At 62.8% G+C, this 53265-nt stretch carries 50 protein-coding genes, 1 tRNA gene and 1 pseudogene; 30 read left to right on the forward strand and 22 right to left on the reverse strand.

Translation table 11 applies throughout. The features are described 5' to 3' along the window. Positions 1 to 105: 105 nt before the first annotated feature. The 4 genes and pseudogenes from JQ609_RS32130 to JQ609_RS32145 all read right to left on the reverse strand — a co-directional run bounded on the left by JQ609_RS32130 (position 106) and on the right by JQ609_RS32145 (position 3840). On the reverse strand, positions 106 to 555 hold the full coding sequence (locus JQ609_RS32130; protein WP_212276683.1) for a DUF2948 family protein: 450 nt from the start codon (positions 553 to 555) through the stop codon (positions 106 to 108). 115 nt (positions 556 to 670) lie between these two features. Then, positions 671 to 1948: pseudogene (gene murA / locus JQ609_RS32135) on the reverse strand (UDP-N-acetylglucosamine 1-carboxyvinyltransferase); the annotation flags it as partial. A gap of 261 nt (positions 1949 to 2209) precedes the next feature. After that, on the reverse strand, positions 2210 to 2869 hold the full coding sequence (locus JQ609_RS32140) for an NAD-dependent epimerase/dehydratase family protein (RefSeq protein ID WP_212276663.1): 660 nt from the start codon (positions 2867 to 2869) through the stop codon (positions 2210 to 2212). A 32-nt stretch (positions 2870 to 2901) separates the two neighbouring features. After that, the gene (locus JQ609_RS32145; RefSeq protein ID WP_212276664.1) at positions 2902 to 3840 is read right to left on the reverse strand and encodes an SDR family oxidoreductase; all 939 of its coding nucleotides are present in this window, start codon (positions 3838 to 3840) and stop codon (positions 2902 to 2904) included. A 98-nt stretch (positions 3841 to 3938) separates the two neighbouring features. On the opposite strand from JQ609_RS32145, the gene JQ609_RS32150 reads away from it, so the two are divergent. Further along, positions 3939 to 4571: a TetR/AcrR family transcriptional regulator gene (locus JQ609_RS32150; protein ID WP_409410494.1), complete on the forward strand. Its 633-nt coding sequence runs from the start codon at positions 3939 to 3941 to the stop codon at positions 4569 to 4571. Positions 4572 to 4598: 27 nt separating this feature from the next. Here the strand turns inward: JQ609_RS32150 and JQ609_RS32155 are convergent, their stop codons facing one another. The 4 genes from JQ609_RS32155 to JQ609_RS32170 all read right to left on the reverse strand — a co-directional run bounded on the left by JQ609_RS32155 (position 4599) and on the right by JQ609_RS32170 (position 8789). Continuing rightward, positions 4599 to 5423, reverse strand: a complete 825-nt coding sequence (locus tag JQ609_RS32155) for an alpha/beta fold hydrolase (RefSeq protein ID WP_212209889.1) — start codon at positions 5421 to 5423, stop codon at positions 4599 to 4601. 145 nt (positions 5424 to 5568) lie between these two features. Further along, positions 5569 to 6078: a hypothetical protein gene (locus JQ609_RS32160; RefSeq protein ID WP_212276665.1), complete on the reverse strand. Its 510-nt coding sequence runs from the start codon at positions 6076 to 6078 to the stop codon at positions 5569 to 5571. 650 nt (positions 6079 to 6728) lie between these two features. Continuing rightward, entirely contained in the window at positions 6729 to 8462 is a 1734-nt protein-coding gene (locus tag JQ609_RS32165; RefSeq protein ID WP_212276666.1) for an FAD-dependent oxidoreductase, read from the reverse strand. Positions 8463 to 8537: 75 nt separating this feature from the next. Then, complete coding sequence (locus tag JQ609_RS32170; protein ID WP_249128689.1) at positions 8538 to 8789, reverse strand: hypothetical protein; 252 nt, start codon at positions 8787 to 8789, stop codon at positions 8538 to 8540. A gap of 268 nt (positions 8790 to 9057) precedes the next feature. On the opposite strand from JQ609_RS32170, the gene JQ609_RS32175 reads away from it, so the two are divergent. Then, a tRNA-Thr gene (locus tag JQ609_RS32175) sits at positions 9058 to 9132 on the forward strand. Positions 9133 to 9234: 102 nt separating this feature from the next. Here the strand turns inward: JQ609_RS32175 and JQ609_RS32180 are convergent. The 4 genes from JQ609_RS32180 to JQ609_RS32195 form a co-directional block, all read right to left on the reverse strand. Continuing rightward, positions 9235 to 11547 (reverse strand): xanthine dehydrogenase family protein molybdopterin-binding subunit, encoded by a 2313-nt coding sequence (locus tag JQ609_RS32180; protein WP_212276667.1) that lies wholly within the window; start codon positions 11545 to 11547, stop codon positions 9235 to 9237. After that, complete coding sequence (locus JQ609_RS32185; protein WP_212276686.1) at positions 11544 to 12533, reverse strand: xanthine dehydrogenase family protein subunit M; 990 nt, start codon at positions 12531 to 12533, stop codon at positions 11544 to 11546. Before JQ609_RS32185 ends, JQ609_RS32180 begins: the two co-directional genes overlap by 4 nt. Further along, entirely contained in the window at positions 12530 to 13036 is a 507-nt protein-coding gene (locus JQ609_RS32190) for a 2Fe-2S iron-sulfur cluster-binding protein (protein WP_212209906.1), read from the reverse strand. Before JQ609_RS32190 ends, JQ609_RS32185 begins: the two co-directional genes overlap by 4 nt. Before the next feature lie 437 nt (positions 13037 to 13473). Further along, positions 13474 to 14238, reverse strand: a complete 765-nt coding sequence (locus JQ609_RS32195) for a Crp/Fnr family transcriptional regulator (RefSeq protein ID WP_212276687.1) — start codon at positions 14236 to 14238, stop codon at positions 13474 to 13476. A 662-nt stretch (positions 14239 to 14900) separates the two neighbouring features. On the opposite strand from JQ609_RS32195, the gene JQ609_RS32200 reads away from it, so the two are divergent. The 9 genes from JQ609_RS32200 (at position 14901) to JQ609_RS32240 (ending at position 24848) form a co-directional block, all read left to right on the forward strand. Further along, a complete protein-coding gene (locus JQ609_RS32200) occupies positions 14901 to 16316 on the forward strand; it encodes a calcium-binding protein (RefSeq protein WP_212276668.1) in 1416 nt (471 codons plus the stop codon). Positions 16317 to 16382: 66 nt separating this feature from the next. Next, positions 16383 to 18119 (forward strand): type I secretion system permease/ATPase, encoded by a 1737-nt coding sequence (locus tag JQ609_RS32205; protein WP_249128692.1) that lies wholly within the window; start codon positions 16383 to 16385, stop codon positions 18117 to 18119. Positions 18120 to 18143: 24 nt separating this feature from the next. Beyond that, positions 18144 to 19478 carry an HlyD family type I secretion periplasmic adaptor subunit gene (locus tag JQ609_RS32210; protein WP_212276670.1) on the forward strand — a complete coding sequence of 445 codons (1335 nt, stop codon included), beginning with the start codon at positions 18144 to 18146 and terminating at the stop codon, positions 19476 to 19478. A 51-nt stretch (positions 19479 to 19529) separates the two neighbouring features. Beyond that, complete coding sequence (locus JQ609_RS32215) at positions 19530 to 20012, forward strand: hypothetical protein (RefSeq protein WP_212276671.1); 483 nt, start codon at positions 19530 to 19532, stop codon at positions 20010 to 20012. After that, positions 20009 to 20719, forward strand: coding sequence for a helix-turn-helix transcriptional regulator (locus JQ609_RS32220; protein ID WP_212276672.1), 711 nt, complete (start codon positions 20009 to 20011; stop codon positions 20717 to 20719). The genes JQ609_RS32215 and JQ609_RS32220 overlap by 4 nt, the downstream gene beginning before the upstream one ends. Positions 20720 to 20727: 8 nt before the next feature. Continuing rightward, positions 20728 to 21723: a M23 family metallopeptidase gene (locus JQ609_RS32225; protein ID WP_212276673.1), complete on the forward strand. Its 996-nt coding sequence runs from the start codon at positions 20728 to 20730 to the stop codon at positions 21721 to 21723. 195 nt (positions 21724 to 21918) lie between these two features. Next, positions 21919 to 22245 (forward strand): hypothetical protein, encoded by a 327-nt coding sequence (locus JQ609_RS32230; protein WP_312014603.1) that lies wholly within the window; start codon positions 21919 to 21921, stop codon positions 22243 to 22245. A 104-nt stretch (positions 22246 to 22349) separates the two neighbouring features. After that, positions 22350 to 23321 (forward strand): family 16 glycosylhydrolase, encoded by a 972-nt coding sequence (locus JQ609_RS32235; RefSeq protein ID WP_409410493.1) that lies wholly within the window; start codon positions 22350 to 22352, stop codon positions 23319 to 23321. Positions 23322 to 23378: 57 nt separating this feature from the next. Further along, positions 23379 to 24848, forward strand: a complete 1470-nt coding sequence (locus tag JQ609_RS32240; protein WP_212276674.1) for a GH1 family beta-glucosidase — start codon at positions 23379 to 23381, stop codon at positions 24846 to 24848. 6 nt (positions 24849 to 24854) lie between these two features. Here the strand turns inward: JQ609_RS32240 and JQ609_RS32245 are convergent, their stop codons facing one another. Continuing rightward, on the reverse strand, positions 24855 to 25091 hold the full coding sequence (locus tag JQ609_RS32245) for a hypothetical protein (RefSeq protein WP_212214603.1): 237 nt from the start codon (positions 25089 to 25091) through the stop codon (positions 24855 to 24857). A 102-nt stretch (positions 25092 to 25193) separates the two neighbouring features. On the opposite strand from JQ609_RS32245, the gene JQ609_RS32250 reads away from it, so the two are divergent. The 8 genes from JQ609_RS32250 to JQ609_RS32285 all read left to right on the forward strand — a co-directional run bounded on the left by JQ609_RS32250 (position 25194) and on the right by JQ609_RS32285 (position 35927). Beyond that, positions 25194 to 25514 (forward strand): hypothetical protein, encoded by a 321-nt coding sequence (locus JQ609_RS32250; protein WP_212214606.1) that lies wholly within the window; start codon positions 25194 to 25196, stop codon positions 25512 to 25514. 250 nt (positions 25515 to 25764) lie between these two features. Next, on the forward strand, positions 25765 to 26481 hold the full coding sequence (locus JQ609_RS32255) for an outer membrane protein (protein ID WP_212276675.1): 717 nt from the start codon (positions 25765 to 25767) through the stop codon (positions 26479 to 26481). Positions 26482 to 26736: 255 nt separating this feature from the next. Further along, a complete protein-coding gene (locus JQ609_RS32260) occupies positions 26737 to 28881 on the forward strand; it encodes a methyl-accepting chemotaxis protein (RefSeq protein ID WP_212276676.1) in 2145 nt (714 codons plus the stop codon). A gap of 212 nt (positions 28882 to 29093) precedes the next feature. After that, the gene (locus JQ609_RS32265) at positions 29094 to 30155 is read left to right on the forward strand and encodes an MBL fold metallo-hydrolase (protein WP_212276677.1); all 1062 of its coding nucleotides are present in this window, start codon (positions 29094 to 29096) and stop codon (positions 30153 to 30155) included. A gap of 171 nt (positions 30156 to 30326) precedes the next feature. After that, the gene (locus JQ609_RS32270; protein ID WP_212214618.1) at positions 30327 to 30599 is read left to right on the forward strand and encodes a hypothetical protein; all 273 of its coding nucleotides are present in this window, start codon (positions 30327 to 30329) and stop codon (positions 30597 to 30599) included. 26 nt (positions 30600 to 30625) lie between these two features. After that, positions 30626 to 30826 carry a hypothetical protein gene (locus JQ609_RS32275; RefSeq protein WP_212276678.1) on the forward strand — a complete coding sequence of 67 codons (201 nt, stop codon included), beginning with the start codon at positions 30626 to 30628 and terminating at the stop codon, positions 30824 to 30826. Positions 30827 to 31048: 222 nt separating this feature from the next. Further along, complete coding sequence (hemA, locus tag JQ609_RS32280) at positions 31049 to 32278, forward strand: 5-aminolevulinate synthase (RefSeq protein ID WP_212214620.1); 1230 nt, start codon at positions 31049 to 31051, stop codon at positions 32276 to 32278. A 139-nt stretch (positions 32279 to 32417) separates the two neighbouring features. Beyond that, positions 32418 to 35927 (forward strand): PAS domain-containing hybrid sensor histidine kinase/response regulator, encoded by a 3510-nt coding sequence (locus tag JQ609_RS32285; RefSeq protein WP_212214623.1) that lies wholly within the window; start codon positions 32418 to 32420, stop codon positions 35925 to 35927. A gap of 59 nt (positions 35928 to 35986) precedes the next feature. On the opposite strand, the gene JQ609_RS32290 is transcribed toward JQ609_RS32285, so the two are convergent. Then, complete coding sequence (locus JQ609_RS32290; protein WP_212214625.1) at positions 35987 to 36661, reverse strand: response regulator transcription factor; 675 nt, start codon at positions 36659 to 36661, stop codon at positions 35987 to 35989. Positions 36662 to 36899: 238 nt separating this feature from the next. Beyond that, entirely contained in the window at positions 36900 to 37520 is a 621-nt protein-coding gene (locus JQ609_RS32295; protein WP_212276679.1) for a hypothetical protein, read from the reverse strand. Between the two features lie 295 nt (positions 37521 to 37815). Between JQ609_RS32295 and JQ609_RS32300 the strand changes: the two genes are divergently transcribed. The 6 genes from JQ609_RS32300 to JQ609_RS32325 all read left to right on the forward strand — a co-directional run bounded on the left by JQ609_RS32300 (position 37816) and on the right by JQ609_RS32325 (position 43400). Then, positions 37816 to 38094, forward strand: coding sequence for a DUF4212 domain-containing protein (locus tag JQ609_RS32300; protein WP_212214634.1), 279 nt, complete (start codon positions 37816 to 37818; stop codon positions 38092 to 38094). Positions 38095 to 38107: 13 nt separating this feature from the next. Continuing rightward, on the forward strand, positions 38108 to 40087 hold the full coding sequence (locus JQ609_RS32305) for a sodium:solute symporter family protein (protein ID WP_212214636.1): 1980 nt from the start codon (positions 38108 to 38110) through the stop codon (positions 40085 to 40087). Between the two features lie 171 nt (positions 40088 to 40258). Continuing rightward, complete coding sequence (locus JQ609_RS32310) at positions 40259 to 40579, forward strand: hypothetical protein (RefSeq protein ID WP_212276680.1); 321 nt, start codon at positions 40259 to 40261, stop codon at positions 40577 to 40579. Then, the gene (locus JQ609_RS32315) at positions 40576 to 40899 is read left to right on the forward strand and encodes a hypothetical protein (RefSeq protein WP_211997865.1); all 324 of its coding nucleotides are present in this window, start codon (positions 40576 to 40578) and stop codon (positions 40897 to 40899) included. Before JQ609_RS32310 ends, JQ609_RS32315 begins: the two co-directional genes overlap by 4 nt. An 84-nt stretch (positions 40900 to 40983) precedes the next feature. Further along, a complete protein-coding gene (locus tag JQ609_RS32320) occupies positions 40984 to 41352 on the forward strand; it encodes a hypothetical protein (RefSeq protein WP_211997866.1) in 369 nt (122 codons plus the stop codon). A 404-nt stretch (positions 41353 to 41756) separates the two neighbouring features. Beyond that, positions 41757 to 43400, forward strand: a complete 1644-nt coding sequence (locus JQ609_RS32325; protein WP_212214640.1) for an MFS transporter — start codon at positions 41757 to 41759, stop codon at positions 43398 to 43400. 93 nt (positions 43401 to 43493) lie between these two features. On the opposite strand, the gene JQ609_RS32330 is transcribed toward JQ609_RS32325, so the two are convergent. The 3 genes from JQ609_RS32330 to JQ609_RS32340 all read right to left on the reverse strand — a co-directional run bounded on the left by JQ609_RS32330 (position 43494) and on the right by JQ609_RS32340 (position 45381). Continuing rightward, on the reverse strand, positions 43494 to 43967 hold the full coding sequence (locus JQ609_RS32330) for a secondary thiamine-phosphate synthase enzyme YjbQ (protein ID WP_212276681.1): 474 nt from the start codon (positions 43965 to 43967) through the stop codon (positions 43494 to 43496). Positions 43968 to 44131: 164 nt separating this feature from the next. Beyond that, entirely contained in the window at positions 44132 to 44668 is a 537-nt protein-coding gene (locus tag JQ609_RS32335; RefSeq protein WP_249128694.1) for a hypothetical protein, read from the reverse strand. Positions 44669 to 44745: 77 nt separating this feature from the next. After that, entirely contained in the window at positions 44746 to 45381 is a 636-nt protein-coding gene (locus tag JQ609_RS32340) for a 2-hydroxychromene-2-carboxylate isomerase (protein ID WP_212276682.1), read from the reverse strand. Between the two features lie 340 nt (positions 45382 to 45721). Between JQ609_RS32340 and JQ609_RS32345 the strand changes: the two genes are divergently transcribed. The 5 genes from JQ609_RS32345 (at position 45722) to JQ609_RS32365 (ending at position 48323) form a co-directional block, all read left to right on the forward strand. Next, positions 45722 to 46093, forward strand: a complete 372-nt coding sequence (locus tag JQ609_RS32345) for an AtpZ/AtpI family protein (protein ID WP_212214658.1) — start codon at positions 45722 to 45724, stop codon at positions 46091 to 46093. Between the two features lie 73 nt (positions 46094 to 46166). Next, complete coding sequence (locus JQ609_RS32350) at positions 46167 to 46916, forward strand: F0F1 ATP synthase subunit A (RefSeq protein WP_212038434.1); 750 nt, start codon at positions 46167 to 46169, stop codon at positions 46914 to 46916. A gap of 57 nt (positions 46917 to 46973) precedes the next feature. Next, positions 46974 to 47204 carry a F0F1 ATP synthase subunit C gene (locus tag JQ609_RS32355; protein ID WP_192735362.1) on the forward strand — a complete coding sequence of 77 codons (231 nt, stop codon included), beginning with the start codon at positions 46974 to 46976 and terminating at the stop codon, positions 47202 to 47204. Between the two features lie 57 nt (positions 47205 to 47261). Continuing rightward, positions 47262 to 47834 carry a F0F1 ATP synthase subunit B' gene (locus JQ609_RS32360; protein ID WP_212214660.1) on the forward strand — a complete coding sequence of 191 codons (573 nt, stop codon included), beginning with the start codon at positions 47262 to 47264 and terminating at the stop codon, positions 47832 to 47834. 3 nt (positions 47835 to 47837) lie between these two features. Beyond that, the gene (locus JQ609_RS32365) at positions 47838 to 48323 is read left to right on the forward strand and encodes an ATP F0F1 synthase subunit B (RefSeq protein ID WP_212276690.1); all 486 of its coding nucleotides are present in this window, start codon (positions 47838 to 47840) and stop codon (positions 48321 to 48323) included. A gap of 52 nt (positions 48324 to 48375) precedes the next feature. On the opposite strand, the gene JQ609_RS32370 is transcribed toward JQ609_RS32365, so the two are convergent. The 4 genes from JQ609_RS32370 to thrC form a co-directional block, all read right to left on the reverse strand. After that, positions 48376 to 49026, reverse strand: a complete 651-nt coding sequence (locus JQ609_RS32370) for a hypothetical protein (RefSeq protein ID WP_212214662.1) — start codon at positions 49024 to 49026, stop codon at positions 48376 to 48378. Positions 49027 to 49153: 127 nt separating this feature from the next. After that, positions 49154 to 49741 (reverse strand): GNAT family N-acetyltransferase, encoded by a 588-nt coding sequence (locus JQ609_RS32375; RefSeq protein ID WP_192735366.1) that lies wholly within the window; start codon positions 49739 to 49741, stop codon positions 49154 to 49156. 42 nt (positions 49742 to 49783) lie between these two features. Then, positions 49784 to 51073 carry a pitrilysin family protein gene (locus JQ609_RS32380; protein WP_212214664.1) on the reverse strand — a complete coding sequence of 430 codons (1290 nt, stop codon included), beginning with the start codon at positions 51071 to 51073 and terminating at the stop codon, positions 49784 to 49786. Further along, positions 51070 to 52488, reverse strand: coding sequence for a threonine synthase (gene thrC, locus JQ609_RS32385; RefSeq protein WP_212214666.1), 1419 nt, complete (start codon positions 52486 to 52488; stop codon positions 51070 to 51072). Before thrC ends, JQ609_RS32380 begins: the two co-directional genes overlap by 4 nt. Positions 52489 to 53265 lie beyond the last annotated feature (777 nt).

A 53265-nucleotide genomic window follows, 5' to 3' on the forward strand; every position in this document is an offset into this window, starting at 1 on the left:
CCGAAGTGTCACAATATGAATCACACAAAATGCCGATTCGGGAATCCCCGACATCAGATGTGTGCATGCCCTAGGGCGAAGGCCGGGACGACGATGAGGGGCTTTTCAGGCCTCCTGCCCGGACGGCGCGATGCCGATATCGCTGGTGCCGAGGTCGTCGGCGCCGAGGTCGGTCAGCTCGCATTCCAGGCATTCGACGTCCAGCCGCAGCGCTCCGCCATGGCTGAACAGCAGCAAGGCGCTGCCGCCGGGGGCCTCGCCGGGGTGGAATTCGATCCCGACCAGTTCCAGCACGGCGTCCGGCGCATCCAGATCGATATTGCGCGACTTGCAGGCCAGCACCCGGTCGAAGCGCAATGCTGCGATCGTCCGCCGCGGGGTGGTGCCGCCGGACAGCGTCTGCTCCCAGTCGAGCCTGTTCATGCCGACCACCAGGCGTTTTTCATCCTGCCGCCAGACGATGTCGGAGGCCTGCACCCGGGCATCCTGGACATGCGCCGAGATCACCGAAAGATCATCGGAATCGAGCGCGATCAGTTTGAGCTGTTCAGGCAAACCCATGCGCCAACTTTACCTTTAATTTGGGCGTAGCCTAGCCGCAAAAACCGGTTCCCATCCCCGGATCAAGTCCAAGGACATGCTTTTGCGGGATACACGTCAGTCGCTGATGACGCTGGATCGAGGCGCCGCAGGCCGACAGTTTTTCCTCCAGCCGCTCAAACCCACGGTCGAGATGATAGATCCGGTTGACCATGGTTTCGCCTTCGGCGGCAAGGCCCGCGATCACCAGCGACACCGACGCGCGCAGGTCGGTCGCCATGACCGGCGCGCCGCGTAAGCTCGCGGTGCCGTCGATGGTGGCGGTTTCGCCGTCGAGCGAAATCTTCGCGCCGAACCGCGCCAGCTCCTGCACATGCATAAAGCGGTTTTCGAAAATCGTCTCGGTGATCTGCGAGGAGCCGCCGGCGCAGGCCATCAGCGCCATCAGCTGCGCCTGCAGATCGGTCGGGAAGCCCGGGAACGGCGCGGTCGACACGTTGACCGGCTTGATCCCCGCACCGTTGCGGGAAACTTTTATGCCATCCTTGTTGACGGTGATGATGGCGCCCGCCTCGGTCAGCACGTCGAGCGCCGATTGCAGCAGCTCCGGCCGTGCGCCCGCCAGTTGCACCTCGCCGCCGGTCATCGCCACCGCCATCGCATAGGTGCCGGCCTCGATGCGGTCGGGCAGCACGGTGTGCCGCGCGCCGTGCAGTTTTTCGACGCCCTCGACCGTGATGCGCGGCGTGCCGGCGCCGGTGATCCGCGCGCCCATCTTGTTCAGGCAATCGGCGACGTCTAATACCTCGGGCTCGCAGGCCGCGTTATCGACGATGGTCGTGCCCCTAGCCAGCGTCGCCGCCATCAGCGCGACGTGGGTGCCGCTGACCGTCACCTTGGGGAAATCGATCGACGCGCCGCGCAGGCCGCCGGGGGCTTTGGCGACCACATAGCCGGCGTCGATGGTGATCTCCGCGCCGAGTTGCTCCAGCGCCATGATCAGGAGATCAACCGGCCGCGTGCCGATCGCGCAGCCGCCCGGCAGCGAGACCTTCGCCTCGTGCATCCGCGCCAGCAGCGGCGCGATCACCCAGAAACTGGCGCGCATCCGCGACACCAGCTCGTATGGCGCGGTCGTGTCGATGATATCAGCCGCCGAAATATGCAGCGTCTGTCCCTGATATTCGCGGTCGCCGGGCCGCTTGCCCGCGGACATGATATCGACGCCGTGACTGCCGAGGATACGCTGCAGCTGCGCGACGTCGGCAAGCCGCGGCACGTTGTCGAGAACAAGGGTTTCCTCGGTGAGCAGCCCCGCGATCATCAGCGGCAGCGCGGCATTCTTCGCGCCCGAAATCGCGATGGTGCCGTTGAGCGGGCTTCCGCCGACAATCCGAATGCGGTCCATGCCACCCCCCTTTTTGTTATGCAGAACGTATGGGGGCCGCGAAACCCCGATGGCAAAAGCCTTGAAGTTTGCGGCTATTTGATGGGATTGGGCCTTGTCCATTCGCCATCATGCTGGGGTAACACGATCCGTCGTCCCTGCGAACGCATGCGAACGCAGGGACCCTAAACCCCGGTCATCTATTGTTGAAGCGAAGCCGTCGATCAGCGTGCAAAAAACATTGGCGCCGCGGCGTATGGCCGGCCTTCGCCGGGACGACAGTTACACCGCGTTGATATCCTCGCTCTCCAGCACCCGCTTCGGATAGCCATCGCGCGCGACCTTGATCATGGCGCGGCCGAGTTTTTCGCTGGTGGTCATGAATTTAGGCGAGGTGCGGGCCAGATAGGACCACAGCGGCGCGGCGACGACATACATCGCTTGTATCCATGCTGTCTTCGAGCGCACGCCGTGCAACGGCTGGATGCCGGCGGGCCGGAACATGTAAGCAGCCTTGAACGGTAGCTTGAGCAGATCGTTTTCGGTCTTGCCCTTGACCCGCGCCCAACGCAGCGGGCCCTGTTCGGTCGAGTCGGTGCTGCGGCCGGTCACGTAAGTGAAGACCATGTTCGGGTTGAGCCGAACCAGCGTCTTCGCCGCGGCCATCGTGACGTCATAGGTCAGATGCCGGTAGCGCTCGGCGTCCATGCCGACGGAGGAAACGCCGAGGCAGAAGAAACAGGCGTCATATCCGGCAAGATCGGATTCGATTGCGGCGTAGTCCGTGAAGTCCTTATGCAAGACTTCGCGAAGCTTGCCGTGCTGCTGCCCGGTCGGCGTGCGCCCGACCACCAGCACGCGCTCGACGCCGGCATCGAGCAGGCATTCGCGGAGCACGCCCTGCCCGACCAATCCGGTGGCGCCGAACAAAATCACTTTCATCGGGTTTCTCCCCGCGCCGCGGCGCTATGCGTTCAGGCCGCGGCCGCGACCTGATCGAACGATACACCGGTCAGCGCGGCCGAGACATCCCAGAGCCGGGCCGCCGCGGCTTTGTCTTTCGCGTGCGGCATGATCTTCGCCGCCGCCGGGGGCCCCTTCATTTCATAGAACCCGTTCGGGCCGTAATAGCCAGCCGCCCTCGCCGCCGCCGAGGTCGCGGCAAACAAGGTCGGCAACGCGCCTTCGGCGGCCGAGTGACTCATAAGGGGCTGAAGAGATTTGCTGAGCCGCCACAGCAAGCCCTTGGCGCCCGGTCCATTGTCTATCAAGTCGGTACGGGCATAGCCGGGATGCGCGGCATTGCTCGTCAGCCCCCAACCGGCGGCATCGCTTCTGCGCTGAAGTTCCAGCGCAAACACCAGCATCGCCAGCTTCGACTGGCAGTATGCTTTCCAGGGCGTATAGGACTGCGCGCTCTGCAGATCGTCAAAATTGATCGCGCCCGAGCGATGCGCGAGGCTGGAAAGATTGACCACGCGGGGCTGACTGGCGCGGCGAAGCAGCGGAAGCAAACGCGCGGTAAGCGCATAATGGCCCAGATAGTTGGTGCCGAGCTGCGCCTCAAAACCATCGACGGTGGCTTGCCGCGCCGGCAGCGCCATCACGCCGGCGTTGTTGATGAGCAGATCAAGCGAATTGTGAGCGCCGGCAAAGCGTGCGGCAAAATCGGCGACGGAACTGAGACTGGCCAGATCGAGCGTTTCATAGCTGGTGCTGGCCTTGGGAAATTGCGCGGCGATACGCTCGAGCGCCGCGCGTCCCTTGGCGTCGCTGCGGCCGGTGAGCACCACCGTGGCGCCGGCGCCGGCGAGCGCCAGTGCCGTTTCGTAACCGAGGCCGCCGGTGGCGCCGGTGATGACGGCAGTCCTGCCGTGCTGGGGCGGAATGTCGCCAATGGTCCAGCCGCTCATGCTTATATCTCTCCTGTCTCGGGGGTTGATTCGTCGGCGACGCTCCAAATGTGCACCAAGTGCAAATTTGCAAGATGTGAAAAATTTGAGGATTTCCGGTGAAGGCCCACAAGCAGACTAAGTCGAGGATATCAAAGACAAAATCCGCTACCCCCGCCCCCGGTCTGCGGGCCCGGAAGCGCCAGCAAACGCGCGAGCGGCTGACCCGCGCCGCGATGATGCTGTTCCTGGAACGCGGGTTCGACGCAACCACGCTCGACGACATCGCAGCCGCGGCCGACGTCTCGCGTCGCAGCTTCTTCCACTATTTCGCTTCGAAGGAAGACGTCGTTTTCGCGTGGCAGGAAGAGATCATGACGGCGTTGATTGCCGCGGTGGCCGCGCGGCCTGCCGGCGAAAACATGCTCACGGCCGCGGAGAACGCGATTGCGGCGATGGTCAGGCAGCTCGACCCCAGCGAAGCAATCGCAATGGCGCGGCTCAAGCGCGACAACCCGGCTTTGCAAGCACGCAATCAGGTCAAATACGAAATGCTTGAGCGCACCCTGGCCGATGCGCTCGGCAAGCGCGCCGGCCATAAGACGGAACGGCTTCAGGCTCGGCTGGTCGCCATGATCACGACGGGCGCGATGCGGATCGGCGATGAACTCTGGACCGCCGAGGGTGCGCGCGAAAAGCCGGAAGCGATGGTGAAGCGAATGTTTGCGGCGATGCGGGCGATCTTCGATTGACCGCCCGTATCGGGAGCAAACCTCCCCTCATCCCTTGATGAAGGCGAGCAGGTCCGCGTTGATCGTCGCGGCTTCGGTGGTCGGCATGCCGTGCGGAAAACCCTTGTAGGTCTTCAGTATGCCGTTCTTCAGGAGTTTTGCCGAGAGCGGTGCGGAGTCGGCGTAGGGCACGATCTGGTCGTCGTCGCCATGCATCACCAGCACGGGCACATTGATCTTCTTCAGGTCCTCGGTGAAATCGGTCTGCGAAAATGCGACGATGCCGTCGTAATGCGCCTTGGCGCCGCCCATCATGCCCTGGCGCCACCAATTCTCGATCACGGCCTCGGAGGGTTTGGCGCCGGGCCGGTTGTAGCCGTAGAACGGGCCGGCGGCGACGTCGCGATAGAATTGCGAGCGGCCGGCGGCGAGCGAAGCCTGGAATCCGTCGAAGACATCCTTCGGCAGGCCGCCCGGATTGGCCGGCGTCTTCACCATCAGCGGCGGCACCGCGCTGAGGATCGCGGCCTTCGCCACCCGGCTCTCGCCGTGGCGGGCGATGTAGTGCACCACCTCGCCGCCGCCGGTGGAATGACCGACGTGCACCGCGTTCTTCAGATCGAGATGCGCCGTCACCGCCGCGAGATCGTCGGCATAGTGGTCCATGTCGTGGCCGTCGCCGACTTGGGCAGAGCGGCCATGGCCGCGGCGGTCATGGGCGATGACGCGAAAGCCGTTGTGGAGGAAGAACAGCATCTGCGCGTCCCAGTCGTCTGCCGACAGCGGCCAGCCGTGGCTGAACACGATCGGCTGGCCGGAGCCCCAGTCCTTGTAGAAGATGTCGACGCCGTCTTTGGTTGTGATCATGGGCATGGGGAAACTCCTTTTTGTCTGCACCCGTCATTCCGGGACACGCGCAAGCGTGGACCCGGAATCCAGAAGTTATTCGGCAAGAGATTCTCCGATGTGCGATTGCACATCGTAGTTCGACGCTACGCGTCGCTCCGGAATGACGAAATCAAACAGCCATCGCCGGCCGGTAGCGCCGGATGACACCGATGATCACGATCACGAAGAACACCAGCACGATGCCCTGCGCGACCGCAAAGGGCGGCTCGGCCGGCGGCACGCTCGGCGCCAGCGCATGCAGCGCCGGCACCTTCAGGAACGACTGGACCACCAGCACGAACACATTGAGATAGAGCGCCACCAGTGCGGTCAGCGCGTAGATCCAGCGCCAGGCCCCACGCAGGTTCATGATGTAGAGCGCGAAGCAGGCGATCGCCAGCAGCACCAGCGAGAGCAGGCCGAACAAATGCGACGGCAACATCTTCTCGAACAGCAGTGGCGGAATCACAAAGCCGGTGGCGCTGGTCAGGATCGTGGTCAGCAGGAAGATCGCGGTCAGCCCCGGCTGCCGCTTCGAGCCGAGCATTCCGAACATCACGATGAGGCCTGTCACGATTGCGATCAAACTGATGGCGACATGGACGAGAACAAATGTCGCGATGCTCATACCCAGTATCATGAAGTGCCCCCTTCGTTGGAAACCCGCCGAACGTTACGACGGAGCGCAAGAAATTGCCACACGCGTTCGTTGCAGCTTCGGCAGGGCAGGCATGTGCGGCAACGCGCGGGCCCAGCGTCGACGATGCTTTCCGAACCACATTTTTCTCCCTTCGGTTGGATGTCGGCACCATGAACGATCGGAGCCGCGGCTGCGCCAGAGTGATTGCCGAACCTGTCGAGCGATTGCTGCGAACGCCGGCTGGGCCGGCGCTTTGCCTGACTGCCCAACCCGGAGCGGCCGTTTGAGACGCAGACGTTGGCAGCAATCACTCGACAGGTTCGGCAATCACTCTGGCGCAGATGCAGCTTCGAACCGTTAGTTAATTACGGTGCCCACATCCAACCGATGGAGAATAGAGATGGCATGGAACAGCACCGTCATATCTCGTGCGTGCGCACCGGCCTCTGCGCGCTGGTCCGCAATCTCAGGCTTAGCTCGCAAGGCGGCTCAGACAGCCTCCGACTTCGCCAGCATCGTTCAAAACCTGGCGCTGGACGTACGCGATAGCTACCGGCCCGAGTTGCACTACATGCGTGGCCCCGGCCCGAAATGGCGCGCGAAGCATCAACATTGGTCGGCAAAAGCCACGCAGTAATGGGGTACTGAACCTAGAGCGCCGGCTTCGAACCATCGGCGAGAAAGCCGTGCAATGCCGCCACCACCTGCGCGCCCTCGCCGATCGCGCCGCCGACGCGTTTGACCGAGCCGGAGCGCACGTCGCCGACCGCGAACACGCCGGGCACGGTGGTTTCCAAAAACGGCACCGGACGTTCGGCATTTTGGCCGCCTTGGACGCTGCCTTGGACGATTCCTTGGACGCCGGTGAGAACAAAACCGGCGCGGTCGACCTTGACGCCGCAGCCTTCGAGCCAGCCGGTCGCGGGGTCGGCGCCGACGAACAGAAAGAGATTGCGGATGTCGAGGCTCTGCACCTCGTCCGGCGCCAGACGGCTGCGCCAGCGCACGCGCCGCAGCGCGGCGTCCTCGCCCTCGAGGCCGACCACCTCGGCATTGAAGATCAGTTCGATGTTGTCAGTCGCTTCGATGCGCTCGATGAGATAGTGCGACATGCTGGCGCCGAGGCCGCCGCCGCGGATGATCATGTAGACTTTCCGCGCATGGCTGGACAGAAACACCGCGGCCTGGCCGGCGGAGTTGCCGCCGCCGACCAGAACGACGTCCTGATCGACGCAGAGCTTGGCCTCGATCGGCGAGGCCCAGTACCAGACGCCGCGGCCCTCATAGGCGTCGAGGTTTTCGATATCGGGCCGGCGGTAGCGCGCGCCGCTCGCGACCACGACCGATTTGGCTTTCAGCGACTGCCCGCATTCGGTCGCCAGCGCGAACAGGCCATCGGGCTTCGTGCAGTCCAGCGAGCGGATGGAGACCGGGATCAGCATCTCGGCGCCGAATTTCTGCGCCTGGTTGTAGGCCCGTCCGGCCAGCGCCTGGCCGGAAATGCCGGTCGGGAATCCCAGATAGTTCTCAATCCGCGCACTGGCGCCGGCCTGTCCGCCAAAGGCGCGCGAATCGAACACCGCGACCGACAGCCCTTCCGACGCCGCATAGACGGCGGTGGCAAGCCCGGCCGGACCGCTGCCGACCACGGCCACATCGTAGAGCTTGTCATGTGCATGGTTGGTGATCATGCCCATCGCCAGCGCCAGCGAGGTTTCTGACGGATTGCGCAGCACGGTGCCGTCAGGACAGACCACCAGCGGCAGGTCGCTGCGCGCGGCCGAATAACGCTCGACGAGATCGGCGGCATCCTTGTCGGTCTCGGGGTCGAGCAGATGATGCGGCTGGCCGTTGCGCGTCAAAAAATTCTGCAAGCGGGCCATGTCGCCGAGCGAGGCCGGCCCGATCAGCACCGGGCCGCCGACGCCGCCCTGGATCAGGCTGACCCGGCGCAGCACCAGCGCGCGCATGATGCGCTCGCCGAGGTCGGCCTCGGCCATCAGCAGCGCCCGCAACCGGTCCGGCGGAATCAGCAGCGTCTCGACATCGCCTTCGGCATGGCCGTCGACCAGCGCGACGCGGCCGGAGAGCTGGCCGATCTCGGCCACGAATTGTCCAACGCACTGATCGATGACGGGCGTGATATGGCCGAGGCCGTCGCGCAGCGTGATCGCGACATGGCCCGACAGCACCACGAACATGCCGGGTCCGGGCTTGCCGGTCTCGAACAGCGTTTCGCCGTGCTTGTAGCTGCGCAATTCGCCGAACCGGCGCATGCGCTCGATTTCGTGCGACGTCAGCGTCGGGAAGGTCTGTTCGTGGCGCGGAAAGGCGAAGGAAGCCTGGCCGGCCGCCGGACCGGCTGTCGTGGTGTCTGCACTCATCTCGCCACCCAAAAAGAGCTCAGCTTTTTGCGGAGAGCTGGCCACCCGGCGAGCGGCGGGAAATTTTCCTGTCCGCTACTGGCCCGGCTTTACTCCGCCTGCGTCATCTAGGGAGGCATCGGTGCTTTCGGAAGGTGCGCCAGCTTCATCGCTGCGCCCGCGCGCCTGCGACTTCCGCCGCTTGAGATTTTCGCGCAGCGCCAGCTTCAAGCGCTGCTGTCGCGAATCCTTCACGACCGGCTTTGCCGTTCCCACTTGTTTATCCTGATCGTCCTGCATCCTGGGCCTGTTACCTACGCCGTCGCGGCTCTTTTCTCCTTCGATCATATTGGATTTCGCCCGGCCACCGCGCAATCGCCTCCCCGGACAGGCCACGATGATTCGTCCGCGCGGGCGCCGGAGGCCGTCCACCGACGAAATGGAACCGGATTGGCCCGGAGTCGGCCCGATTGCCCGCCAAGCGGCGTCCTGCAAAGAATTTTGCCCGTTTTGGGCGCTTTCGAGCCCCGCCGCGTGCTTGCACCGGAGGGGTCGTTGTGGCAAGAACCGCCCGCCTGCAGGGGCCTTTTGGGCCGATTCCTTGAATACCGGGCATGCTGCCGTAGCTCAGTGGTAGAGCACTCCATTGGTAATGGAGAGGTCGACAGTTCAATCCTGTCTGGCAGCACCATTCGTCTCAGTAGAAAAACTTGAAAAATCAGCGGATTTCAGCGCGTTGGGTTTTCGGCCAGCTCAGTTGTTTGGCCGGGATTTCCCCCTCATGCCTCCCGTCCTAAAGCCGATCTGCGAGCAACAATTTATCCAGCGTAATCGGTAGTTCACGGATGCGCTTGCCGGTGGCGTTGTACACCGCGTTTGCGACGGCGGCGCCAACACCTGTAATACCGATCTCGCCTATTCCGCGCGCGCCCAATGGGCTGTGCGGGTCCGGGATATCGTTCCAGATGACGTCGATGACCGGTACGTCCATGTGAACCGGAACATGATATTCGGCGAGCGACGGGTTCATGATCCTGCCCGAGCGCTCATCAAACAGGGTCTCTTCCGTCAGAGCGAGACCCAGACCCATGATGATGCCGCCCTTGAACTGGCTTGCCGCCAGCTTGGCATTGAGGATGCGGCCGGCATCGAATGATCCAAGGAAGCGGGACACCCGCGTCTCGCCGGTGACGTCACTCACACGGACCTCACAGAATTGCGCACCGTACGAATGCATCGAATACTTCTGCACCTCGAGCGGCATCGGCGCCTCCACCTCGCAGACCACCTCGTCGCGTTTGGCGCGTTGCAGTATCGAGACGTAGCTCTCCCACCGATCCGGCTCGTCGCATTTGCACAAGCCACCGTCGCGCGCCTCGACCTCTTCCGGCTTGAGGCCGGCCAGCGGTGAATCGTTGCCGGCGAGCTTGAGCAATTCTTTCGTGAGCGCGTCTGTCGCCGCGATGACGGCCGCCCCGATCGAGGCGGTCTGCGACGAGCCGCCGGCGAGCGTGCCGGACGGCAGGGACGTGTCGCCATAATCGAACGTTACATCCTCGAACTTGAGGCCGAGCCGCTCGGCCGCGTGCTGCGCCTGCACGGTAGCCGTGCCCATGCCCATTTCATGGCTGGCCATCTGGACAAGCGCGCGGCCATCGGCGGTGAGCCGAATGCGCGCCGCGCCACCCGGCATCCGGTAATATGGATAGGTGGCGGTCGCGCAGCCCATTCCGATCAGCCATTCGCCTTCTCGCCGGGAACGCGGCGTGGCGATCCGTTGGTCCCAGCCGAACTTTTCGGCGCCGCGCCGGTATGCCTCCACGAGATTGCGCGAAGAAAAGGCTGCGCCCGACGTCGGATCCTTCTCAGGTTCGATGCGCCGGCGCAGTTCAATGGGGTCGAGCTTCATCGCTTCGGCAAGTTCGTCGAGCGCGCATTCGAGCGCATAGGTTCCGACGGACTCGCCCGGAGCGCGCATAAAAGTGTTGGCAAGCATGTCCATGTCGGCGACTTGTTGCGCCACCTTGATGGTATCGGCGGCGTAGAGGTGGCGCGCCGGAAAGGTAAATTGCTCCGGGCAGGCATTGTGCGTGGTCATCGCCGCAACGCCGGTGTGAATGAGCGCGGCAAGCGTCCCATCCGCCTTGGCGCCGAGTGCGACGCGCTGCTCGGTCGTGGTCCGGCCGCCGACGATCCGGAATACGCCTTCGCGCGACAACATGATGCGCACCGGCCGCCCGCGGAGCCTAGACGCGGCAGCGGCGAGGACTTGATGATCCCAGAGCCCTTTGCCGCCAAACCCGCCCCCGACATAGGGCGAGATAACCCGGACTTGCGCCTCCTTGAGCCCGAACACCTGGGCCAACGTCCAGGCGGTCGCGTTCACCATCTGCGTTGCATCGTGGACGACGAGCTTGTCGCCCTCCCAAGCCACTGTCGCAGCGTGCAGTTCGATGGCGTTGTGATTATAGCGCGGCGTGCGGTAGCTCAGATCGACCTTGAACGCAGCTTGCTTGAGCGCCGCCTCGGCATCACCGATCTCGATCGATGGCTCCTCGCCCAGGATGCTGTCAGGAGTCCGCGCATGCGTCTTTGCCTCATCGAAGGAGATCACGGCCGGCGCCGTGTCGTAGGTAACGCGCACCAGCGATTTGGCATGATCCGCCTGTTCTTGCGTCTTGGCGAGCACCAGCGCGACCGGCTGACCGTTCCAGTGGATCTCCGCATCCTGCATGATGGGCAGATCGCTCGGACCGGCCGCCTTCGGCGTGGACATGATCACCGGCGGCGGCTTCATGCGCGGCGCATTGAGGTGCGTCATCACGAGGGTGACGCCCGGCGAGGCCTCCGCTTCGGTGGTGTCGAGCGTGGCTATCCGCCCGCGCGCGATGCTGCTGTAGAGCAGTGCGGCATACTCCATGCCCTCGAGCGGCACCTCGGCGGCGAAGCGCGCCTTGCCTTCGACCTTCAGCCTTCCGTCGATCCGTGTCACCGGACTGCCGATGAGACCGTGCTTGTACATCAGCGGGTCGGGCGTGCCGCCGGGAAGCCAGCTCTCCGGCGTCAAACGGATCGCGGTCTGCATTGCCTTCTCGATGATGCTCATGCGAATTCTCCTGCCAACTCGCTCAGCACCGCCTCCATTACCCGCCGGGCAAGTTCAATCTTGAACATGTTGTCCCGCAGACCGGAAGCCTCGGCCAATCCTGCTTCGGCGGCGGCGCGGAAATTCCCGGGCGTGGCCTGCTGCCCTCGCAAAGCGCTTTCCGCTTTCCAGGCTCGCCAAGGCTTGTGCGCGACACCGCCCATGGCCAGCCGCACGTCGCGAACCTTGCCATCGGCGTCGAGGTCGAGGGCCGCGGCGACGGAAACGAGCGCAAACGCATAGCTCGCCCGGTCGCGTACCTTGCGGTAGGTCGAGCGCGCGGCGAACCGCAGCGCCGGCAGCTCAATTGCGGTGATCAGCTCGTGGGTTTCGAGTTCGGTCTCGACGTCGGGGCGGCCACCGGGGAGCCGATGAAAGTCGACCAGCTTCATCGTTCGCTGGCCGTTGAGGCCTTCGAGATGAACAATCGCGTCGAGCGCCGCCAGCGCAACACACATGTCTGAAGGATGCGTCGCGACGCAAGCCGGCGATGCGCCGAGGATCGCGTGATACCGATTGAAGCCGTCGATCGCGTCGCATCCCGCACCCGGCGCGCGCTTGTTGCAGCGGCTGGCATCGTCATAGAAATAGCTGCATCGGGTGCGCTGCAGGATGTTGCCGCCGACCGTGGCCATGTTGCGGATTTGTCCGCTCGCGCCCGCCAGGAGCGCGCGCGACAGCATCGGAAAGCGCGTCCGCACTGCTCGGTCTGCCGCGACGGCGGTATTCTTCGCAGCGGCACCGATCAGCAGGCTGCCGTCGTCGCGCGCTTCGATAGCGGACGAAAGCCCGGTGACGTCGACCAGCGCATCCGGTTGCTCGACGGTCTCACGCATCAAGTCGACGAGGTTGGTGCCGCCGCCGAGATACTTGGGATGGGCGGCGGCGCTGGATAGCCGGATCGCCGCGGGCGTATCTTCGGCGCGCGCATAGCTGAATTCAATCATGCTGATTCCTTCTCGAAGGTCTCGGCGATCGCCTCGACGATGCCGTTGTATGCGCCGCATCGGCAAAGGTTGCCGCTCATTCGCTCGCGGAGTTCATCATGGTCGAGTTCGATCGTCTCGGCCGACAGGTCGGTGGTGACCGCGCTCGGCACGCCGCGCCCTATCTCGTCGGCCATCCCGACTGCGGAGCAGAGCTGGCCGGGCGTGCAATAGCCGCATTGAAAGCCATCGTGCTCCATGAAGGCATGCTGCAGCGGATGCAGACGGCCGGCCTCCGCGAGGCCTTCAACCGTGGTGATCGCACGACCCTGATACTGTACCGCCAGCGCGAGGCAGGAGTTGATCCGCTCACCGTCGACCAGCACCGTGCAAGCCCCGCAGGCGCCCTGGTTGCAACCCTTCTTGGTGCCGGTGAGTCCTACGTGTTCGCGAAAAAGATCGAGCAGCGAAAGACGAACATCCAGTTCGAAATCGAAGGACTTGCCGTTTATCAGAAAATGCATGGGCGGCTCCACGGCAACGACGCATCACGCCCCACGCCGCATCGGGCGGGAACGAAACGATGAACGTTTCTTGGGGGCACGGGTTCCATTTTGTGCCGCTCAACAATGGACGCTGCGCACTGAGGTCTTGTCGATGGCGGTACAAGCCGCGATGTCCATCCAGGCGCCTGGCGCGCAAGCCCTTCCAGGCTTTCCAGACCGATGCGCGACTGTTCGGCAGCATCGGCTTGATAGCAGTCCATTCATCAGCAGGTTGCTGAACGGCTTGAGTATTTCGCGCCGCGCCTGTTACACACAGGTTTCGCTAAGCGTCTTGGCTCCGAACCGGTACTTCGAAAGCGTATCCCGGCCGATGTTCAAGCGGTCTTGGCCAAGCTGCCAAGGATCAGCGGCCACCGCACTGGTACAAAGACCACGTTACGTACGGTTAAAAACGATCATACACCGTGGAGCGTGTCGGCCGACGCAAAATGCGGGTGCGACCCCACGACTTCATTCGGGACGATCCGATCGGTTGCACCGCGTATGATGTCGTAGCATTCACAGGTTGCTTCCTCGAGCCGCGCCCTGTCAATTTCGACCAAGCCTCGCCGAACGGATCTGATGGCACCCAAGGCGCGGAGTTTGGCAATCACCTGCGTCACGGTCGTTCGTCGCACCCCGAGCAACTGCGAAAGCGTCTCCTGCGTTAATGGCAGGGTGTTGTTGTCCTCGGTTCGATCGTGCAGGTGAAGCAGCCACCGGGCCATGCGGGCCTCGACCGGGTGCAGTCCGTTGCAGGCCGAGACGTGCTGGAACTGCATGAGTATCGATCTCGTGTGCGCCTCGACCACATGTCTGATGGCGCCGCTCTTCATGTAGGCTGCATGAAACCGCGACACGGAGATTTGCGATGCGGTGCCGCCCACCCGCACGACCGCGGTCACGGACGACATGAAAGAGGGTCCGAGCACCGATAATGCGCCGATCGCTCCCTCGCGCCCGATTACCGCAGTTGCGATCGTTTCTCCGGCCGGAAGGCCGAGCATGAAGGAGATGGCACCGCTATGGGGAAAGTAAACATGGTCGCGTCGATCTCCCGCTCGTATCACCACGGCGTCCTGTTCAAGCGACACCTTCTGGAGATGAGGGGCGAGCAACGCGAGGTCTGCCAACGGCAACGCGGCGAGAAGACGATTACCGGTGCTCGCCGGACGTCCCATCACGAGAGACATCCTCGCTCAGAAGAACACGCAGCTCTCCTGGAATGCCTTTGGCAGGGATGTCTTCTGCGTTGCGCCGACACTAACTCCACTCTCATCGTGCCGGCTTTGAGCGGCCTTCATGGGATACGATACTTGCTGAGTACCTTAAAGCGCCATGCCAGTAAAGGTAAGGCGGACCCTTGACGCGGCGTCGCAGGTGATCGGGCGGGACCGCTTCGACGCCGGCGCCCCGCTGGTCAAAGTTCCGCCAGGGGGCCTGCCACCGGTTCGTCGTCGCTGGCGGCCCGCCGATACGGGGCTTCATCGCAAACCGGGGCACAACTGCTTCCGGCGCTGATACACAGCCGTCCTCTGCGACGCCGAATGACTCAATGGCGAAGGGCAACTGGCCAACTTCCGACAGTTCAATCCTGTCGGCGGTTCTGATCGCCTGTCGGCTAGCGCCGAGAGACATCCTCATCACGAACAGAGACATCTTCGTCACGAATGGTGAAGCCGTTTTGTCCCCAGATGGGGATTGCGAGATATCCGACACCTCGACACGCTCAGCGTCGGGTGCCTCCAGAATTCAACTTATGGAGACAACCAGAACCGAACATCCCTCGTTCTAACGCCGCAACGCATTCTGATCGGCGCGGAAGCATTTGGAGGAGTACATCATGGCAGTTATCCCTGGCACACCTGGCGACGACGTCCTGCTGGGCACGGCGCTTGCCGATACCATCAACGGATTCGCTGGCAACGATGACCTGAGCGGTCTGGCTGGCGACGATACGATCAGCGGCGGAGCCGGTAACGATGCGGTCGACGGCGGCGACGGCAATGACACTCTGGAGGGCAATCAGGGCAACGACTCCATCCTCGCCGGCGCCGGCAACGATATTGTCAGCGGCGGTGCAGGTAATGACACCGTCGACGCCGGTGACGGCGACGACGAGGTGGACGGTGATGCCGGTGACGACACGATCAATGGCGGCGCAGGCAACGACGAACTCGACGGCGGCGCCGGCATCGACACGATCGACGGCGGCGAGGGAGATGACGATATCGACGGCGGCCAGGGTGCCGATGTGCTTTCGGGCGGCGCCGGCGATGATGACCTGGTAGGCGCAGCCGGTGACGACACCATGAATGGTGGTGAGGGAGCTGACACGCTCTTGGGCGGTGTCGGCAACGACACCATGAACGGTGACGCTGGTGATGATACCCTGACCGGTGGTCTCGGCGACGACACGATGGATGGCGGCGACGGCAACGACACCCTCAACGGCGGTCTCGGTGACGACACCATGCAAGGCGGCGCAGGTGACGATACGCTGAATGGTGGCGCGGGAAACGACACCATGAGCGGCGGCGAGGGCATCGACACCCTGAACGGTGGCGCCGGCAACGATACCATCAGTGGCGATGCCGGCGACGACACGCTGAACGGTGGTGATGGTGACGACGACATGGACGGCGGCGATGGCGTGGATACGATGGCAGGCGGCGCCGGTGACGATACGATGGAAGGCGGAGCCGGCAACGACGTCATGAACGGCAACGACGGCGCTGACGAAATGTCCGGAGGTGCCGGCGACGATGCGTTGACCGGCGCAGCCGGCGACGACACGCTCGACGGCGGCAATGGCGCAGATACGCTGAGCGGCGGCGATGGTAGCGACGAACTGTCCGGCGGCGCTGGCAGTGACACCCTCGACGGCGGCGCGGGCGACGATGCCCTCGACGGCGGCAATGGTGCCGATGTTCTCGACGGCGGAACCGGCGATGACGTCCTTACCGGCGGCGCGGGCACGGATACGATGAACTTCGGTGACGGGACCGGTGCCGATTTCGGCAACGACGAAGTGACCGATCTGGACTTCCTCAGCGGCGACGAGGACGTCATCAGCGTCAACGCGGTGGACGGCTTCGATCCCGCCTCGGTGATCGTCGATGACGACGGAACCAATACCACGCTCGACTTCGGCTTCGGAACCATCACGCTCGATGGGGTATCCGGAGGAGGTACTCCCTTTGCGTCGATTGACGATATCAACGACGCTGCCGGCTATACGGCCATCGAAGTTGTCTGATTCTGACCCTGTAGGGCGGCACCGTGCCGCCCTACGCTTCTTCCGCAGTAATCAGGCCGTGTGGTAATGCGTCGGACGTCCCAACAAGCCCGAGAGAGCGTAGTTTTCGAAACTGTTCCAGGACGATCCACACTGGTGTGGGTCGTGGTATTCAGCGTGTCCGTCAACGTGCTGCTGCTGGTTTTGCCGTTCTATGCCATCGAGGTCTTCGATCGCGTCATCAGCAGCGGCAGTATAGAGACCCTTATCGGTTTGACCGTACTCGGGGTGGCAGCGCTGATCTTCAGCGCCTTCTTCGACATACTCCGGTTCCGCCTGCTGAGCCGGTTTGCGGTAAGGTTTGAGCAGCACATCGCCCCGCTGGTCCTGGAAGCGGCCATCGCCGATCCGGGCCGGCGCCGGGAAGGCACCACCCACGAGATCGTCAAGGTTCGCGAGCTGCGGAACTTCATTTCGAGCGGCGCCCTCATCACCCTGGTCGACGCGCCGTTTCTGCCGTTCTTCGTGCTGATCCTCTTCTTCATTCATCCGTACTACGGCGCGATTGTGCTGGTTGGCGCTGTCTTGCTGTCGGTAATGGGTTACGCGAGCAGCAGGATCGCCCGTGCCGAAGTGACCCAAGCCAGCGGCGCGGCCGCGCGCTGTCAGGCGCTGATGGATGGAGTCGTCCGCCACGCCAATTTCATCAGGGCCATGGGTTGGACCGGAGGCGCCATCCGCGCGGTCATGCGCGTCAACGATGAGCTGGCACCCGTCGTGCGCGCGAGCGAACGGGTCGCCGCGATCGCATCCGCGGCACGGATGGTGAGGTCCATCCTGCAGATTCTCGCGATCGGTACGGGCGCCTGGCTTGTCTTGCAGAACCAGGTCCTGCTGGGCACCCTGATCGCGAGTTCGATCATGGTCAGCCGCACGCTGCAGCCGATGGAGACCCTGATATCGGCCTGGCGCGGGATGACGGCAGCACAGCAGGCATGGAAGAGCGTCAGCGAAGCGGCCGACTGGGTGTTCCGGCAGCCACGCCGGACACAGCTGCCACCGCCAAACGGATTGTTGGAAATAAGCCGGCTGGTTTATGCCGCCCCCCAAACGCGACGGCCAATTCTGGCAGGAATTGGCTTCCGCTGCCGTCCGGGCGAAATCGTCGTGGTGGTCGGTCCGACCGGTGCCGGCAAGTCCACGCTGCTGCGGATGGCCGCAGCGCTCGAACGTCCAAGCGCTGGAGAGATCAGGCTTGACCGTGCCCTGCTGGAAAATTGGCATCCCGACCAGCTTGGCCGATATATCGGCTATCTGCCCCAGGACGTGGAACTGCTCGCCGGCACCGTGGCCGAAGCCATTTCAGGATTTGAAGAGAATGTCCGCGACGAGGATATCGTTGCGGCTGCGACCCTTGCCGGCGCGCATGAAATGATCCTGGCAATGCCAGGCGGATATCAAACGCAAGTCGGGCGTGACGGTCATCGCCTGTCCGGTGGTCAGCGGCAGCGCATCGGTCTGGCGCGCGCATTTTTCGGCAATCGCCGGCTGATTTTGCTCGACGAGCCCAATGCCAATCTCGATCCCGAGGGCGAGGCCGCGCTATGCGCGGCGATACTCAGTGCACGGGCGCGCGGTGCCAGTTTCCTCATCGTGACGCATCGCCCGCGGCTGTTGACGGTCGCGGATCACGTCCTGCTGCTGCGCGACGGTGTCCAGGTTGCATTCGGAGCCGTTTCCGACGTCCTGCCGACCCACGTTGCCGAGGTCACTCCGATACGCCGCCCGACGCGTCAGCCGGAGCGCCCGAGACTGTCCGGTTAGGGAGTATACGATGTGACATTCCATATGCATGACATCCCCCTCGCCCGGTCCATCGTCAATGAGCCAGCGGAGCGACCAAGGTCCGATCCGCGGCGGTTGATCAAATGGGGATGTATCCTTCTGGCGATTGAGTTCGGAGGCTTCGGACTCTGGGCGACACTGGTTCCACTGCGTAGCGCGGTGATCGCGCCAGGCATCGTCAAGGTTCAGTCGAAGCGCAAGGCGGTGCAGCATTTCGACGGCGGCATACTGAAAGCCATTCTGGTCCGCGAGAACCAGCAGGTCGACGCCGGTCAGATCGTCGCAAAGCTCGATACCTCGCAGATTCAGGGCAGCCTTGGCGTATTAGAGACAAAATTGTTTGCTGATCTCGCGCTGGATGCACGACTCCGTGCAGAACAAAATCAGGATTCCGCGGTTTCCTATCCGGACGAATTGCGGAACTCATCACGTCCGGAAGCCAAGGCTGCCATACATAGCCAGGAAGCCGAGTTTGCGGCGCGATCAACGGCACTTTCAGGCGAGCGTCAACTTGTCGACCAACAGATACTGCAATTTACGGACTCGGTCCGAGGACTTGAAAGCAATACTGGAAGTTTGACCCAACAGCTGTCACTGCTTCAGGAAGAAATACGCGACACCAGCTATCTCCTGCAGAAAGGACTTGCACGTAAGCCAAGGCTGCTTGCCCTTAAGCGGGCCGAGGCTGATATGCAGGCCCAGATCGCGCGCAATGCCTCCCAACTGGCCGAGACTCAGGGGAAAATCTCCGAACTGAAAGATCGGCGAAAACAACTAGGCCTCAATCAGAATCAGGATATTGCAAAGCAACTTCATGCCAACAGTGAAGAGATCGGCGATTTAAGACACCGGATCGGTGTGTTGCGTGAGCAGCTTGCCAGGACCGACTTGCGGGCTCCCGAATCCGGCAGAGTGGTGCGTCTCAACAGCAGGGAGTTGAATGCCGTGCTGGCTCCGAGAGAAACGCTGATGGAAATCGTGCCCATGGAGGATCGCCTCGTGATCGAGGCCTCGCTGCGGCCGCAGGATCGTGAGGAAGTCGTCGCGGGGCAGCCCGCGCGCGTCCGCATACTGGCCCTCAATATTCGCCGCCGACCGATACTGGAAGGTCAAGTGACAGCGGTCGCAGCAGATGCGCTGACCGACGCGAAAAGCGGCGTCACCTCCTACATGGCAGAAATTGACCTGCAGCGGACGCCCGAGGCGGACCCCCACCTTTCCACACTGAAGCCAGGTCTTCCCGTCGAAGTGTTCGTCGAAACGGGTATACGGACTTTTGCCGAATACCTCATGCAGCCGATGTTCCTGCGGGTTCATCGTGCCTTTAGGGAGAGTTGAAGCAATTCAAGCCGGTCCGGCGGGGCCGCGACTATTTCAAGGGAGGCGACCATGCTGGATGTCGGCAAAACCCCGCCGGTGGACCGACGCAACCATTTGAATGGATCCCCGATCGCGATCCACCTCGACAACGCGATCGAGCGCCCGGACCTAGCGACGCCGACGGCAGATTTGCCGTTGTATCGTTGGTTCGCGGATGGCTTGACGAGACTGATTGCATGCGAGCGTTGTTATGTGGCGATCCTGTCGCCACGCGGCGAGCGAATCGACGAGGTGAGGACGGGCTGCCCCGTCGCCGACCCGGTTCCGGAGGCGGCGGTTTTGGCAATTGCGTCGCGGCTTGGCGCGCAAGACGGCTGCATCTTCCAATCGATCGCTTCAGCGCATGGCTTTGCCAGAAGGCTGATTGGAAGGGAAAGTACGCTGTGCCCACACTGCGTAATAGGCCGGGTACAGTCCCCGTCGGGCTCCGCGGCACTTTTCGTCGGGGGTGGCGACGGACGTCGCTTTCAGGAGAGGAGTTCGCCAGCGTGACACGCGCGATCGACTTGATGTGGGATGCCGCCGCCGACCTCGCGCAATTGAGGATGCAGCGACAATGGTCATGGCTGGAAGATATCGCTTCGCCCGCTTTCGTCGTCGATGAAAATCTCGTCGTCCGGAGTATGAATGCTGGGTTCCGGCATCTACTCGGCACTAGCGGATCATTGGTCGTCGAACGCGGTGTGATATCAGGGTCGAACCCGTCAATCACCGCGCTTCTCAAGGATGCAGTGTGCCGTACCATCAGGTCGGATTCGACGCAGCGGGCGCGCGGATCGGCGGTGGTCCTCTCCAACGACAAGCAGAAATTCCTGTTCGCGGTGACAGGGCCGGTGCCCGGCGATCGCGACCCTGGGCTTGTCTTGATTGTCGTTCCGCAGTTCGATGCAGTGGCCGGCGCGAGAAGGATAGCTGCAGCGTTTACCCTTAACTGGGTCGAAGAACGGATTGTCTCCCGTATACTTCGCGGACGTTGTCCCCGTGTGATCGGGACAGAATTGGGTCTTACCGAAGAAACGGTAAGGACCTACATCAAGCGCGTTATGATGAAGATCGGGATTAATCGCCAGTCGGAGTTCTTCGTCCTGCATAACCTGACATCATCGCCTTTCAAAGCGCGGCAACCGGACCGACGCGTCCCGGCCATGCCGAACGTCACTCGAATTCATGTCAGACGTCAGCGGAACGGCGCGAGCTGAGCTGAGCGATGTACCGGTTTCGAAATGCATCCGTCTCGTCGTTTGCAATTCTGCTTGGCCTGCTGGCGGACGGCCGTGCTGGAGAACTGAAGCTGCCCGTGGCCTGCGATGTTGGCCGCACATGTTTCATCCAAAACTACGTGGACGTCGATCCAGGTTCTGCAGCCACGGATTACATGTGCGGAACTTTGACTTACGACGGTCACAACGGCATCGATTTTCGGTTGCCGTCCCGCGTGGCACAACAGGCACACGTCCATGTTCTGGCGGCGGCCGATGGCGAGGTCATCCGAACGCGCGACGGCATCGACGATGTCGCCATCAAACCCGAAGGACGCGACAAGGTGAGCGGCCATGAGTGCGGCAATGGCGTTGTGATCAAGCACCCACAGGACCTGGAAACGCAGTATTGCCACATGGCGAAGGGCAGCATTGCGGTCAAGTCCCGCGATAAAGTCACGGCCGGCCAGGTTTTGGGTGATGTCGGCATGTCTGGCTTGACCGAGTATCCGCACTTGCACTTCGTCGTGCGTCGAGGTGGCAAGGTCATCGATCCCTTTGCAGACGGCCGAACGCCCGGCGCCTGCAATGGCAACGCCGAAAGCCAATGGCACGAATCGGTACGGGCGCAACTGGCCTATTCGCCCCGCACGATTCTGAACTTCGGCTTCACCACCGGTTCGGTCACGACCGAGTCGGTCGAGACCGGCGTGGCGTTGCAGCACCAACCGACGATGAACTCTGAAGCGATCGTGGCGTTCGTCCGGACGATCGGCCTGAAGGCCGGTGATGTCCAGACATTGACGTTGCGCGATCCGGCTGGAAAGGTGCTGGCGGAAAATCGGCCGGTCGCCCTCGACAGAAACAAGGCACAGTTCGTCCTGTTCTCGGGAAAAAAACGCGCCAAGCGCGACTGGGACAGGGGATTTTACACCGCGACGTATGTCGTCAAGCAGGAAGACCAATCACTACTCGAAAAACAATTTCAGCTCGAATTGCGCTAGCAGAGGTCCGGGACGACGAGATGGATTGGATGTCGTCCCAATTCAGCAACTCCTCCATACGCCCACCCGCTTGCCCAATTCCGGGGTATGATACATCCTCTCCTGAGACCTTGATCCGTTTTTGCGAAGACGAGGAAGTTTACTATGCGGTTTTCTAAAGGCGCAGCTATTGCGCTTGTCGTTGGGTCCACAAGCGTGGCGCCGGCATCTTCGGCGCACGCCGCACCCGACTGTTCGGCATCGACGACACTGGCGAACTGGGGCGAGAACTCGACCGGCGACATTGACATTGCGGCCGGGGAAAGCTGCGTGTTTCCGATCAAGATACGCGGCACGGTGACCAGCTCTGAAATTTCGCAAAAGCCGGCACGCGGCAAGTTGAAGAAGCTCGACGCATCCACTTACGAATACAGGGCGAAGGCGAAATACAAGGGGAGCGACACGTTTGTGATCAAGGCAACGGGCAAGGGGCCGACGGCGTCCGGCACGTCGGTCATTACGGTGAACGCGACGATCAAATAGCCGCATCCCTTTTCGATTTCGCGATCTGCTATGTCTTGCGCCTTCGACATCCGCGCATGCGCGAACGCCGGGATTCGCATGCGCGAACCCTGGGGATCAACAGGTTGAGACCGCACGCTCTCGCATTGATCGGCTGTCTTTTCACGGCCATGCCGGCTTATCCGCAAAGCGATCCCACGCTGGCGCTGCCCGAACTCACCTTGCAGGTGCCGACCCGTGCGCTCGGCGATCAGTGCCGCAAGATCGAAGCTGATGATCCGCGCGTGCCGGTGTCGCTGCATCGGACCTTCCACGATGATTTCGACGTGCATCCGCTGGTCGAAGCACGATGGGTGCCGCACTACGCCGGTGGCGCCGCCTGGCCGCAGTCGCGCTACTGGGGCGGCGAAGGCTCCGATTTCAAGCGCAAGACCAGCTATAATGGCGAACAGCAGATCTACGTCGATTCGGTGTATGGCGGGCGGGGCACGGTGCCGCTCGGGCTCGATCCGTTCCGGGTCCGGGGCGGCATACTCTCGATCATCGCCAGCCGGACTCCGCCCGACCTGCGTTCCCTGCTGTTCAACAATGAATACATCTCGGGCATCCTGACCACCCAGGGCAAGTTCACACAGAAATACGGCTATTTCGAAATGCGCTCCAAGATTCCGGCCGGGGTCGGCGTGTGGCCGGCGTTCTGGATGCTCGCCGATGACGGCGGCTGGCCGCCGGAAATCGACATCATGGAAGGCCGCGGACAACAGCACGACAACATCGTCATGACCACGCATTGGCGGATTCCGGCCACCGGACGGGTCGAGCGCTGCGGGTTCGACTTCATGGTTGCCGATACCAGGAGCGAATTCCACAATTATGGTGTGCTGTGGCAGCGCGATCGCATCATCTATTTCATCGACCGCCAGCCGGTGTCGGAGATCAAGGTTCCGGTCGGCTTCGACGCGCCGATGTACATGATCGTCAATCTTGCGATGGGCTCGAAGACGATGGAAGGCGTCGGCTTCGTCGACGGCCTGTCTCCCAATGTCGTGGAATTCGAAATCGACCGGATTTCGGCCTATCAAATTGATACATACTGATCATCGCAACCGGCCGGGACGCGCAAGCCGGCAGCACCGAAGCTGACGGAGAACGTAATGTCCGGGAAATTCTCGCGCCGGCAATTTGCCAAGCTGGCGGGCCTCTCCGCGCTTGGTATGGCGGCGACATCGGCCAATGCGGCCCCCAAACAAAGGCCGGCCGCCGACCCGCACGCCCCTGCCCGTTTCCCGAAAGACTTTCGCTGGGGCACCGCGACATCGGCCTATCAGATCGAGGGCGCGGTCAATGAGGACGGCCGCGGCCGCTCGATCTGGGACACCTTCGCCCACACCCCGGGCAAGATCGAGGACAAGACCACCGGGGACCGCGCCAACGAACACTATCATCGCTACAAGGAAGACGTCGGCCTGATGCGCGATCTCGGCGTCAAGCACTACCGCTTCTCGATCGCGTGGCCGCGGGTATTTCCGGAAGGCACCGGCAAACCCAATCCCAAGGGCCTCGATTTCTATAACCGGCTGCTCGACGAACTGCTGGCCAAAGGCATCGAACCCTACGCGACGCTGTATCATTGGGACTTGCCGCAGGCGTTGCAGGACCGCGTCGGCGGCTGGCAGTCCACCGACACCTCGAAAGCGTTCGCGGATTACGCCGGCTATGTCGCGGAGCGTTTGACCGACCGCGTCAAAAACATCTTCACGCTGAACGAAGCCGGACGTTTCCTGAATTTCGGCTACGGATGGGGCATCGACGCGCCCGGCCTCAAATTGCCGAATGCGGAATTGAACCAGGCACGGCATAACGTCGTTTTGGGCCACGGCCTTGCGGTGCAGGCGATCCGCGCCCGCGGGCGCGCGGGCACCAAGGTCGGCCCGGCCGAGAACATCGCGACCTGCGTGCCGGCCTTCGACACGCCCGAAAACGTCCACGCCGCCGAGATCGCGACCCGCGAACTGAACTCGGGCCTGCTCGGCGTGATGCTGGAAGGCAAATACACCGACGGTTTCCTCGAATATGCCGGCAAGGACGCGCCGAAATTCACCGCCGAGGAATTGAAGATCATCGGCTCGCCCAACGATTTCGTCGGCCTCAACATCTACGCGCCGCAATTCTACATCGCAGCGTCAGACAAGAAGCCGGGCTGGTCGGTATTGCCGTTTCCCGCCTCGTTTCCGCACATGAGTGCCGACTGGCTGCGTATCGGTCCCGAAACGATCTATTGGGCGCCGCGGCTCGCAGCCAAGGTCTGGAACCTGAAGACGATCTACATCACCGAGAACGGCACCTCGTCGGAGGACAAGGTGCATGCCGACGGCAAGATCTACGATCTCGACCGCATCATGTACCTGCGCAATTATTTGCGGCAGCTGCAGCGCGCCGTCGCCGAGGGCGTGCCGGTCCGCGGCTATTTCCTGTGGACCCTGATGGACAATTTCGAATGGATCTACGGCTACGAAAAGCGCTTCGGGCTCATCCACGTCGATTTTGAAACCCTGCGCCGGACGCCGAAGCTCAGTGCGTCGTTTTATCGCGACGTGGTGACGCGCAACGCGATCGGCGCCTGAAGCCGCCTAGTGAAAGCGCACCAACTGCGGCTGCGGCATCGAAGCCTGGTGTGACGGCGCGCGATCACCTTTGACTGCCACAGTCACGGCGGGTTCATGCCGCACGTTCCGCGATGATTCGTGGCTGATGAACATGCTGGCGGCGCCGACCATCAAGACGACATAAAGGCCGAAGATGCCACCGACCCAGCGCCAGTAGATCCGGCGGCTGTCGGGGGTAAGGCTTTCGATCAAGCTGCGCATGACTGCCTCCTCCTCGAGGAACTGATGGCGCTGCGTATAGCTTGCACTCCGGCCCCGGTGTGTGACGTACTTCACAGAAGCCCGCATTAAAATGGAGAACCCGTGACCGGTCCGGAACTGAAGAAACTGCGCGAAGACCTCGGTGAGGCGATCGGCCAACCCCTTGGCGTGGCCGACATGGCCAAGCTCTGCGGGTTGCCGCCAGAAGACGGCGCCAACACGATTCGGAAATGGGAAGTCACCGGCCCGACCGGCCCCGTCGCCGAACTGCTGCGCATCCTGGCGATGGCCAGCGACCGCTATCCGATCCTGGAAATGTTCAACGTGTTCGACCGCCATGACGTCGCCGAAAAGGACCGGCCGGCACGGCGGCAGGCGTTCCGCGAGCAGATGCGCGGCGACGTGCGGCGGCGCATTGCCTAAGGCAAGGCTTGCGCGCCGCGCGCCCGAGGGACCCCGATTTTAAGGCTTCATTAAGCTTGCCTTAGGACGCCGTTAAGCACAGAAAATAAGGCTTCGTTAAGCACAAAAAACGTTTGCTCTCCAATGGGTTGGGTAATCGATCGGTGTGCCTGGCAAGTGACAGCATTTTATTCAAAAGCTGTCTAACTGCACGCCATGGACGGCGCCCGGCATGTGGCGCTTCCCAACGATTTTCCGGAGACCCACGACCATGAAGAAGTTCCTGCTCGCAATCGTCGCTCTCGCAGCCCTCGGCGCGGCGTCCCCGGCGCTCGGCGCCGACATGGGCGCACGGCCCTACTACAACAAGGCGCCGGCCTATGCCGCGCCGCTCTACAACTGGACCGGCTTCTATCTCGGCGCCCATATCGGCGGCGCCTTCTCGAGCAGCAACACTTTCAACGGCCTGGTGCTCAGCGACTACAGCGCGCGCCTGCTGGGCGGCGTGCAGGCCGGTGCCGATTACCAGTTCGCGCCGAACTGGGTCATCGGCGCCGAGGGCCAGTACAGCTGGCTCGGCCAGAACAACCTCAGTTCGGTGTTCCCGAACGGCTTCGTCTACAACAACGATCAGCGCGCGATCGCTTCGATCACCGCCCGTGTCGGCTACACCTGGGGCCCGGGCATGCTCTACGTCAAAGGCGGCTACGCCTATTCGAACAATCGCGACACCCTGACCTTTGCCGGCGTGCCGGTCGCGTTCACGCTCGATAAGAATCACAGCAATGGCTACACCGTCGGCGCGGGCGTCGAATACATGTTTGCCCCGAACTGGTCGGCCAAGGCCGAATACATGTACTACGACTTCGGCACCACCCGCTTCGTGACCCCGGTCGCGCTGGTCCCCTTTGGCACCTTCCATAACGACGAGCATACGTTGAAGGTTGGCGTCAATTATCGCTTCAACTTCGCGGGCGCGCGCTACTGATCGCTTCTACAGGGAGGCGCAAGAAGGCCGGCTTGAACGCCGGCCTTTTTGTTTGCGCCATGTTGTTTGCGCAATGGCTTGTTTGCGCAATGGCGTTTCCCAGCGAAGCGGGCTCCCGCTTTTCAAACATTGTTCGATGGTGGGCCAGCGCTCAAATCGCGAAAAGCGTCCCCGCATTTTCCCGACTTGTTAACCGGGTACCACGATACTGCCGCCGGGGAATCATCCAGGGATAGCGGGACGGGGCGGCGGCAAATGGCGTTACGATTCAGCATCGGCAAGATCAGGCTCAAGGGTTTCAGCTTTCCGAATTTCGGCGTCAGGGGCAGCCTGTTTGCCGCCTTCGCCGTCATCGCCGGCATGGCGATCGTGATCAGCGCCGGTGCCGGCCTGGTGCTCGGACATCTCGGCGGCGCCATGGTCGAACTGAGCGGACGGGACATCCCCCGCCTCGCGGCCAGCCTGCAATTGTCGGCGGAGAGTGCCAGCCTTGCCAGCCAGGGGCCGGGGCTGCTCGCCTCCCGCAGCGAGGAGATGCTGAACGAGCGCTCCAAAAAAATGCAGGAGACCCAGCGCATCACCCTGCAAAGGCTTGCCGAGATCACCAAGCTCGGCGCCAACAAGGATACCGTCGCAGCCCTCACCGAGACGGTGAAAAACATCGAGGACATGATCAAGAGTCTCGGCGGCGCGGCACGCGAACGGCTGGAAACCGGTGCCCAGCACGAAAAACTGTATGAAGCGCTGCGCACGGCCCAGGCCGCGTTCGTCAAGGCCGCCGCGCCCGCGATGGTCGACGCCCAGACCCAGCTCAGCAGCATCTTCGGCGCCGCCAGCTTCAACCAGGACGAAGCCACCAGGGCGGAGAAAACGGTCGAGCAGATCAGCGACATCATCGCCGCCGGCAATCTGACCGCGTTCAACATGATGGCCGCGCTTTCATCCGAGAGCAGCGACACGCTCGAAGCCATCGAGAAGCAAACCCGCACGGCGCAGCAGCGCGTTAAATCGAACCTCGACCAGCTTCCCAAGGGTTCTCTTACGACGGCACTGAGCAACGCCTCGAAAGCCCTGCTGGCGCTCGGCGAAGGCAAGACCGGCGTCTTCAAGGTCCGCCAGAAGGAACTGGACGCCACGGATTACGGCCAGACCATCCTGGAAGAAACCCGCAAGCTCAATGTCGGCCTCGGCATCAGCGTGCAGCAACTGGTGGACGGGGTGCGCGGCGAGACCGACGCCTCAACCCGGCAGGCGGGCAAGGAGATTTCGCTGGCAACCACCGTCATGCTCGCGCTCGGTGCGGCGACCCTGATCGGATCGGTGCTGTTCGTCTGGCTCTATGTCGGCCGCAACATTCTGCGGCGCATCGGCAATCTGCAGCGTTCGATGCAGCTGCTCTCCAGCGGCGATCTCGAATCGGAAATCTATCAGTCGAGCCAGAAGGACGAGATCGCGGCGATGGCCAATTCGCTGCACGTGTTCCGCGAGAGCATGATCCAGAGCCGGGCGCTCACCGCCGACCAGGACCAGGATCGCATCGCCAAGGCCGAGCGCGCCACCCGCATGGAAGCCCGCATCGTCGAGTTCGAAACCACGGTGCGCACGGCGCTGGATAGTTTGCAGGAAGCGGCCGGCTCGATGCAGACCACCGCGCAGAGCATGTCGGCGACCGCCGATCAGTCCAGCGCGCTGGTGAGCGCGGTGGCCTCCGCCGCCGAGGAGACCTCGGTCAACGTCCAGACCGTGTCGTCGGGCACCGAGGAACTGTCGTCGTCGATCGAGGAAATCGGCCGCCAGGTCGTCACCTCAGCGGAGATCGCCCGCAAGGCGGTCGAGGAAGCCGGCGCCACCGACGCCACCATGCAGGGGCTGGCCGACAACGCCGCCCGCATCAGCGTGGTGGTCGATTTGATCCAGACCATCGCCTCGCAGACCAATTTGCTGGCGCTGAACGCCACCATCGAGGCCGCGCGCGCCGGCGAGGCCGGCCGCGGCTTCGCCGTGGTCGCCTCCGAGGTCAAGAGCCTCGCCACCCAGACCGCGAAGGCCACCGACGAGATCCGCCAGCAGATCGTCAGCATGCAGACGGTGACGACATCGGCGGTGTCAGCGATCCGCAGCATCTCTACCACGATCGGCGAGATCAACGACGTCACGACCGCGATCGCGGCCGCGGTCGAGGAGCAGGGCGCGGCGACGCGCGAGATCGCGCGCAACATTTCGCACGCCGCCGGCGGCACCAGCGAGGTTTCCAGCAACATTGTCGGCGTCTCCAGCGCCTCGACCGAAGCCGGCTCCGCCGCCAGCGAGGTCTTGACCGCCTCCGGCGCGCTCCGCCGCGAAGCCGACGTGCTGCGCGCGGAAATCGACGCGTTTTTGGGGAATATCCGGGCGGCGTAATGGTCCCCGTCATTCCGGGGCTATGCGAAGCATAGAACCCGGAATCTCGAGATTCCCCGGGGGCGCAAGTGCGCCCCTGAGGTTCGCATCTTCGATGCGCCCCGGAACGACAGCAGAGTGTGCCGCCACAACAAAATACCCATGCCTTTTATCCCACCGGGCACCTGCTTTTTCGGCTAGCGCCGCACCAATTGTGCGGGTAAGTCGGTGGGATGCACTCGAAAACCGACCCCGTTCAGTCCTCCGCCGAAGCCCTGCGATACCCCTGGGAGAATCACCCCGGCCAGGATCAGGTCGTCGAGGTGGTGCCGGGCGTGTTGTGGGTCCGGCTCAAGCTGCCGTTCCGGCTCAATCATGTGAACATCTACCTGCTCGCCGACGGCGACGGCTGGGCGATGATCGATTCCGGGTTCGGCAATGAGGAAACCATCGAAGCCTGGACCACGTTGTTCGAGGGCCCGCTCCGGCACGTGAAGATCTCCCGCCTGATCGTGACCCATTCGCATCCCGATCACGTCGGTCTGGCAGGCTGGGTCACCGAGCGCTTCGATTGTCCCTTGCAGATGTCGCAGGTCGAATATCTGCAGTCGGTCTATCACCAGAACCGCGGCACCGAGGAGCGCCGCAACGCGCAGCGGCTGTTCTTCCGCCGTCACGGCATGGACGAGAGCCTGACCGACACCCTGCTCAGCCGCGGCCAGGATTATCTGAAGCAGGTGTCGATCCTGCCGCCGTCCTACCGGCGCATCTCGCATGGCGACGAGATTTCCATCGGCACGCGGCGCTTCAAGGTCATCACCGGCGGCGGCCACGCGCTCGACCAGGTGATGCTGTATTGCGCCGCCGACAAATTGTTCCTTTCCGCCGACCAGGTGCTGAGCAAGATCTCGCCCAATGTCAGCGTCTGGGCGGTCGAGCCCAACCAGAATTCGCTCGGCGAATATCTGGCCTCGCTGGCGAGCCTGACCACCACGCTGCCCTATGACGTGATGGTGCTGCCCGGCCACGGCGTGCCGTTCTACGGCCTCAAGACCCGGATCAAGCAGCTGGCCGATCATCACGAGGACCGCTGCCGGCTGATCGCCGAAGCCTGCCGGACCGTGCCGCAGACCTCGAAGCAACTGGTGCCGGTCGTGTTCCACAAGCACGTGCTGGACGCCCACCAGATGGGCTTTGCCGCCGGCGAACTGATCGCCCACGTCAACTACATGCTGGTCGAGGGCCGCCTGATCTCTGAAGTCACCGACGGCGTGCTGTATTTCCGGACCACCTGACGCGCCCAACTAATCCATAGCTATTGGGCCTGAAAGGGCGCACGGTCGCGCCGTGCTATCCCGGCTGTCGTGCCGAACGAACTTCCACATTGAAGCCTTATCCAGCGGCGGCATTGATTTGACGCCGTCATTGCTGACGCGCGCGGCAATTGCGCCCGCAAAGGAAAATAGATGAAAATAATTGTTGCCGTCCTGGCGCTGTGCGCCTTCGCGCAGAACGCGTTCGCTGCAAGCCCGGAATGCCGCGCGGTCGAAAGCAACAGCGCACGGCTCGCCTGCTACGACGCGGCGCAGCCTCCGAAAATCGCAATGTCCAAGGAAATATCCAAGGAAAAAACCAGGGCGATCGAGAGCGACGCCTCACGACCCGAATACAAGGATCCCTTCCTCGCCGAGAACGCCCGCACCACGTCCAAGCTGAACAATATCTGTCGCGGCTGCTGAGCCACGGCCGACGAAAGAGAACGACAATGGCCAAAGTGTCGGACTATCGAATCATTACCTTTCAGCGGCAGCCCGGACTTTGGCGGGCCAATATGACGCCGATCGTCCAATCCTCAACGATCACCCGGGGCGCGGCGATCCGCGGCTTTGTGACGGCCGAAGACAGCAAGTCCGAAGACGACGCCCTGATCGCGGCCAATCGCGCCATCAGGGAACTTGACTCGTAACCCGGGTCGGCGGCGCTCTTTGGCTACTCATGGTTTCATCCGCGCGGCCAAAATACCGGGACCGTAAATCGCAGCTAGCGCGTTGATCGGGATCAAGATTTTCCTTACCTTCGGTTCATCCCGGAGGCCCGCGAAAATGTGGGATTTCACATAGACACCAAACCTGGAAAAGCTCTAAAAAGAGCCCACGCCGCTCCGGCCGGTTCCGTTTCAGGTCTCGTGATGGATTACAGCAAGTTCTTCTCCGCCGCCCTCAACCGCCTGCATGACGAGCGGCGCTACCGGGTTTTCGCCGACCTCGAGCGGATCGCGGGCCGCTTCCCGCATGCGGTCTGGCACTCGCCGAAGGGCCAGCGCAACGTCGTGATCTGGTGCTCCAACGACTATCTCGGCATGGGCCAGCACCCGAAAGTGGTCGGCGCCATGGTCGAGACCGCGACCCGTGTCGGCACCGGCGCCGGCGGCACCCGCAACATCGCCGGCACCCATCACCCGCTGGTGCAGCTGGAGGCCGAACTGGCCGACCTGCACGGCAAGGAAGCGTCACTGCTGTTCACCTCGGGCTACGTCTCGAACCAGACCGGCATCGCGACCCTGGCAAAACTGATTCCGAACTGCCTCATTCTCTCCGACGCGCTCAACCACAATTCGATGATCGAGGGCGTGCGCCAGGCCGGCTGCGATCGCCAGATCTTCCGCCACAGCGACATGGCGCATCTGGAAGAGCTGTTGATTGCCGCAGGCCCCGACCGGCCCAAGCTGATCGCCTGCGAGAGCCTTTATTCGATGGACGGCGACATCGCGCCGCTCGCCAGGATCTGCGATCTCGCCGAAAAATACGGTGCGATGACCTATGTGGACGAAGTGCACGCGGTGGGCATGTACGGCCCGCGCGGCGGCGGCATCGCCGAGCGCGACGGCGTCATGCACCGCATCGACGTGCTCGAAGGCACGCTGGCCAAAGCCTTCGGCTGCCTCGGCGGTTACATCGCAGGGAAGGCCGACATCATCGATGCCGTCCGCTCCTACGCGCCGGGCTTCATCTTCACGACCGCACTGCCGCCGGCGATCTGCTCGGCCGCCACAGCGGCAATCCGCCACCTGAAAACCTCGAACTGGGAGCGCGAGCGCCACCAGGACCGCGCCGCCCGCGTCAAGGCGATCCTGAACGCCGCGGGCCTGCCCGTGATGTCGAGCGAGACCCACATCGTGCCGCTGTTCGTCGGCGACCCCGAGAACTGCAAGAAGGCGTCCGACATCCTGCTCGAAGAGCACGGCATCTACATCCAGCCGATCAACTATCCGACCGTCGCCAAGGGAACCGAGCGCTTGAGGATCACGCCCTCGCCCTACCATGATGACGGCCTGATCGATCACCTTGCCGAAGCGCTGCTTCAGGTCTGGGAACGCCTCGGCCTGCCCCTGAAGCGGAAGTCGCTGGCGGCCGAGTAACCGTACTCCCTCGAAACCCCGGAAATTGGGCCGGTAGCGCGGTGCGCTGCCGGCCCATTGCGTTTATACTGGCGCTTCCGGTCCGGCGCGGCGGAACAAGAGGCGCCCGAACAGAGGCCGGGAAGGGAGACAGGCAGCAATGCTGCACGACTGGGGCGTGATCGCCGCCGCATTCGCCTATATCGGACTGCTGTTCTTCGTCGCCAGCTATGGCGACCGCCTGTCGCCGAGCCAACGCGGCCGCGCCAGCATGATGATCTATCCGCTGTCGCTGGCGATCTACTGCACCTCCTGGACCTTCTTCGGCTCGGTCGGCTTCGCCAGCCGCACCAGCGTCGAGTTCCTCGCGATCTATGTCGGCCCGATCCTGATGATCGGATTGTGCACGCCGCTGCTCCGCCGCGTGATCCAGCTGGCCAAATCGCAGAACATCACCTCGATCGCCGACTTCATCGCCGCCCGCTACGGCAAGAGCCAGGCGGTGGCCGCGACCGTCGCCGTCATCGCGATTATCGGATCGGTCCCCTACATCGCGCTCCAGCTCAAGGCGATGTCTTCCTCGCTGGAGACGATCCTGAGTGAAGACAAGCTGTTCTCCTCGATCCCGCTGATCGGCGACATCGCACTGGTGGTGACGCTGGCGATGGCCGTGTTCGCCGTGCTGTTCGGAACCCGCCAGACCGACGCCACCGAGCACCAGCACGGCTTGATGCTGGCGGTCGCCACCGAATCCATCGTCAAGCTGGTGGCGTTTCTCGCCGCCGGCCTCTTCGTCACCTTCTGGATGTTCTCGCCAGTCGAACTGATCGAACGCGCGATGAAAACGCCGGAAGCAATGCGCGCGATCAACTACTCGCCTTCGATCGGCAATTTCCTGACCATGACGCTGCTCTCGTTCTGCGCGATCATGCTGCTGCCGCGGCAGTTTCACGTCAGCGTGGTCGAGAATTCCAGCATCGACGAGGTCAATCGCGCACGCTGGCTGTTTCCGCTCTATCTGGTCGCCATCAATCTGTTCGTGATCCCGATCGCCATCGCCGGCCTCGTCACCTTCCCGTTCGGTGCTGTCGACAGCGACATGTTCGTGCTGGCGCTGCCGATCGAGGGAAACGCGCCCTTGCTCAGCATCGCGGTCTTTGTCGGCGGCCTGTCGGCCGCGACCGCGATGGTGATCGTGGAATGCGTGGCACTTTCGATCATGGTTTCGAACGACATCGTCTTGCCGCTGGTGTTGCAGCGGAGCCCGCGGACGCGCCCGGGCCAGCAGGATTTCGGCGACTTCCTGCTCAAGGTGCGGCGCTTTGCGATCTTCGCCATCATGGTGATGGCCTATTTCTACTATCGCGCGCTCGGCAGCACCCAACTGGCCGCGATCGGGCTGCTGTCGTTCGCCGCCCTCGCCCAGCTCGCGCCGGCCTTCTTCGGCGGCCTGTTCTGGCGGCAGGGCACCGCGCGCGGCGCCATGGGCGGCATGCTGGTTGGCGTTGCCGTGTGGATCTACACGCTGTTCCTGCCGAGCTTCCTCGAAACCACCACGGCGGGGCTGCAATTCCTGCAGCACGGACCGTTCGGCATCGAGGCGCTTCGCCCGCGGGCGCTGTTCGGCGCTGATCTGCCGCCGCTGATGCATGGCGTGCTGTGGTCGCTCGGGCTCAACATCCTGACCTACGTCGTGATGTCGCTGGCGCGCCAGCCGTCTTCGATCGAACGGTTGCAGGCCGACCTGTTCGTGCCGAGCACGCTGACGCCGATTACGCCGACCTTCCGGCGCTGGCGCACCACGGTCACGGTGCAGGATATCCAGAGCACGGTGGCGCAATATCTCGGCCCCGACCGCGCCCGCCAGGCGTTCGAGACCTTTACCGCCGGCCATCCCGGTCATCTCGATCCGGCCGCGCCCGCCGATTTCGAGTTGCTGCAGCACGCCGAACGCCTGATCGCGTCCTCGATCGGGGCGGCCTCCTCGCGCCTCGTGATGTCGCTGCTGTTGCGCAAGCGCACCGTCTCCGCCAAGGCGGCGCTGAAGCTGCTCGACGATTCGCACGCCGCGCTGCATTTCAACCGCGAGATCCTGCAGACTGCGCTGAACCATGTGCGCCAGGGTATTGCGGTATTCGACGCCGACCTGCAGCTGATCTGCTCGAATGCGCAGTTCGGCGAAATCCTCGCGCTGCCGCCGCATCTGGTGCAACTCGGGATTCCCTTGCAGGAAATCCTCGAATTCATGGACGCCGTCAGCCCGCCCGGCTCCGGCAACAGCGACGCCCTGCTGGCGCTACGGCTGAAAGCCTACACCACCGAGGGCGAGCCCTATCTGGAACGCCTGCCCGACCGGCACATGGTGATCGAGGTCCGCTCCAACCGGATGCCGGGCGGCGGGCTCGTGATCACCTTCTCCGACGTCACGCCGAGCTTCGAGGCGGCGGAAGCGCTGGAGCGCGCCAATGCGACGCTGGAGAAGCGGGTGCGGGACCGCACCGAGGAACTCACCCGGCTGAATTCCGAACTGGCGCTGGCCAAGAGCACCGCCGAGGACGCCAACATCTCGAAGACCCGGTTTCTCGCGGCCGCCAGCCACGACATCCTGCAGCCGCTGAACGCGGCGCGGCTTTATGTCACGAGCCTGGTCGAGCGCCAGAGCGGCGGCGAGGATTCGCGCCTGGTCGAGAACATCGACGACTCGCTGGAGGCGATCGAGGAAATCCTCGGCGCGCTGCTGGACATCTCGCGGCTCGACGCCGGCGCGATGACCACCTCGATCACCAGCTTCAAGATGGCCGACCTGATGCGGTCGCTGGAAATCGAATTCGCCCCGATCGCCCGCGCCAAGGGGCTGAAGCTGAGCTTCGTGCCGTGCTCGCTGCCGGTCGAATCCGACCGCGCGCTGCTGCGCCGCCTGCTGCAGAACTTCATATCCAACGCGATCAAATATACCCCGCGCGGGCGGGTGCTGGTCGGCTGCCGCCGCCGCGGGCAAACCCTGCAGATCGGCATCTATGATACCGGCGTCGGAATCCCCGTGCAGAAGCGCGGCGAGATCTTCAAGGAGTTCCACCGTCTCGAACAGGGCGCGCGGATCGCGCGCGGGCTCGGCCTCGGGCTCTCGATCGTCGAGCGGCTGGCGCGGGTGCTCAACCACGGCATCGCGCTGGGCGCCAATGCCGGCGGCGGCTCGGTGTTCTCGGTGACGGTGCCGGTCGCCAAGGCGGTCAACTATACCGCCGCCGTCACCAGCGCGACGCCGCTCTCGAAGACGCCGATGAGCGGCGCATTGATCGTCTGCATCGAAAACGATCCGGCGATCCTCGATGGCATGAAGACGCTGCTCACGGCGTGGGATGCCGAGGTGATCGCGGTGGCCGATCCCGAGGCGGCGATCGCCGCGATCGAGACGTCGGGCGGAAGCGTCACCGGCCTTCTGGTCGACTATCACCTCGACCGCGGCAACGGCGTCGCCGCGATCCGCGAGATCCGCCGCCGCTTCGGCGAGAACACTCCGGCGATCCTGATCACGGCGGACCGCAGTCCGAATGTGCGGGCGGCCGCGCGCGAGGAAAATATCGCGGTGCTGAACAAGCCGGTCAAACCGGCATCGCTGCGGGCGCTGCTCGGCCAGTGGCGCGCCCAGCAGCTGGTCGCGGCGGAGTAGGCGCGAGCCGCGCGCGAAGAGCGTAGGATGGGTGGAGCCAACGGTCTAACTCTTTGCCGTTACGCCGTCGGCGTGCCCTGGCGCCACTGGCCGCCGGAGATTTTCGCGGCTGCGATCACGGCCTGGGTGCGGCTTTCGACGCCGAGCTTCTGCAGGATCGCCGAGACATGCGCCTTGATGGTCGCTTCCGAGACACCGAGCTCATAGGCGATCTGCTTGTTGAGCAGCCCCTCCGACAGCATCATCAGCACCCTCACCTGCTGCGGGGTCAGCGTCACCAGCCGGTCGCGCAGCCGCGTCATGTCCGGGTCGGCGGCCGAAGACAGATCGGTGTCCTGCGGCACCCAGACGTCGCCTTCCATCACCTTCATGATGGCGTCGCGCAGCGTCTCGACCCCGAAGCGCTTGGGAATGAAACCGGAGGCGCCAAAATCGAGCGACCGTCGGATGGTTCCGGCGTCGTCGCTGGCGGAGACGATCACCACCGGAATCGCCGGATATTGCGCGCGCAGGTAAATCAGGCCGGAGAAACCCGAGATCCCCGGCATGGTCAGATCGAGCAGGATCAGGTCGACGTCGGAGTCCCGTTCAAGCAGCGCGGTCAAGTCGTCGAACGAGCCCGCCTCGCTGATCACGGCCGAGCTTATGACGCTCGCCACCGCTTGCCGCAGGGCGTCGCGGAACAAGGGATGGTCATCGGCGATGACGAGATGGGTGCTGGTAGCGGCAGTCATTTACTTCTTGCGAAAAGCGTTGCGGCAAGCCGGTGACCGTTTTCTGTAGGCCTGCCAAGCGGTTTTGCAATTGTCCCCTGCCCGGCGGCTTCATGCAAGCGCGCAATACCGGCACGCCACAAAGCGGTTAATCCTCCAGTTTGTGCATCGCAACAAGGCTGCCGGTTCGGACGCACATCAAACGCGGAACAGCAGATCGCGGGTCAGATCATCGACGTTTGCGACAGCACCGGTCGGCCTATGCCGCGGCCCCCACGATCAGTGCCCGTTCCAGCGCGGCCCTGTCCATCCGCGCAATCAATTCGTCATGGATGTTGCAAAGGCTGACACGGAGGTAATTGCGCGTCGTCTGGAAATCCCGTCCGCGCAGCTTTTCGTGGATCGGCATCATCGAGAAATAGCTTTCCGCCAGCGGTTCGGGAATGTCCATCACGCGCTTCGGCGCATGGCCGCCGACCAGATCGAGACGATGCGCGAGTTCGCGACGCGCTTCGAGCCAGGCAGCTTCGCCGAGCGACGGAGGAACCGGATAGCGGTCGAAAACCGAAAGAACCACAAGCGTCAATGGGTCGAGAATGGCCCGGCGCTGGGTCCCAGCCTGAGCAGCCAGCACCCCCTCGATCATTTCGCCCACCATCGCAAGACCCAGCGGAAAGGCTTTCCAGCGCGCGCGCTCGACGGATTGCGCAAATCCCTCTTCGGCGAATAACACCTTGGCGTAGTGACCTGCACGGGCGCGCGAATATTCGTAGATGCCCTTCTGCACGATGAAGGCCGACTGCGCATCGATGAAGTCCGCAAGCGCTTCCGGGTCGCGAATCGGCGGACGGGGGCGAAACAACTTTTCGAACAGCTTCATCGCATTCTCATCCAGCTCGATCGGCCCAGACTACTTCGTCAGCTTACCCCATCTGGTTCACGACAAGTCCAACGTTCTCAACGCATCCCTGTTAGCAGTTGCAACAATTTCACACCCCGCCGAAAGTATAATGAAGACCTGACCAGTCGTAGTGTTAGCGTCAGACGACTCCGAACTGGCGCAAGACCGGTTGAATAAGCGGCAAGGGGGGCGCCGTGCTGAAGGGATTTGCATTCCCCTCGATCATTTAATCCGGTGCATTGATGCGCCGGTGCTTTGGGGAGGATTTGCAACGATGCCTGACTCTGCAAGCATGAAAGAGAGAGAAGAAGCGCACTGGGCAAAGACCTCGCGCCTGATGTTCACGCATCTCGGTGTCTGGTTCTTCTTCGGCTTCGTCATCCACATGTTCGTGGTCCCGCTCAACAAGATCACCATTCCGATCCTTAACTTCCCGCTCGGCTTCTATATGGCCGCGCAGGGCTCCCTCATCGTGTTCGTGGTCATGCTGTTCCTCTTCGCGAAGCAGCAGGACAAGATTGACCGCGAATACGGCTTTGCCGAGGAAGATTGAGGGGGAAGAGATCATGGCCACAGAAGCTTCTGCCAAAAGCTCGGATTTCATCAAGAATCTGGGCAAGATGTACGGCACCTATACCGGCGGCTTCATCGCGTTCATCCTTCTGCTCGCACTTATGGAGCAGATGGGTGTTCCGAACAAAATTCTCGGCTACCTGTTCGTGTTCTTCACGCTCGCGGTCTACGCCATCATCGGCGTGATGACGCGAACCGCTGAAGTCTCGGAGTATTACGTGGCCGGACGGCGCGTTCCGGCTTTCTACAACGGAATGGCGACGGGCGCCGACTGGATGTCGGCGGCGTCCTTCGTAGGCATGGCCGGCACCCTTTTCCTGCTGGGTTACGACGGCCTCGCATGGGTGCTCGGATGGACCGGCGGATTCGTGCTGGTATCGATCCTGATCGGGCCATATCTGCGCAAGTTCGGCGCCTATACGGTGCCCGACTTCCTGTCGTTCCGGTACGGCGGAAACTTCGCGCGCGCGCTCGGCGTGATCGTGCTCGTTTGCTGCTCCTTCACCTATGTGACTGCGCAGATCTACGGCACCGGTCTCATTGCCTCGCGATTCCTCGGGATGCAGTTCGAACTTGCAGTTTTCGCCGGGCTGGTCGGCATTCTGCTCTGCGCGATGCTGGGCGGCATGCGGGCGGTGACCTGGACGCAGATCGCGCAGTACGTCGTGCTGATCATCGCTTATCTGACCCCCATCGTGATCCTGTCCACCAAGAAATACGGAATTCCGATTCCGGAACTCACCTATGGGCAGGCGATCGCGGAGATTACGGCGCGGGAGCAGCAGATGCTGGCGACCGGCCTTGCGACGGTGGCAAACCTCAAGCCGCATATTCAGCCTTTCATCAACTACAGTCCGCTGAACTTCTTCGCGATCATCATGTGCATGATGGTCGGAACGGCTTCGCTGCCGCATATCCTGATGCGCTACTTCACCACCCCCTCGGTACGTGAGGCACGCCAGTCGGTGGCATGGTCGCTGCTGTTCATCTTCCTGCTGTACTTCTCGGCGCCGGCCTACGCGGCGTTCTCGAAGCTGGAAGTTTACACCAACATCATCGGGCGCGACCTGACGTCCATCCGCCCATGGTTGTTCAACTGGGGTGAACTCGGGCTGATCCAGATCTGCGGCAAGAACGCGGCCAATATCGACGCCATCGTTGCAGCCTGCAAGGCCATTGCCGGTCATCCCGGTGTCGTCAGGCTGCAGGACTTCGTGATCAACACCGACGTGATCGTGCTCTCCACCCCGGAGATCGCGGGACTTCCCTATGTGATCTCGGGTCTGGTGGCGGCGGGCGGCCTTGCCGCCGCGTTGTCCACCGCTGACGGGCTGCTGCTCGCCATCGCCAACGCGTTGTCGCACGACGTCTACTACAAGATGATCGACCCCAACGCACCGACCATGCGCCGGCTCACCGTGGCGCGCGCCCTGCTGGTCGTCGTCGCCGTGATTGCGGCCGCGACGGCAGCTACCAAGCCGGCAGATATCCTGGCCATGGTCGGCTGGGCGTTCTCACTGGCGATGGCGGGCAACTTCCCGGCGCTCGTGATGGGCGTCTGGTGGAAACGCACGACGGCGACGGGAGCAATCTGCGGCATCATTGCCGGCTTCGGACTATGCCTGTTCTATCTCGTGACCACCCGCTACTTCCCGGGCGCCGGCGTGGCGTATTTCGGCATGACTTCGCTGACCAACCCACTGACGGGACTTCCGCTGGTCGACATCGCGAAAGCCATGGCATTACCCAATGCCATGGAGAGTTTCCCAACACTGGCCCACCCGATGGCGAACAAGGTCGGATGGTTCGACCTCAACAATATCGCCTGCGGGTTGCTGGGAACGCCGCTCGGCTTCGCGGTCATCTACATCGTCAGCCTGCTCGGCAAGGAGCCGTCGAGGGAAATGCAGGCCTATGTGGACGATATCCGCAAACCGCGTGGCAGGACGGTGCTCGAAGAGAGGACCACTTAAGAGCGCAACGACTGATATCGGCAAACGGGGCCCTCAGGGCCCCGTTTTGTTTTCCTTGAGCCACGACATCGCTTGCCGGGAAAGTCGCCACTTGCCATTGTTGACCACGATCGTGGTGCCGTGACACATCTCGATTCGTCGATAGCTGAAGCACTGCGGGAGCATTGGACTTTGGATACGGCAACTTCATTCGCCAGCTATTGGTATTTCCATCTGCCGAATTTCGTGCTGGCGGCGCTGATGTACACGATGCTCGGCCGGCTCCTGCTCGGCCTGATGGTCGACGCGGATTCGCCGAACTATATCTGGCGATTCTTTTGCCGGATTACCGATCCCGTGATCGCCGTCCTCGCGATCGTAACCCCGAAGATTACCCCTCCCCCCGTGCTGTGGCTGTTCGGCTTCGTCTGGATGTTCTGGCTGCGCGTGCTGTTTCACTACACGTTACTGGTGTTGAATCTCGCGCCCAGGTTCGGCGGAGCCGCGCCATGAACCGCAATTTCTATTTCATCGGAATTGCGTTCTTCGGAATGATCAACGGGATATTCAATCAGCTCGCGCTGATTTTCGCATTGCTGTACGTTCAGCCGCTCATCGGCCCCCTGCTGTTTGGCAGCCTGTCATTGACGCTGATGTTCGCGTCGCTGATGGTTTCCACCGCAACCGTCATCCTCGGCGGGATTCCGGCGGCAGTTTACGAACGGGCCACCCGCGCACCGGAATCGAACAATGTCTCGCTCTGGATCTGGCTTGCCGGAACAGCGCTACTCGCGCTGCCCGCCGCCGGCAATTTTCTCAAAATCGGCCTCTAGCCGAACAGTCCTGAGGTTGAGAGCGAGGGACCTTGGCGCTACGCTGAGCGTCAGGTGCTTGCTGGCGACGGAGCGTGGCGGATCATGGAAGAGATGCGCCGTATTGCCTATGAAACGGTGCTGCGCGCATGCGGGTTCGCGTCGCTGGCCATTTTCTGCGTCATGATCGGCCTGTCCTTCCTGCCGCGTTCTGCCTTTCAGGCGGGAGGGTTTCTGAGCATGGCGATGACACTTGTCCTCGTTCTGAAGGCCCGTGAAGCCCGAACGAAGGACCACCGCCGGACCGAGATGTGGCTCTATCTTCCGAAGGAGAAACGTCCGCCCCAGGCCTTCGCTCAAAGGACGATTTCGACGGTCATGCGCGAGACCTACTTGCTGTTCGCGAGCTGGACCGCGATCATCTCCATTGTGATGTGGAGCATCGCGCTGTTCTTCTCCGTTATTGGACTTTAGTTTGGAAACTGCATCAATAGTGGGCAGGATTCCGGCGCAACAAGGGTCCCGACTTTTGTCTAAGTGGTTTGCAGTTTTGAGCATGAGCTGGGGCATTTCCAAAGACCCAGGCCTGGAACGCGAAGCTCATATGTCGCGGTAAAATCAGCATTGTCCGCCGCGATTCGGCGGGCGCTATCATGCTCTCGCAGCGACCACGTCCGCCAACCTGACCGCAGGTGCGGCTGATCGATGCCATCCAAAAGTACTAAAGTACTATTGGGGCACGCTTCTCGAACATGTAGTTAGGCTCGCAATTAATTGCGCGTCGAACAGACGCAACGCACGTGTTCGTGTTTTACAAAAAACGGGGAGCGATCGAAATGTCCACTATGGCGGCAACGGAAAAAGTTAGAACCGGGGGAATGACGAAGGACGAACGTTTCGTCATTCTGGCTTCGTCACTCGGTACCGTGTTCGAATGGTACGACTTCTACCTGTTCGGTTCGCTTGCCAGCGTGATCGGCGCACAGTTCTTCGGCGTCATTGATCCCGCAACCAATCAGCCGATGTTCAACCAGGCCACCCGCGACATATTCGCGCTGCTGGCGTTCGCCGCGGGCTTCATCGTCCGCCCGTTCGGCGCCATCGTGTTCGGCCGGGTCGGCGACATCGTCGGCCGCAAATACACCTTCCTCGTCACCATTCTGATCATGGGCCTGTCGACCTTCATCGTCGGCATCCTGCCCAACGCGGCGACCATCGGCATTGCGGCGCCGATCATCCTGATCGGTTTGCGCCTGCTGCAGGGCCTCGCGCTCGGCGGCGAATACGGAGGTGCGGCGACCTACGTGGCCGAACATGCCCCGATGGGCAAACGCGGCTACTACACCTCGTTCATCCAGACCACGGCAACGCTCGGCCTGTTCCTGTCGCTGCTGGTGATCCTGTTCACCCGTACGGCGCTAGGCGAGCCTGATTTCGCCGCATGGGGTTGGCGTATTCCGTTCCTGGTGTCGGTCTTGCTGCTCGGCATCTCGGTCTGGATCCGGCTTCGCCTGAACGAATCGCCGGTGTTCCAGAAGATGAAGGACGAGGGCAAGAGCTCCAAGGCTCCGCTGACCGAAGCCTTCGCCAACTGGAGCAACGCCAAGATCGTAATTATCGCGCTGATCGGCGGCGTGATGGGCCAGGGCGTGGTCTGGTACACGGGCCAGTTCTACGCGCTGTTCTTCATGCAATCGATCCTCAAGGTCGACGGCTATACCGCCAACCTGCTGATTGCGTGGTCACTGCTGCTCGGCACCGGCTTCTTCATCGTGTTCGGCGCGCTGTCCGACAAGATCGGCCGCAAGCCGATCATTCTGGCAGGCTGCCTGATCGCGGCGCTGACGTTCTTTCCGATCTTCAAGATGATCACCAGCAACGCCAACCCGGCGCTGGAAAAGGCGATCGAAACCGTGAAGGTCGAGGTCGTCGCCGATGCCAAGGCCTGCGGCGATCTGTTCAACCCTGTCGGCACCCGCGTCTTCACCGCACCTTGCGACACCGCCCGCGCCTATCTCGCCCAGCAGTCGGTCAAGTATTCGACCCGCTACGAGGGCACCGGCGTGAAGCTCGTCGTCAACGGCAAGGACGTGGCTTACACGGATGCCAAGACATCCAACCCGGCGGTGCTGGCGGCGGTGCAGGCTGCAGGCTATCCGAAGGCCGGCGACGCCCAGATCGTGAAGATGGCGCACCCGTTCGACATCTTCAAACCGCGGGTCGCCGCGGTGATCGGGCTGTTGTTCATCCTGGTGATCTTCGTCACCATGGTGTACGGGCCGATCGCGGCGATGCTGGTCGAACTGTTCCCGACCAAGATCCGCTACACCTCGATGTCGCTGCCCTACCACATCGGCAACGGCTGGTTCGGCGGTCTGTTGCCCGCGACCTCGTTCGCGATCGTGGCCTCGACCGGCGATATCTACGCCGGCCTCTGGTACCCGATCATCTTCGCATCGATCACCGCGGTCGTCGGCTTCTTCTTCCTGCCGGAAACCAAGGACGTCGACATCACGAAGTAACCGGATTTCGTCCGCCGGGCAGCCGGCGGACGATCACAACACGAACCGGCCACGGAGCGATCCGCGGCCGGTTCTGTTTTTGGCGGGCGCGCCTTAAGCCGTCGCGCCGATAAACTGCAACACGATCTCGCGCCGATGCGGCCGCGCCCGGTGCTCGATCAGATAGATCCCCTGCCATGTTCCCAGCGCCAGCGCGCTGCGCAGCACCGGGACCTGCAGCGAGGTCGCGGTCAGCATGGTCTTGATATGCGCGGGCATGTCATCTGGACCTTCGGTGTCATGGCGCCATCCGGCGTTTTCCGGCGCGGCCCGGCTCAGCGCCGTCATGAGATCGCCCAGCACCGTCGGATCGGCATTTTCCTGGATCGTCAGCGACGCCGAGGTGTGGCGGATGAACAGCGTCACCGCCCCTTCGCGCGCGCCGGCCTCGCGCACGAATTTTGCGACTTCGGCGGTGAGGTCGGTAAACCCCGCACCTGCTGTTTGCACAGTCAGCAGCGAGGAGACGATGGTCGTCGCCGTGACGCTGGAGGGTGGCGTGCGGGTGAGCGATTTGGGTTGGGACATAAGGCCTCATCTCTTCGTCGTCCCGGCCTTGAGCTCAGATGCGCAATTGCGCATCGGGGGACCCATACGCTGCGGCCGTGCTGATGAAAGGCAGTGGTCGACGACTTCCTTCGAACAATAACGCCCTGTGGCTATGGGTCCCTGCGTTCGCAGGGACGACAGCGTCAAATCCTGCCGTTGACGTCCTTCTGCACGCGGTTGGCCATCTCGATCAATCGCTTCCAGGCCCGCTCCAGGAACGACATCATGCGATCCATGTCGCGATCGCTCGGCAGTGGAATTTCAATCTTGCGCTCGCCCTCGACGATCTTCGGTTCGCTCTTCTTCAGCGAGTCGGATTTCGGCATCGGCTCTTCGATCTTGCCGGCAACGGTCGGCTCGCGCGAAGCGAGCTCCTTCCTGAGCTTTTCATTGTCGGCCTGCAGCCGGCCGATCTCCACATCCAGCGCCGCACGCTCGTCGGGCACCGCGTAGCAGGCCCACCCCGCCCCCGAATTGCTGCAGGTCGAAATCGCGCCGGTTCGGGTATCGAGCCGCAGCACGCCATCCGCCGTCGAGGACAGCGCATAACGGCCGTTCTCGGTATCCGGCATCGCCTTCGGAGGCGCGGCGCTGGCGCCGGCAACACCCAGCGCCAGCACGGCAACAACGGAGAGAAACAATCTGCAGAGAAACATTCTGGAGGACGACGCTGTGCTCATGGGCTTGCTCCGCCTTAAAGACAGTACCGGTTTCCTCAACCGCCAGGACACACACAGGCGCATCACACGACGCCTCATCACGTAACGCCCTGGACCTTTGAGCTATAGGCCGCGCGGCCGGACTTCAACGCATCTCCCAGCAATTCTATCCGGTCCTGTCCCCAGAACACTTCGCCATCCAGCACATAGACCGGCGAGCCGAACACGTCGGCCGCCAGCGCATCCTGGCGATTCTGCTCATAGGCCGCGCTGATCGCATCAGTGGCGGATCGCTCCACCAATTGCTTGCCGGGCAGCCCGGATTCGTCGGCCAGCTGCGCAATCGTCGCAGGATCGGCCAGATTGAGCTGATCCTCCCACACGCCGGCAAATCCCCGCCGCAGAAACCGATCGGGATCGAGCCCGGCCTCGATCGCCGCGATCACGACGCCGTCGGCGAGTCGTGCGTTGAACGGCCAATTCGCGGGTTGAAGATGGAATTTCAGGCCGCGCTTGTCGCGCCAGCGCTGCAGCTCGACCATCCGGTAGCGCTGCCGCACCGGATGGCGCTTCATCAGCGGCAACCCGCCGGTTTCCGAGAACAGATCGACCAGCACCACGGGCTTGTGATTTACCTTGAGATCATAGGTACTTACGAGCTCGCTAAACGGCCCATGGCCGATATAGGCCCACGGCGATTGAAACGAGAAATAGTAGTCTACCTGGCGCGGCATGCGGGCTCCGGGAACGGCTGATGACAGGCGCTAGCGGCATCCCAACAGGTCAACCGAATCGGCGCAAGATCGCCCCTTGCCGCGCCAGGGGTCTTTTGTTCGAACGGGTTTTCCGGGCGCGAAGCAGCCTCTGCTCCACTTCAAAACGTTTTTGCTGCTGCACTGCGATGACGGGTCCACAGGCTCGTGGAATATCTCTAAATAAATCCAGCGAAATCAAAGCACTAACTGGTTACGGCGCAATCTTGACTTGATTAGACGTGGTAAGTATGGTCCGCGCGGCTTTTAAGGGTGACGGGCGTAATTTCCATCAACCGCAGCATCGTTTAATGTCTTGGGCATGGCCCAAGACAAAAGCGACAACGCAGGTGGAAATCGCGATCAATCGTCGTCCGATGAAGCTGCGCTTTCCGCAAGGCTCGGAAGTCTCGATCACCGGTTGTCCGAAATTCGTGACAGCCGAAAAATCAGGACTGATCAACCCGGTACTGAAAGCGGCGACAGGGCGGCCAGAGCTTCGGCGATGGCGCTTGGTTTCCGCCTTTCCTCGGAGTTGGTTGCGGGCGTTGTCGTCGGGGCAGGGATTGGCTGGGGTTTCGACTGGTTGTTGTCGACATCGCCGTTCGGTTTCATCGTGTTTTTACTGCTCGGCTTCGTCGCCGGCGTGGTCAACGTGGTGAGATACGCGGGCGTAGCCTCGGGCAAACGCTGAGCGCCGACGGGAAGTCACGACATTTGAAATTCGATTGCCGGCAATCTAGGCCGGCGGACCAAGGCCCGCGCGGATGAAAATCGACCCGATTCATCAGTTCAACATCGAGCCCCTCTTCACGATCGGCCATATCGGCAATCAGACGATCGCCTTCACCAACTCGTCGCTCTACATGTTCATCGCGGTGGCGCTGACTGCGGTGCTGATGCTCGGTGGCGGGCGGCAGCTGGTTCCCGGCCGTTTCCAGTCGGTCGCCGAAATCTCCTACGAGTTCGTCGCCAGCACCATCCGCAGCACCGCCGGCTCGGAAGGCATGAAGTTCTTCCCGCTGATCTTCACGCTGTTCATGTTCATCTGCGTCTCGAACCTCGTCGGCATCATTCCCTACACGTTCACGATTTCGAGCCACATCATCGTGACCGCCGCGCTGGCGTTCCTGGTGTTCTTCACCGTGCTGTTCTACGGCCTCTACAAGAACGGCCTCAAGTTCTTCAAGATTTTCGTTCCCTCCGGCGTTCCGATCTACATCCTGCCGCTGGTCATGTTCATCGAAATTCTGTCGTTCTTCCTGCGGCCGGTTTCGCACAGCGTGCGTCTGTTTGCCAACATGCTGGCCGGGCACATCGCGCTGAAGGTGTTCGCGGGCTTCGTCGCGATGCTCGGCGTCTCGCTGGGCGCGGTCGGCTGGATCGGCGGCATCCTGCCGCTGGCGCTCACCGTCGCCTTGACCGCGCTGGAACTGCTGGTCGCGTTCCTGCAGGCCTACGTGTTCGCGATCCTCACCTGCATCTACCTCAACGACGCCATTCATCCGGGACACTAAGCGGTCCGGAGAATTCCCACCCACAACTTCGTCTATCCCTCTAAGGAGCTCAAGAAAATGGAAGCATCAGCAGCAAAACTCATCGGCGCGGGCATCGCATGCATCGGCATGGGCGGCGCGGGCGTCGGCGTGGGCATCATCTTCGGCAACTACCTCGCCGCAGCGGTGCGCAATCCTTCCGCAGCCCAGGGCCAGTTCGGCAACCTGATCTTCGGCTTCGCCGTGACCGAAGCGCTCGGCATTTTCTCGCTGCTGATCGCGCTGCTGCTGCTGTTCGTTCCGCTCTGAGCTGCACCTTCCCGCGCCGCCCTCCGGCGGCGCGCATGACAGCAACAGGAGTTCCCCGTGGCTGAAAAGAGTCAGGGCGCCCCCGCCAAGGGCCAGAAGACCGGCGCCCACACCGAAGCCGATGGTGGCCATCACGGCGGAGGATTTCCTCCGTTCGAGTCGAGCACCTTCGCGTCGCAGCTGGTGTCGCTGGCCATCGCGTTCGTCGCGCTTTACCTGATCGTGTCGCGCATTGCGCTGCCGCGCGTCGGCGGCGTGATCGATGCACGTCAGAACGCGATCGAAGGCGATCTGGCCGCAGCGCAGAAGCTGAAGGACGAGTCGGCCGCGGCGCTGAAGGCGTATGAAGCCGACCTGGCTTCGGCGCGCTCCCGCGCCCAGGCCATCGGCGCCGAGACCCGCGAGAAGCTGAACGCAGCCTCGGAAGCCGAGCGCAAGACGCTGGAAGACCAGCTCTCCGCCAAGCTCGCCCAGGCCGAGAAAACCATCGCGGCGACGCGCGAGACCGCCATGAGCAACGTCCGTGGCATCGCCGCGGATGCGGCTGGCGCGATCGTGCAGCGGCTGACCGGCGTGCTGCCCGACGGCGGTGCGCTGAACAGCGCCGTCGATGCTTCGTTGAAGGGATAAATGATGTTCGCCGAGCCAGAAACCTGGGTTGCCATTGCGTTCGTCATCCTGCTGGCGCTGTTTGCCTATCTCGGCATCCATCGCACGGTGCTCAAGGCGCTCGACCATCGCGCCGAACGCATCAAGGCCGAACTCGACGACGCCCGCCGCCTGAAGGACGAGGCCGCCGCATTGCTCGCGGAATACAAGACCAAGCGCACCAGCGCCGAGCGTGAGGCCGAGGAAATCATCTCCAACGCCAAGGCCGAAGCCGAGCGGATCGCGGTCGAAGCCAAGGCCAAGATGGAAGACTTCGTCGCCCGCCGCACCAAGACCGCCGAGAGCAAGATCGCCCTCGCCGAAGCGCAGGCGCTCGCCGACGTCCGTTCCGCCGCGGCCAATGCCGCAGTGGCCGCAGCGTCGACCATCCTGTCGCAGTCGGTGAAGGGCTCGGTGGCCGATGACCTGATGGCCAAGGGTATCGCCGAGGTTCGCGCCAAGCTGAACTGAGCGGTTTCAAATCAAGAGACGCAAGCCGGCGCGATCATTTCGCGCCGGTTTTTTATTGCGTGGGCGCCGCCTTCTTGCGCGGCGCCGGCCGCTCCGGCTTCAGGGCCTGCGGGTCGAAGCCGATGTAGAAGATGTAGTTGTCGCTGGTTCCGGGCGCAGGCACCGGATAGACCAGATCTTCGGCCACCAGCGTAAACGGCTCGCTGCCGGTCTCGGTCATGCTGACCGTGGTCTGATAGGCCTTGGTGGCGATGGTCTTTTCGCTGATCCCGCCTTGCACCACCGCGACGCGAAGCGGAACCTGCACCGACGACGGCGCGCCGGCGGGACCGGCAATGACGCGCCCCTGAATCCCGATCCGCGCGGTAATGACGCCGCCATTGAGGCTGCATTCCCGCGCCGTCTTGCCGATGGTCGCCTGGAAGCGCAAATCGTTGCCGACCGGCTGCTTGCCGGGCGCGGCCACGGCATAGGTCGACGCGCCGGCCCTGACCCTCACCTCCGGACAGGTCAGGTCGCCGATATCCTCTTCGGCTTTCGGCGCAGCGCCTGGCGCCGGAGCCGGCTCGTCCGACTTACCGCCGAACAGGCCCTTGAAGCGGTCGGTCAGCGACTGCGCCGACGCAGGCTGGACGAGGCCGCAGCCGAGCCCGGCCACGACCGTGGCGGCGAGCGCTACTCTCAACAACCTGATGTCACCCATGCGACGTCCCTGCCATCCACGTCATCTCGAAGTCATGTTCCCGGCGGCCTTATAGCAGGCCAATGGCGGCGAACCCAAGGCCACCTAAAGGCGCGTGCGGCACCCGGCAAGGCCCTGAAATCATGGGTTAGCCGCGGAAATCCTCATGCAGCATGCCGAACAGCAGATGGTCCTGCCAGACCCCGTTGATGCACAGATAGCGCCGCGCCAGCCCCTCGCGGGTAAAGCCGCATTTCTCCAGTACCCGGATCGAGGGCGTATTGGTGGGAATGCAGGCCGCCTCGATACGGTGCAAATTGAGCTCGCCGAACAGCGACGGCAGCAGCACCCGCAGCGCCGTCGTCATGTAACCGCGATGGGCATGGGGCTGGCCGACCCAATAGCCGATGGTGCCGGCCTGCACGATGCCGCGGCGGACATTGGCGAGCGTGATGCCGCCGATCATGGTGCCGTCAGATTCGCGGAAAATGATGAACGGATAGGACCGGTCGGCCGCGATGTCCTCGGCATAGCGCCGCAGCCGCCGCCGGAAGCCGGCCCGGGTGAGATCGTCCGACGGCCAGATCGGTTCCCACGGCGTCAGATAGGCGCGGCTCGATTCGCGCAATTGCGCCCATTGCAGGAAATCCGCCATCTGCGGCGCGCGCAGCAACAGGCCGTGGCCGCGCGGCACGAGTGCGGCCGGTCCGCTGGATGGCAACCGAAACAGGGCCATGCCCTAACTCCCAGGACGCTCTCTTTCACGTGGAGTGGCGTCTTAATGTAACAAGGTCTTGGCCTTCACCTTGGTCAATCCTTCCGCAAAAGTCACCGCCGTGTCCAGACCCCTGCCGCTGCCGAGCGCCACGACCGCCGGCCGGCTGCGCGAAAGCAGTCCCCGCGCGGCATTGCGGGTCGATTCGACGCTGACCGCGTCGATCCGGGCGACCAGTTCCTCCGCCGTCAACGGCCGGCCGTACGCCAGCATATGGCGGGCGAGCTGCTCAGCGCGGGAGGAGCAGCTTTCCAGCGCCATCAAAAGCCCCGCCTTCATCTGCGCCTTGGCGCGGGCGATCTCGGCCTCGGTCAGGGTTTCCACCGCGTCGTTGATGACGTCGACGATCACTTCCATCATTTCCGGCGCGTCGTTCGGATCGGTGCCGGTATAGAGGCCGAAAAAGCCGGTGTCGCTATAGGGCGCATGGAAGGTGTAGATCGAGTAGCACAGGCCGCGCTTCTCGCGGACTTCCTGGAACAGCCGCGACGACATCCCGCCGCCGAGCGTGTTGGTGAACACCTGCAGCGAGAACAGCGACAGGTCGGTCTGCGGCACGCCCTCGAGCGCCAGCGTCATATGCGCCTGTTCGAGGTCGCGATGCACCACGCGCGAGCCGCCCTTGCCGAACATCGCTGCTTGCGGTTTCGGCGCCGGCGTTGCTTCAAAACTCGCAAAGCGCTCCGTCACTTCCTCGACGACGCGCTTGTGATCGACCGCGCCCGCGGCCGCCACCACCATGTCCGGCCCGCGATAATGCCGGGTGAGATAGCCGCGCAGCATGTCGCGATCGAATTTCTTCAGCGTCTTGGTGGTGCCGAGCAGCGATCGCCCCATCGGCTGGTCCGGATAGCAGAGCTCGTTGAGATGCTCGAACACGACGTCGTCCGGCGTATCCTGCGCGGCGCCGATTTCCTGCGCGATGACGCCCTTCTCGCGCTCGAGTTCGTCCGGCACGAAGGACGGATTGGCGAGGATGTCGGAGAGCACGTCGAGCGCCAGCGGCACGTCGGCCTTCAGCACCCGCGCATAATACGCGGTGGTTTCGGTCGAGGTCCCCGCATTGAGGTCGCCGCCGACCGCTTCGATCTCTTCCACGATCTCGCGCGAGGAGCGCCGCGTGGTGCCTTTGAATGCCATGTGTTCGAGCAGATGCGAGATGCCGTGCTCGTCGGGCTTTTCGTCGCGGCCGCCGACGCCGGCCCACACGCCAAGGGCGGCGGTCTCCAGATGCGGCATGCTGTCGGTAATGACGGTAAGGCCGGATGCTAGCTTGGTGACGTCGACGCTCATCCGGTAACTCCCTGCTTCGCGGCACGGCTCACCGAGCGCACGAATCGCTCCACTTCGGCTGAATCGTTTTTCATCACCGTGATGTGTTCAGATTTGGTCATCAGGCCGTCGAGCCAGGCCGGCAACTGCGGTCGCACGCCGCAGGCGGCCTCGACCGCATCGGGGAATTTGGCCGGATGGGCGGTCGACAGCACGATATTGGGAATCCTGGAATCCGAGGTGTCGCGATCGGCCACCGCCAGCGCCACCGCGGTATGGGGATCGACGAGGTCGCCGGCCTCCCGCCAGGCGGCGCGGATCGCCGCCGCCGTCTCGGTCTCGTCGGCGCGCCCGGCGTCGAACTCCTCGCGGATCGCGGCCAGCGTCGCGTCCGGCAGCACGAAACGCCCGGACTGTTTCAGCGAGCCCATCAGCCGCCGCACGCTGGCGGCATCGCGTTGACCAGCCTCGAACAGCAGCCGCTCGAAATTGGAGGACACCTGGATATCCATCGAGGGCGAGGCAGAAGCGTGCACCTCGCGCACCTCGTAGATGCCGGTCTTCAGCGTGCGCGGCAGGATGTCGTTGATGTTGGAGGCAATGCGCAGCCAACGGATCGGCAGGCCCATTTTCTTGGCGACGTAGCCGGCAAAGATGTCGCCGAAATTCCCGGTCGGCACCGTGAAATCGACCGTGCGCGCGGGCGCGCCGAGCGCCACCGCCGAGGTAAAATAATAGACCACCTGCGCAACCACCCGCGCCCAGTTGATCGAATTGACACCCGACAGCGAGACCGCATCGCGAAAGCCGTGATGATTGAACATCTCCTTCACGATCGCCTGGCAGTCGTCGAAATTGCCTTCGATCGCCAGCGCGTGCACGTTGGCCGCGCCCGTCGTCGTCATCATCCGCCGCTGCACGTCGGAAATGCGGCCATGCGGAAACAGCACGATCAGATCGACATTGTCGAGACCGGCAAAGGCGTCGACCGCCGCACCGCCGGTATCGCCCGAGGTCGCCACGACGATGGTGGTGCGCTGCGCGCGCTTGGCCAGCACGTGATCCATCAGCCGCGAGATCAACTGCATCGCGACGTCCTTGAACGCGAGCGTCGGACCGTGGAAAAGTTCGAGCACGAACTGGCTGGAGCCGGTCTGCCGCAGCGGCACGACAGCGGGATGGCGGAAGGTGGCGTAGGCTTCATTGGCCATGCGGCCGAGATCGGCGTCGGAGATTTCAGCCCCGGCGAACGGCCTGATCACCTCGACCGCGACTTCCCAATAGGGCCGTCCGAAAAATCCAGCGATGGTCTCGGGCGAAAGCTGCGGCCAGGTTTCAGGCACATAGAGACCGCCGTCGCGGGCAAGCCCGGTCAGCATCACATCGCAAAAACCCAGGGTGGGAGCTTCCCCCCGCGTCGAAATATACCGCGTCAAACCGCCCTCCAAAGGCGTTAGCCTTCCGCTAACCCTTTGATATCTGTGAATTATTACCCTTCGCCAACGACAAAGCGCGCGGCACCTTAAAGCGTTTTTGCTCCTTGTGAAATGCCGCAATGGCGAAAAGGTGAGTGCGGGGTAAGGGCTTTGGTGCGATTTGCGCGCCGCTCTTGCCTCCCAACGAACGGTCGTCCCGGCCTTGAGCTCAGATGCGCAATTGCGCATCGGGGGACCCATACCGCGTGATCTTTCGAAGAGGCTCGGTAACAGAGACCATCCGCAAAACTTCTTCCTGTGGTTATGGGTCCCGGCTCAAGGCCGGGACGACGGCGGTGTCTGTTGCTGCACCGTGGCCTAAACGCAGTTTCGCATTCTCGCGACGCGATGCGCCCGAGCTTTGCCAGAAATTCCTTGCCCTCGAAAATAGAGGGCGCAGGGAAGACCGGGTGCGCGCTGCACCCGCGGTCTCGTGTGCGAATAGTGCAAAGAAAGCTGCACACGAGCATACAGGGCAGCGGAGAACACCCGGCCTTCCCTGCGCAATGGCTTTACGGCTTATGCCGTGATCTCCCCGGAGACGAGTTCTTGGTTGACTCCGTCGCTGCCGTTCGGCTCTCGCCTACCCGACAGCTTGACACCTGCAACGGGTGCCAGGACCACACGGTTTTGCCGTACGCTCATCCACGCCGTCGTCGAGGCGTAAACCAGCGCCCACCGCAACCCGCCCAACGTCCGTGACGACGGCCGACGCCCTTCTGACCAGGACGGGATGGC

Source organism: Bradyrhizobium sp. AUGA SZCCT0169, from assembly GCF_018130085.1.
Classification (GTDB): domain Bacteria; phylum Pseudomonadota; class Alphaproteobacteria; order Rhizobiales; family Xanthobacteraceae; genus Bradyrhizobium.

Excerpts from the sequence above, each read along its gene's own strand:
- JQ609_RS32305 (WP_212214636.1), top strand. The coding sequence starts at position 38,108 with ATGGCCACAGAAGCTTCTGCCAAAAGCTCGGATTTCATCAAGAATCTG.
- JQ609_RS32380 (WP_212214664.1), bottom strand. The coding sequence starts at position 51,073 with ATGAGCGTCGACGTCACCAAGCTAGCATCCGGCCTTACCGTCATTACC.
- JQ609_RS32325 (WP_212214640.1), top strand. The coding sequence starts at position 41,757 with ATGACGAAGGACGAACGTTTCGTCATTCTGGCTTCGTCACTCGGTACC.
- JQ609_RS32375 (WP_192735366.1), bottom strand. The coding sequence starts at position 49,741 with ATGGCCCTGTTTCGGTTGCCATCCAGCGGACCGGCCGCACTCGTGCCG.
- JQ609_RS32255 (WP_212276675.1), top strand. The coding sequence starts at position 25,765 with ATGAAGAAGTTCCTGCTCGCAATCGTCGCTCTCGCAGCCCTCGGCGCG.
- JQ609_RS32265 (WP_212276677.1), top strand. The coding sequence starts at position 29,094 with ATGCACTCGAAAACCGACCCCGTTCAGTCCTCCGCCGAAGCCCTGCGA.
- JQ609_RS32290 (WP_212214625.1), bottom strand. The coding sequence starts at position 36,661 with ATGACTGCCGCTACCAGCACCCATCTCGTCATCGCCGATGACCATCCC.
- JQ609_RS32340 (WP_212276682.1), bottom strand. The coding sequence starts at position 45,381 with ATGCCGCGCCAGGTAGACTACTATTTCTCGTTTCAATCGCCGTGGGCC.
- JQ609_RS32180 (WP_212276667.1), bottom strand. The coding sequence starts at position 11,547 with ATGAGCATCATCGAGAAGGCAATGCAGACCGCGATCCGTTTGACGCCG.
- JQ609_RS32205 (WP_249128692.1), top strand. The coding sequence starts at position 16,383 with ATGCGTCGGACGTCCCAACAAGCCCGAGAGAGCGTAGTTTTCGAAACT.
- JQ609_RS32170 (WP_249128689.1), bottom strand. The coding sequence starts at position 8,789 with ATGATCGAAGGAGAAAAGAGCCGCGACGGCGTAGGTAACAGGCCCAGG.
- JQ609_RS32190 (WP_212209906.1), bottom strand. The coding sequence starts at position 13,036 with ATGCATTTTCTGATAAACGGCAAGTCCTTCGATTTCGAACTGGATGTT.
- JQ609_RS32245 (WP_212214603.1), bottom strand. The coding sequence starts at position 25,091 with ATGCGCAGCTTGATCGAAAGCCTTACCCCCGACAGCCGCCGGATCTAC.
- JQ609_RS32285 (WP_212214623.1), top strand. The coding sequence starts at position 32,418 with ATGCTGCACGACTGGGGCGTGATCGCCGCCGCATTCGCCTATATCGGA.
- JQ609_RS32315 (WP_211997865.1), top strand. The coding sequence starts at position 40,576 with ATGAACCGCAATTTCTATTTCATCGGAATTGCGTTCTTCGGAATGATC.
- JQ609_RS32185 (WP_212276686.1), bottom strand. The coding sequence starts at position 12,533 with ATGATTGAATTCAGCTATGCGCGCGCCGAAGATACGCCCGCGGCGATC.
- JQ609_RS32335 (WP_249128694.1), bottom strand. The coding sequence starts at position 44,668 with ATGAGCACAGCGTCGTCCTCCAGAATGTTTCTCTGCAGATTGTTTCTC.
- JQ609_RS32330 (WP_212276681.1), bottom strand. The coding sequence starts at position 43,967 with ATGTCCCAACCCAAATCGCTCACCCGCACGCCACCCTCCAGCGTCACG.
- JQ609_RS32200 (WP_212276668.1), top strand. The coding sequence starts at position 14,901 with ATGGCAGTTATCCCTGGCACACCTGGCGACGACGTCCTGCTGGGCACG.
- JQ609_RS32270 (WP_212214618.1), top strand. The coding sequence starts at position 30,327 with ATGAAAATAATTGTTGCCGTCCTGGCGCTGTGCGCCTTCGCGCAGAAC.
- JQ609_RS32300 (WP_212214634.1), top strand. The coding sequence starts at position 37,816 with ATGCCTGACTCTGCAAGCATGAAAGAGAGAGAAGAAGCGCACTGGGCA.
- JQ609_RS32225 (WP_212276673.1), top strand. The coding sequence starts at position 20,728 with ATGTACCGGTTTCGAAATGCATCCGTCTCGTCGTTTGCAATTCTGCTT.
- JQ609_RS32345 (WP_212214658.1), top strand. The coding sequence starts at position 45,722 with ATGGCCCAAGACAAAAGCGACAACGCAGGTGGAAATCGCGATCAATCG.
- JQ609_RS32275 (WP_212276678.1), top strand. The coding sequence starts at position 30,626 with ATGGCCAAAGTGTCGGACTATCGAATCATTACCTTTCAGCGGCAGCCC.
- JQ609_RS32320 (WP_211997866.1), top strand. The coding sequence starts at position 40,984 with ATGGAAGAGATGCGCCGTATTGCCTATGAAACGGTGCTGCGCGCATGC.
- JQ609_RS32365 (WP_212276690.1), top strand. The coding sequence starts at position 47,838 with ATGTTCGCCGAGCCAGAAACCTGGGTTGCCATTGCGTTCGTCATCCTG.
- JQ609_RS32155 (WP_212209889.1), bottom strand. The coding sequence starts at position 5,423 with ATGCCCATGATCACAACCAAAGACGGCGTCGACATCTTCTACAAGGAC.
- JQ609_RS32160 (WP_212276665.1), bottom strand. The coding sequence starts at position 6,078 with ATGATACTGGGTATGAGCATCGCGACATTTGTTCTCGTCCATGTCGCC.
- JQ609_RS32295 (WP_212276679.1), bottom strand. The coding sequence starts at position 37,520 with ATGAAGCTGTTCGAAAAGTTGTTTCGCCCCCGTCCGCCGATTCGCGAC.
- JQ609_RS32215 (WP_212276671.1), top strand. The coding sequence starts at position 19,530 with ATGCTGGATGTCGGCAAAACCCCGCCGGTGGACCGACGCAACCATTTG.
- JQ609_RS32240 (WP_212276674.1), top strand. The coding sequence starts at position 23,379 with ATGTCCGGGAAATTCTCGCGCCGGCAATTTGCCAAGCTGGCGGGCCTC.
- JQ609_RS32355 (WP_192735362.1), top strand. The coding sequence starts at position 46,974 with ATGGAAGCATCAGCAGCAAAACTCATCGGCGCGGGCATCGCATGCATC.
- JQ609_RS32370 (WP_212214662.1), bottom strand. The coding sequence starts at position 49,026 with ATGGGTGACATCAGGTTGTTGAGAGTAGCGCTCGCCGCCACGGTCGTG.
- hemA (WP_212214620.1), top strand. The coding sequence starts at position 31,049 with ATGGATTACAGCAAGTTCTTCTCCGCCGCCCTCAACCGCCTGCATGAC.
- JQ609_RS32260 (WP_212276676.1), top strand. The coding sequence starts at position 26,737 with ATGGCGTTACGATTCAGCATCGGCAAGATCAGGCTCAAGGGTTTCAGC.
- JQ609_RS32350 (WP_212038434.1), top strand. The coding sequence starts at position 46,167 with ATGAAAATCGACCCGATTCATCAGTTCAACATCGAGCCCCTCTTCACG.
- JQ609_RS32140 (WP_212276663.1), bottom strand. The coding sequence starts at position 2,869 with ATGAAAGTGATTTTGTTCGGCGCCACCGGATTGGTCGGGCAGGGCGTG.
- JQ609_RS32165 (WP_212276666.1), bottom strand. The coding sequence starts at position 8,462 with ATGAGTGCAGACACCACGACAGCCGGTCCGGCGGCCGGCCAGGCTTCC.
- JQ609_RS32210 (WP_212276670.1), top strand. The coding sequence starts at position 18,144 with ATGCATGACATCCCCCTCGCCCGGTCCATCGTCAATGAGCCAGCGGAG.
- JQ609_RS32145 (WP_212276664.1), bottom strand. The coding sequence starts at position 3,840 with ATGAGCGGCTGGACCATTGGCGACATTCCGCCCCAGCACGGCAGGACT.
- JQ609_RS32195 (WP_212276687.1), bottom strand. The coding sequence starts at position 14,238 with ATGGGACGTCCGGCGAGCACCGGTAATCGTCTTCTCGCCGCGTTGCCG.